Origin of the sequence: Ancylobacter sp. WKF20, from assembly GCF_029760895.1 — a bacterium.
Taxonomy (GTDB): Bacteria; Pseudomonadota; Alphaproteobacteria; order Rhizobiales; family Xanthobacteraceae; genus Ancylobacter.
In genome coordinates, this window is record NZ_CP121679.1 from 1,064,530 (window position 1) to 1,118,432 (window position 53,903).

At 67.6% G+C, this 53,903-nt stretch carries 57 protein-coding genes and 3 tRNA genes (2 of these 60 only partly in view); 44 read left to right on the top strand and 16 right to left on the bottom strand.

The window, feature by feature from the left end:
* Both AncyloWKF20_RS04635 and AncyloWKF20_RS04640 read right to left on the bottom strand, forming a co-directional pair.
* Positions 1 to 84 carry the start of a LamB/YcsF family protein gene (locus AncyloWKF20_RS04635; protein WP_279316737.1) on the bottom strand. 642 nt of this gene lie to the left of the window's left edge, so the window shows 84 of its 726 coding nt (coding positions 1–84); its start codon is at positions 82 to 84; the stop codon falls past the left edge of the window.
* A gap of 87 nt (positions 85 to 171) precedes the next feature.
* Positions 172 to 1,134: a LysR family transcriptional regulator gene (locus tag AncyloWKF20_RS04640; protein ID WP_279316738.1), complete on the bottom strand. Its 963-nt coding sequence runs from the start codon at positions 1,132 to 1,134 to the stop codon at positions 172 to 174.
* Positions 1,135 to 1,284: 150 nt separating this feature from the next.
* On the opposite strand from AncyloWKF20_RS04640, the gene AncyloWKF20_RS04645 reads away from it, so the two are divergent.
* The 4 genes from AncyloWKF20_RS04645 to AncyloWKF20_RS04660 are packed head-to-tail and all read left to right on the top strand — an operon-like array spanning position 1,285 to position 4,780.
* A complete protein-coding gene (locus AncyloWKF20_RS04645; protein WP_279316739.1) occupies positions 1,285 to 1,524 on the top strand; it encodes an acetyl-CoA carboxylase in 240 nt (79 codons plus the stop codon).
* A 2-nt stretch (positions 1,525 to 1,526) separates the two neighbouring features.
* On the top strand, positions 1,527 to 2,918 hold the full coding sequence (locus AncyloWKF20_RS04650) for an acetyl-CoA carboxylase biotin carboxylase subunit (RefSeq protein ID WP_279316740.1): 1,392 nt from the start codon (positions 1,527 to 1,529) through the stop codon (positions 2,916 to 2,918).
* Between the two features lie 13 nt (positions 2,919 to 2,931).
* Positions 2,932 to 3,801, top strand: a complete 870-nt coding sequence (locus tag AncyloWKF20_RS04655) for a carboxyltransferase domain-containing protein (protein ID WP_279316741.1) — start codon at positions 2,932 to 2,934, stop codon at positions 3,799 to 3,801.
* A complete protein-coding gene (locus AncyloWKF20_RS04660; RefSeq protein WP_279316742.1) occupies positions 3,794 to 4,780 on the top strand; it encodes a biotin-dependent carboxyltransferase family protein in 987 nt (328 codons plus the stop codon). The genes AncyloWKF20_RS04655 and AncyloWKF20_RS04660 overlap by 8 nt, the downstream gene beginning before the upstream one ends.
* Positions 4,781 to 5,500: 720 nt before the next feature.
* Here AncyloWKF20_RS04660 and AncyloWKF20_RS04665 read toward each other — a convergent pair.
* Positions 5,501 to 5,575: transfer RNA gene (locus tag AncyloWKF20_RS04665), tRNA-Glu, on the bottom strand.
* A gap of 217 nt (positions 5,576 to 5,792) precedes the next feature.
* Entirely contained in the window at positions 5,793 to 6,215 is a 423-nt protein-coding gene (locus tag AncyloWKF20_RS04670) for a VOC family protein (protein WP_279316743.1), read from the bottom strand.
* A 53-nt stretch (positions 6,216 to 6,268) separates the two neighbouring features.
* Here AncyloWKF20_RS04670 and AncyloWKF20_RS04675 point away from each other — a divergent pair, with 53 nt between their 5' ends.
* The 13 genes from AncyloWKF20_RS04675 (at position 6,269) to AncyloWKF20_RS04735 (ending at position 16,481) form a co-directional block, all read left to right on the top strand.
* Entirely contained in the window at positions 6,269 to 7,045 is a 777-nt protein-coding gene (locus tag AncyloWKF20_RS04675) for a Sir2 family NAD-dependent protein deacetylase (protein ID WP_279316744.1), read from the top strand.
* Between the two features lie 130 nt (positions 7,046 to 7,175).
* The gene (locus AncyloWKF20_RS04680) at positions 7,176 to 7,772 is read left to right on the top strand and encodes a cold-shock protein (protein WP_279316745.1); all 597 of its coding nucleotides are present in this window, start codon (positions 7,176 to 7,178) and stop codon (positions 7,770 to 7,772) included.
* 25 nt (positions 7,773 to 7,797) lie between these two features.
* Complete coding sequence (locus tag AncyloWKF20_RS04685) at positions 7,798 to 8,301, top strand: DUF192 domain-containing protein (RefSeq protein WP_279316746.1); 504 nt, start codon at positions 7,798 to 7,800, stop codon at positions 8,299 to 8,301.
* A 91-nt stretch (positions 8,302 to 8,392) separates the two neighbouring features.
* Positions 8,393 to 8,469: transfer RNA gene (locus tag AncyloWKF20_RS04690), tRNA-Pro, on the top strand.
* Between the two features lie 47 nt (positions 8,470 to 8,516).
* Positions 8,517 to 8,822 (top strand): ETC complex I subunit, encoded by a 306-nt coding sequence (locus AncyloWKF20_RS04695; RefSeq protein ID WP_267582606.1) that lies wholly within the window; start codon positions 8,517 to 8,519, stop codon positions 8,820 to 8,822.
* A gap of 25 nt (positions 8,823 to 8,847) precedes the next feature.
* Positions 8,848 to 8,924 (top strand) — tRNA-Arg (locus AncyloWKF20_RS04700).
* Positions 8,925 to 9,214: 290 nt separating this feature from the next.
* Positions 9,215 to 10,861 carry a diguanylate cyclase gene (locus AncyloWKF20_RS04705; RefSeq protein WP_279316747.1) on the top strand — a complete coding sequence of 549 codons (1,647 nt, stop codon included), beginning with the start codon at positions 9,215 to 9,217 and terminating at the stop codon, positions 10,859 to 10,861.
* Between the two features lie 53 nt (positions 10,862 to 10,914).
* A complete protein-coding gene (locus AncyloWKF20_RS04710) occupies positions 10,915 to 11,619 on the top strand; it encodes an SOS response-associated peptidase family protein (RefSeq protein ID WP_279316748.1) in 705 nt (234 codons plus the stop codon).
* 99 nt (positions 11,620 to 11,718) lie between these two features.
* Positions 11,719 to 12,297 carry a nucleoside 2-deoxyribosyltransferase gene (locus tag AncyloWKF20_RS04715; RefSeq protein ID WP_279316749.1) on the top strand — a complete coding sequence of 193 codons (579 nt, stop codon included), beginning with the start codon at positions 11,719 to 11,721 and terminating at the stop codon, positions 12,295 to 12,297.
* Between the two features lie 197 nt (positions 12,298 to 12,494).
* Complete coding sequence (locus tag AncyloWKF20_RS04720; RefSeq protein WP_279316750.1) at positions 12,495 to 12,737, top strand: hypothetical protein; 243 nt, start codon at positions 12,495 to 12,497, stop codon at positions 12,735 to 12,737.
* 149 nt (positions 12,738 to 12,886) lie between these two features.
* Positions 12,887 to 14,146, top strand: a complete 1,260-nt coding sequence (locus tag AncyloWKF20_RS04725) for an aminopeptidase (RefSeq protein WP_279316751.1) — start codon at positions 12,887 to 12,889, stop codon at positions 14,144 to 14,146.
* Positions 14,147 to 14,243: 97 nt separating this feature from the next.
* On the top strand, positions 14,244 to 16,343 hold the full coding sequence (locus AncyloWKF20_RS04730; RefSeq protein WP_279316752.1) for a flagellar motor protein MotB: 2,100 nt from the start codon (positions 14,244 to 14,246) through the stop codon (positions 16,341 to 16,343).
* A 3-nt stretch (positions 16,344 to 16,346) separates the two neighbouring features.
* Positions 16,347 to 16,481: a hypothetical protein gene (locus AncyloWKF20_RS04735; protein ID WP_279316753.1), complete on the top strand. Its 135-nt coding sequence runs from the start codon at positions 16,347 to 16,349 to the stop codon at positions 16,479 to 16,481.
* A 122-nt stretch (positions 16,482 to 16,603) separates the two neighbouring features.
* Here the strand turns inward: AncyloWKF20_RS04735 and AncyloWKF20_RS04740 are convergent, their stop codons facing one another.
* The gene (locus AncyloWKF20_RS04740) at positions 16,604 to 18,895 is read right to left on the bottom strand and encodes a lytic transglycosylase domain-containing protein (protein ID WP_279316754.1); all 2,292 of its coding nucleotides are present in this window, start codon (positions 18,893 to 18,895) and stop codon (positions 16,604 to 16,606) included.
* A 321-nt stretch (positions 18,896 to 19,216) separates the two neighbouring features.
* Here AncyloWKF20_RS04740 and dapA point away from each other — a divergent pair, with 321 nt between their 5' ends.
* Both dapA and smpB read left to right on the top strand, forming a co-directional pair.
* Positions 19,217 to 20,107 carry a 4-hydroxy-tetrahydrodipicolinate synthase gene (gene dapA / locus AncyloWKF20_RS04745; RefSeq protein ID WP_279316755.1) on the top strand — a complete coding sequence of 297 codons (891 nt, stop codon included), beginning with the start codon at positions 19,217 to 19,219 and terminating at the stop codon, positions 20,105 to 20,107.
* A 40-nt stretch (positions 20,108 to 20,147) separates the two neighbouring features.
* Positions 20,148 to 20,624: an SsrA-binding protein SmpB gene (smpB, locus tag AncyloWKF20_RS04750; RefSeq protein WP_279316756.1), complete on the top strand. Its 477-nt coding sequence runs from the start codon at positions 20,148 to 20,150 to the stop codon at positions 20,622 to 20,624.
* A gap of 77 nt (positions 20,625 to 20,701) precedes the next feature.
* Here the strand turns inward: smpB and efp are convergent, their stop codons facing one another.
* On the bottom strand, positions 20,702 to 21,271 hold the full coding sequence (gene efp, locus AncyloWKF20_RS04755; protein WP_267582595.1) for an elongation factor P: 570 nt from the start codon (positions 21,269 to 21,271) through the stop codon (positions 20,702 to 20,704).
* Between the two features lie 127 nt (positions 21,272 to 21,398).
* Between efp and epmA the strand changes: the two genes are divergently transcribed.
* Complete coding sequence (gene epmA / locus AncyloWKF20_RS04760; RefSeq protein ID WP_279316757.1) at positions 21,399 to 22,454, top strand: EF-P lysine aminoacylase EpmA; 1,056 nt, start codon at positions 21,399 to 21,401, stop codon at positions 22,452 to 22,454.
* Between the two features lie 3 nt (positions 22,455 to 22,457).
* Here the strand turns inward: epmA and AncyloWKF20_RS04765 are convergent, their stop codons facing one another.
* Together AncyloWKF20_RS04765 and AncyloWKF20_RS04770 are read right to left on the bottom strand one after the other, a co-directional pair.
* Positions 22,458 to 23,114, bottom strand: coding sequence for a uracil-DNA glycosylase (locus AncyloWKF20_RS04765; RefSeq protein ID WP_279316758.1), 657 nt, complete (start codon positions 23,112 to 23,114; stop codon positions 22,458 to 22,460).
* Positions 23,115 to 23,124: 10 nt separating this feature from the next.
* Positions 23,125 to 23,730 (bottom strand): NYN domain-containing protein, encoded by a 606-nt coding sequence (locus tag AncyloWKF20_RS04770; RefSeq protein WP_279316759.1) that lies wholly within the window; start codon positions 23,728 to 23,730, stop codon positions 23,125 to 23,127.
* Between the two features lie 267 nt (positions 23,731 to 23,997).
* Between AncyloWKF20_RS04770 and rpoZ the strand changes: the two genes are divergently transcribed.
* The 11 genes from rpoZ (at position 23,998) to recO (ending at position 33,047) form a co-directional block, all read left to right on the top strand.
* Positions 23,998 to 24,387: a DNA-directed RNA polymerase subunit omega gene (gene rpoZ / locus AncyloWKF20_RS04775; protein WP_279316760.1), complete on the top strand. Its 390-nt coding sequence runs from the start codon at positions 23,998 to 24,000 to the stop codon at positions 24,385 to 24,387.
* Between the two features lie 157 nt (positions 24,388 to 24,544).
* The gene (locus tag AncyloWKF20_RS04780) at positions 24,545 to 26,749 is read left to right on the top strand and encodes a bifunctional (p)ppGpp synthetase/guanosine-3',5'-bis(diphosphate) 3'-pyrophosphohydrolase (RefSeq protein ID WP_267582590.1); all 2,205 of its coding nucleotides are present in this window, start codon (positions 24,545 to 24,547) and stop codon (positions 26,747 to 26,749) included.
* Positions 26,750 to 26,816: 67 nt separating this feature from the next.
* Positions 26,817 to 26,996, top strand: a complete 180-nt coding sequence (locus tag AncyloWKF20_RS04785) for a CsbD family protein (RefSeq protein WP_279316761.1) — start codon at positions 26,817 to 26,819, stop codon at positions 26,994 to 26,996.
* 32 nt (positions 26,997 to 27,028) lie between these two features.
* A complete protein-coding gene (locus tag AncyloWKF20_RS04790) occupies positions 27,029 to 27,865 on the top strand; it encodes a transglutaminase family protein (protein ID WP_279316762.1) in 837 nt (278 codons plus the stop codon).
* An 84-nt stretch (positions 27,866 to 27,949) separates the two neighbouring features.
* Positions 27,950 to 28,543 (top strand): orotate phosphoribosyltransferase, encoded by a 594-nt coding sequence (gene pyrE / locus AncyloWKF20_RS04795; protein WP_279316763.1) that lies wholly within the window; start codon positions 27,950 to 27,952, stop codon positions 28,541 to 28,543.
* 4 nt (positions 28,544 to 28,547) lie between these two features.
* Positions 28,548 to 29,321 (top strand): pyridoxine 5'-phosphate synthase, encoded by a 774-nt coding sequence (locus AncyloWKF20_RS04800; RefSeq protein WP_279316764.1) that lies wholly within the window; start codon positions 28,548 to 28,550, stop codon positions 29,319 to 29,321.
* A 21-nt stretch (positions 29,322 to 29,342) separates the two neighbouring features.
* Positions 29,343 to 29,753, top strand: a complete 411-nt coding sequence (gene acpS / locus AncyloWKF20_RS04805) for a holo-ACP synthase (protein WP_279316765.1) — start codon at positions 29,343 to 29,345, stop codon at positions 29,751 to 29,753.
* A gap of 115 nt (positions 29,754 to 29,868) precedes the next feature.
* Positions 29,869 to 30,624, top strand: a complete 756-nt coding sequence (gene lepB / locus AncyloWKF20_RS04810; RefSeq protein ID WP_267582584.1) for a signal peptidase I — start codon at positions 29,869 to 29,871, stop codon at positions 30,622 to 30,624.
* A complete protein-coding gene (gene rnc / locus AncyloWKF20_RS04815) occupies positions 30,621 to 31,346 on the top strand; it encodes a ribonuclease III (RefSeq protein ID WP_279316766.1) in 726 nt (241 codons plus the stop codon). Before lepB ends, rnc begins: the two co-directional genes overlap by 4 nt.
* Positions 31,343 to 32,287 (top strand): GTPase Era, encoded by a 945-nt coding sequence (era, locus tag AncyloWKF20_RS04820; RefSeq protein WP_279316767.1) that lies wholly within the window; start codon positions 31,343 to 31,345, stop codon positions 32,285 to 32,287. Before rnc ends, era begins: the two co-directional genes overlap by 4 nt.
* A 16-nt stretch (positions 32,288 to 32,303) precedes the next feature.
* A complete protein-coding gene (recO, locus tag AncyloWKF20_RS04825; protein WP_279316768.1) occupies positions 32,304 to 33,047 on the top strand; it encodes a DNA repair protein RecO in 744 nt (247 codons plus the stop codon).
* Here recO and AncyloWKF20_RS04830 read toward each other — a convergent pair.
* Entirely contained in the window at positions 33,028 to 33,318 is a 291-nt protein-coding gene (locus AncyloWKF20_RS04830; RefSeq protein WP_279316769.1) for a hypothetical protein, read from the bottom strand. The genes recO and AncyloWKF20_RS04830 overlap by 20 nt on opposite strands.
* A 315-nt stretch (positions 33,319 to 33,633) precedes the next feature.
* Here AncyloWKF20_RS04830 and parC point away from each other — a divergent pair, with 315 nt between their 5' ends.
* Entirely contained in the window at positions 33,634 to 35,865 is a 2,232-nt protein-coding gene (gene parC, locus AncyloWKF20_RS04835) for a DNA topoisomerase IV subunit A (RefSeq protein ID WP_279316770.1), read from the top strand.
* Positions 35,866 to 35,955: 90 nt separating this feature from the next.
* Here the strand turns inward: parC and AncyloWKF20_RS04840 are convergent, their stop codons facing one another.
* The 6 genes from AncyloWKF20_RS04840 to hemB all read right to left on the bottom strand — a co-directional run bounded on the left by AncyloWKF20_RS04840 (position 35,956) and on the right by hemB (position 43,265).
* On the bottom strand, positions 35,956 to 37,971 hold the full coding sequence (locus AncyloWKF20_RS04840) for a PhoX family phosphatase (protein WP_279316771.1): 2,016 nt from the start codon (positions 37,969 to 37,971) through the stop codon (positions 35,956 to 35,958).
* A gap of 74 nt (positions 37,972 to 38,045) precedes the next feature.
* A complete protein-coding gene (locus tag AncyloWKF20_RS04845) occupies positions 38,046 to 38,798 on the bottom strand; it encodes an arginyltransferase (RefSeq protein WP_279316772.1) in 753 nt (250 codons plus the stop codon).
* Positions 38,799 to 38,907: 109 nt separating this feature from the next.
* Positions 38,908 to 39,441 carry an RDD family protein gene (locus AncyloWKF20_RS04850; protein WP_279316773.1) on the bottom strand — a complete coding sequence of 178 codons (534 nt, stop codon included), beginning with the start codon at positions 39,439 to 39,441 and terminating at the stop codon, positions 38,908 to 38,910.
* A 52-nt stretch (positions 39,442 to 39,493) separates the two neighbouring features.
* A complete protein-coding gene (locus tag AncyloWKF20_RS04855) occupies positions 39,494 to 40,720 on the bottom strand; it encodes a threonine ammonia-lyase (protein WP_267582575.1) in 1,227 nt (408 codons plus the stop codon).
* Positions 40,721 to 40,728: 8 nt separating this feature from the next.
* The gene (locus AncyloWKF20_RS04860; RefSeq protein WP_279316774.1) at positions 40,729 to 42,195 is read right to left on the bottom strand and encodes a branched-chain amino acid ABC transporter permease; all 1,467 of its coding nucleotides are present in this window, start codon (positions 42,193 to 42,195) and stop codon (positions 40,729 to 40,731) included.
* An 8-nt stretch (positions 42,196 to 42,203) separates the two neighbouring features.
* The gene (gene hemB, locus AncyloWKF20_RS04865) at positions 42,204 to 43,265 is read right to left on the bottom strand and encodes a porphobilinogen synthase (RefSeq protein WP_279316775.1); all 1,062 of its coding nucleotides are present in this window, start codon (positions 43,263 to 43,265) and stop codon (positions 42,204 to 42,206) included.
* A 250-nt stretch (positions 43,266 to 43,515) separates the two neighbouring features.
* On the opposite strand from hemB, the gene AncyloWKF20_RS04870 reads away from it, so the two are divergent.
* The 3 genes from AncyloWKF20_RS04870 (at position 43,516) to AncyloWKF20_RS04880 (ending at position 45,758) form a co-directional block, all read left to right on the top strand.
* Entirely contained in the window at positions 43,516 to 44,577 is a 1,062-nt protein-coding gene (locus AncyloWKF20_RS04870) for an enoyl-CoA hydratase/isomerase family protein (protein ID WP_279316776.1), read from the top strand.
* Between the two features lie 25 nt (positions 44,578 to 44,602).
* Complete coding sequence (locus tag AncyloWKF20_RS04875; RefSeq protein WP_279316777.1) at positions 44,603 to 45,034, top strand: DUF6163 family protein; 432 nt, start codon at positions 44,603 to 44,605, stop codon at positions 45,032 to 45,034.
* A 223-nt stretch (positions 45,035 to 45,257) separates the two neighbouring features.
* Positions 45,258 to 45,758: a winged helix DNA-binding protein gene (locus AncyloWKF20_RS04880; RefSeq protein ID WP_279317889.1), complete on the top strand. Its 501-nt coding sequence runs from the start codon at positions 45,258 to 45,260 to the stop codon at positions 45,756 to 45,758.
* A gap of 17 nt (positions 45,759 to 45,775) precedes the next feature.
* On the opposite strand, the gene AncyloWKF20_RS04885 is transcribed toward AncyloWKF20_RS04880, so the two are convergent.
* Positions 45,776 to 46,804, bottom strand: coding sequence for a histone deacetylase family protein (locus AncyloWKF20_RS04885; RefSeq protein WP_279316778.1), 1,029 nt, complete (start codon positions 46,802 to 46,804; stop codon positions 45,776 to 45,778).
* Positions 46,805 to 47,058: 254 nt separating this feature from the next.
* Here AncyloWKF20_RS04885 and glyA point away from each other — a divergent pair, with 254 nt between their 5' ends.
* The 9 genes from glyA to AncyloWKF20_RS04930 form a co-directional block, all read left to right on the top strand.
* On the top strand, positions 47,059 to 48,366 hold the full coding sequence (gene glyA / locus AncyloWKF20_RS04890; protein ID WP_279316779.1) for a serine hydroxymethyltransferase: 1,308 nt from the start codon (positions 47,059 to 47,061) through the stop codon (positions 48,364 to 48,366).
* 9 nt (positions 48,367 to 48,375) lie between these two features.
* Positions 48,376 to 48,906, top strand: coding sequence for a transcriptional regulator NrdR (gene nrdR, locus AncyloWKF20_RS04895; protein WP_279316780.1), 531 nt, complete (start codon positions 48,376 to 48,378; stop codon positions 48,904 to 48,906).
* A 116-nt stretch (positions 48,907 to 49,022) separates the two neighbouring features.
* The gene (gene ribD / locus AncyloWKF20_RS04900; RefSeq protein WP_279317890.1) at positions 49,023 to 50,105 is read left to right on the top strand and encodes a bifunctional diaminohydroxyphosphoribosylaminopyrimidine deaminase/5-amino-6-(5-phosphoribosylamino)uracil reductase RibD; all 1,083 of its coding nucleotides are present in this window, start codon (positions 49,023 to 49,025) and stop codon (positions 50,103 to 50,105) included.
* 1 nt (position 50,106) lies between these two features.
* Complete coding sequence (locus AncyloWKF20_RS04905; protein ID WP_279316781.1) at positions 50,107 to 50,697, top strand: riboflavin synthase; 591 nt, start codon at positions 50,107 to 50,109, stop codon at positions 50,695 to 50,697.
* A 45-nt stretch (positions 50,698 to 50,742) separates the two neighbouring features.
* On the top strand, positions 50,743 to 51,240 hold the full coding sequence (gene ribH / locus AncyloWKF20_RS04910) for a 6,7-dimethyl-8-ribityllumazine synthase (RefSeq protein ID WP_279316782.1): 498 nt from the start codon (positions 50,743 to 50,745) through the stop codon (positions 51,238 to 51,240).
* A gap of 6 nt (positions 51,241 to 51,246) precedes the next feature.
* Positions 51,247 to 51,747 carry a transcription antitermination factor NusB gene (gene nusB / locus AncyloWKF20_RS04915; RefSeq protein WP_279316783.1) on the top strand — a complete coding sequence of 167 codons (501 nt, stop codon included), beginning with the start codon at positions 51,247 to 51,249 and terminating at the stop codon, positions 51,745 to 51,747.
* Positions 51,748 to 51,768: 21 nt separating this feature from the next.
* Positions 51,769 to 52,764 carry a thiamine-phosphate kinase gene (gene thiL / locus AncyloWKF20_RS04920; protein WP_279316784.1) on the top strand — a complete coding sequence of 332 codons (996 nt, stop codon included), beginning with the start codon at positions 51,769 to 51,771 and terminating at the stop codon, positions 52,762 to 52,764.
* Positions 52,765 to 52,868: 104 nt separating this feature from the next.
* Complete coding sequence (locus AncyloWKF20_RS04925) at positions 52,869 to 53,633, top strand: ABC transporter substrate-binding protein (protein ID WP_279316785.1); 765 nt, start codon at positions 52,869 to 52,871, stop codon at positions 53,631 to 53,633.
* A gap of 80 nt (positions 53,634 to 53,713) precedes the next feature.
* Positions 53,714 to 53,903 carry the 5' portion of an FAD-binding oxidoreductase gene (locus AncyloWKF20_RS04930; RefSeq protein ID WP_279316786.1) on the top strand. The gene runs 1,049 nt beyond the window's last position, so only the first 190 of its 1,239 coding nucleotides appear in the window; the start codon lies at positions 53,714 to 53,716; the stop codon falls past the right edge of the window.

The following is a 53,903-nucleotide window of genomic DNA, read 5'->3' on the forward strand; positions in this document are numbered from 1 at the left end:
GATATGCGGCATGATCCCGGCATCGTCGCCGCAGCGATACAGGCCAAACCCCTCGCCCATGTCGCAATTGATGACGACACCCATGCCCCGCTCTCCGCTTGCCTGATGACTGGCGAAGCGTGACGACGCGAGGCGGCAAGCGTCAAATCGTATTAAACGGAAGTGGATATCTTAAATTTCGATGGCACCCGTCCGACCGCGCGTCTCGTCCGAGGACGCCGAACGGCCGGTGCTGTCACCAGCCACGGCAAAGCGCAGGAAATCGCAGAACGCCCGGGTCGCCGCGGTAAAGCTGGCATCGCGCCGCCATGCGAGGCCGACATCCATGCTCGGCACCTCATCGGACAAATCGCGCAGTTCGATGCGCTGCCCCTCCAGCGACCACGGCCGGTAGATCAGGTCGGACAGCACGGTGATCCCCATGCCCCCGCCGACCATGGAGCGCACGGCCTCCACCGAGGAGGTGCGGAAGATGGTGCGGGGCTCAAGTCCAAGCGCGGTCCAGTAGCGCAGAGCCGTGTGCTTGGCCTCGTCGACTGTCAGCATGACATAAGGATAGCGCGCCACATCGGCGAGGGAGACCCGCTCCGGACGGGTCAGCGGATGTGACGGCGCCAGCCACAGCCGACGCGCCGAACGCAGCAGCAACTGGCTTGCAAGATCTTCGCGGTTGTTGAGGTTGGAAACCAGCAGAACAGCGACATCCAAAGCCCCGTCGACCAGCGCCTGCTCCACCACCGAGCGCGGCGCCTCGAACAATTCGATGGAGATGCCGGGAAAGCTCGACTGGAAGCGCATCTGATGGCGCGGGAGGAAATAGCCGGAGACGGTATAGGTCACGCCGACACGGACCGTGCCGGAAATCTCGTCGGTCGAATGGCGGGCGTCGCGCACGGCTTCGGCGACCGCCGTCAGGATCTGGCGTCCCTGAGACAGGAAACGGCTACCCTCCAGCGTCACGCTCACCCCGGTGGGTGTCCGGTCGAGCAGCCGCGCTCCGAGCATCCCCTCCAACTGCTGGATCGCGGCGGTGACCGCAGACTGCGAGACATTCAGTTCGACGGCGGCCTGACTGATCCGCCCGGTTTCGGCGGCAGCGACGAAGTAGCGGATCTGCTTCAGCGAAATCGACATGGCGGTCCTCGAAGCCGGCCGGCGAGGCCAGGTTTCATGATGCTATCTGATTTTCTGATGTCCCAAATTCTTTAATGCTATTTCTCGTCCGCAGCGTCTTTTGCAACTCTTCGGCCAGCGATGATCCGCAGATTGAATGGACGCAGCGTGATGGCGAAGACGATACAGGCACCGCTTCCGGGTACCTTCTACCGGTCGGCCGCACCGGGCGAACCGGCGTTCAAGTCATTGGGCGATGTGGTCGCCGTGGGCGACACGATCGGCCTTATCGAGGTGATGAAGTCCTTCACGCCGGTCATCGCCGAGGAGGCGGGCACGCTCACCGCGTTCCATGTGGAGAATGAGGACGCGGTAATGGCAGGTCAGCCGCTCTACGATCTCGACGCCTGACCATGGGCATCTCGACGATCTTCATCGCCAACCGCGGCGAGATCGCGGTGCGCATCATCCGCGCGGCTCGTGAGTTGGGGCTGAGGACGGTGCAGGCGGTCAGCGTGGCCGATGGCGACATGCTCGCGGCCAGGCTCGCCGATGCCGTCGGCCCGGTTGGCCCGGCCCACGCCACAAAATCCTATCTCAACAAGGAGGCGGTGGTGCGGGCGGCCCTGGAGACTGGCTGCGACGCGGTGCATCCCGGCTATGGCTTCCTGTCCGAGAATGCCGACTTCGCGCAGATGGTCGAGGAATCTGGTCTCGTCTTCATCGGCCCGAAGCCGGAAACGATCCGTCAGATGGGCGACAAGGCCCGCGCCCGGCAGGAGGCGCAGGCCGCTGGTGTGCCGACCGTGCCTGGCACGGACGGTGTGGTCGCCGATCTCGAGACCGCGAAGTCGGAAGCCGCGCGCATCGGCTATCCGGTGATGATCAAGGCAGCCGCCGGCGGCGGCGGACGTGGCATCCGCGTTGCCCGCGACGAGGCGGAGTTGTCTGTGGAGTTCCCGCAGGCGAGCGGCGAGGCGCGTGCCGCCTTCGGCGATGGCGGACTGTATCTCGAACGTTTCATCGGCCGCGCTCGCCATATCGAGGTGCAGGTGCTCGGTGATGGGGAGCGCGCCGTTCATCTGTTTGAGCGCGAGTGCTCGCTGCAACGGCGCCGGCAGAAGGTATGGGAGGAGGCGCCCGCCGCCTGCCTGACGCGCGAGCAGCGGGCGGCGCTGTGCTCATCGGCGGTGCGCCTTGCCGAGCGTGTCGGCTACCGCGGCGCGGGGACGCTGGAATATCTGTTCGACGATACCACCGGCGAGTTCTTCTTCATCGAGATGAACACGCGCATCCAGGTGGAGCATCCCGTTACCGAGATGGTGACGGGGGTGGACCTCGTGCGGGCGATGATCCGCATCGCGAGGGGCGAACCGCTGGCGCTGAGCCAGGAGGACATCGTGCTCAAGGGCCATGCGATCGAGGCGCGCATCTGCGCCGAGGATCCGGCCGCCGATTTCCGTCCCTCGCCGGGCACCGTCAGCGCGCTTGCCGTGCCGGGTGGCTTTGGCGTGCGCTTCGATACCCTGCTCTATGCCGGCTACACCGTGCCGCCCTTTTATGACTCGTTACTCGGCAAGCTCATCGCCCATGACGAGAACCGCACCGCCGCGATTGTGCGGCTCGACCGGGCGCTCGGCGAGTTGACGATCGAAGGGCTCCCCACCACGGCGCCGCTACACCGCGCGCTTGCCGCCAATCAGGCGGTGCAGGCCGGCACCCTTCATACGCGCTGGCTGGAAGAATGGCTGTCGAGCGCGCCATTGGCCGTGCCTGCCTCACCCATCATTGCCACTCCTGCCTGAGGGATCGACCGCGATGCAGACGCGCTATTCATTCGGCGGCGACGAGCACATCTTCGTCGAGGTCGCCGAAGAAATGTCCCTGGAGGCCTTCTTCAAGAGCCTGTCCATGACCAATGCGGTGCGCGAGGCAAACATCGCTGGCGTCACCGAGATTTGCCCGGCCAACGCCTCGTTCCAGATCAAGTTCGACCCCGACATCATCGCTCCGCAAGACCTGATGGCCGAGCTGAAGAGCTTCGAGGCAGCGGCCGAGAGCACTGAGAAGACCATCGCCACCCGCATCATCGAGATTCCGGTGCTCTATGATGATCCGTGGACCAATGAGACGCTGATGCGTTTCCGCGAACGCCATCAGGATCCGAACTCCACCGACCTGCAATATGCGGCGCGGGTGAACAATTACGAGAGCGTGGCGAGCTTCATCGCGGCCCACGCGGCCGCGCCGTGGTTCGTTTCCATGGTCGGCTTCGTCGCGGGCCTGCCCTTCACGTACCAGTTGGTGGAACGGGCCAAGCAGATCGAAGTGCCGAAATATCTGCGGCCGCGTACCGACACGCCGCGCCTCACCATCGGCCATGGCGGCTGCTTCGGCTGCATCTATTCGGTGCGGGGCGCCGGCGGCTACCAGATGTTCGGCGTAACCCCGATGCCGATCTACGATCCTGCTGGAAAGATCAGCTATCTCAAGGATCTGATGATCTTCCGCCCGGGCGACATCATCAAGTTTCGCTCCATCGACCGGGCGGAGTACGACGCCACCGTGGCGGCAATCGACGAAGGGCGTTTCGAGCCAAGGATCGCGTCGGCGCCGTTCTCGCTGGACGCCTTCACCGCCGATCCCGACGGCACGAACGCCAAGCTGCTGGAGGCCCTCAATGGTTGAACGCTCGTTCGAGGTCGTCAAACCCGGCCTTGCCACAACCGTGCAGGACCTCGGCCGTCCGGGCTACTATCATCTCGGTCTGCCACTCTCCGGCGCGATGGACCGCTTCGCGCTGATCGCCGCGAACTGCCTGGTCGGCAATCCCGACGGCGCGGCCGGGCTGGAGGCGGTGTTCCTCGGCCCGGAACTCCGTTTTTCCGCAGACGCGCTCGTCGCCATCACCGGCGCCGAGCTGCCGCCCAAACTCGATGGCGTCGAGCAGCCCCTCTGGACCGCTTTCTCGGTGAAGGCCGGGCAGGTGCTGTCGTTTGCCTTCCTCAAAGCCGGCGCGCGCGCCTACATCGCCATCCATGGCGGCATCGACGTGCCTGAGGTCCTTGGCTCGCGCTCGACCTATGCGCTCGGCGCCTTGGGCGGCTTTGAGGGCCGCGCGCTGAAGGCGGGCGATGTTGTGCCGCTGGGAGCACCGACGGCTCGAGGGCACGAGGGCGCGACGCTGCCGGTGTCAGGCCGCCGCCCGGTTCAGGCAAGCGGCGTGGAGATCCGGGTGGTGCCGGGCCTCTACTGGCACCGCATCACCGAAGAGGCGCAGGCCGGTTTCTTCGAGGATAGCTGGAAGGTGGCTCCCGAGGCGGACCGCATCGGCTACCGCTTCCGCGGCGGTCGAAAGCTCGACTTCGTCCCGCGCAAGCAGCCTTTCGGTGCCGGTTCCGACCCGTCCAACATTGTCGACAGTTGCTACCCCTACGGCTCGATACAGGTGCCGGGTGGCACCGAGCCGATCGTGCTGCACCGTGACGCGGTGTCAGGCGGCGGCTATTTCATGATCGGCACCGTCATCTCGGCCGACATGGATCTGATTGGGCAATTACAGCCGCACCAGCCCGTGCGTTTCGCCGCCGTCACGCTGGAGGCCGCCCTCAAGGCGCGTGCGGCAGAGACGATGCGGCTCAAGCAAATGGACCTGCTGCTGCCGTGACGGGTCGGTGAGGAAAGCCGACCTCCCCTGCGCCGGAACGATTATTGTCGGGGCCAGGGTCAGCGAGGCGCAAACGGGGCCGGATCGGCTCCGGAAGGGACCCGAACACAGGCCGGGTGCTACGATCTAGGCGGCAACAGTCACGGGCCCGGCCGGTCCGAAAGAGAGCAGCGCGCCGCCGAAAGCTTAAGGCGCTGTGATCAAGGCCAGACGACGGGAAGTGGTTCCCGAGTTTATACTGCGGGCCAATAGAAATAGGACGTCTACGCAGCGACGATGCATATCTTCTGCGATTTGATAATTTACAACTTTTTTGGCGATCTACGGCCTCTGCGGCCTGCGCCTTCTCTCGTTCACGCTCTATTCCATCTAGGCTTGCTCGATTCCAAGCGAACCAGATAGCTCCCATGGCGCCCAAGAATTGGAGCCATGCGGCAACATCGCCCGATGTCGTGGCGGAAAAATCAAAAATCGGACCGCTTAGCGCTGTGATGACGATCACGGCTGCAGCAAGCAGCATCAAGGCGAGGCAAAAAGGTGATGTCCGTTTTGGTCTCGCATCGCCTCCGCGCTCGAATTGCATCTTGTCAAAAAAGTATGCGATTCGTCGGGCTGCTGTGCGTCCGCCATTGTTCACCGCCGTGTATGCGGAGCCGCCGAGGTTTATTCGACGAATAATAGACGGCTTTGACCAATGGGGCTGCAACCCATTGAAAATGCTGGCGCGCCCTAGGGGAGTCGAACCCCTCTCTCCACCGTGAAAGGGTGGCGTCCTAACCGATAGACGAAGGGCGCGCAGGCCGGGGCCTTATAGGGGCGCGCGGGCCGGCGCACAAGAGGGCATGCGTCGCGTCATCCACAGGCTCGCGCGAGTGCGGGAGCGACTTGTCGCACAACCTAGACCGGAGCCGCCGATGCCTCCGGTCCTGCCTGTTCTGCGAGCGATGGGCCGTCCCGGCGCGGGTGAGCCGCGGACGTCCGCCTCACCAGCGAGGGTGTCGCCCGGCGCGTCTCACCACTTGCCGGTGTTCGGCATCGACGCCCACGGCTCTTGCGGGGGCAGGGCGCCGCCCTTCTGCAGCAACTCGATCGAGATGTTGTCGGGGGAACGGATGAAGGCCATGTAGCCGTCGCGCGGCGGCCGGTTGATGGTCACGCCGGCGGCGTGGAGCTTGGCGCAGGTGGCGTAGATGTCGTCCACCTCATAGGCCAGATGGCCGAAATTGCGGCCTTCGCCATAGGCTTCGGGGTCCCAGTTATAGGTGAGTTCCACCTCGGCCACGCCGGCCTGGCCGGGCGCCGCGAGGAACACCAGCGTATAGCGGCCCTGGGGCACTTCCTTGCGGCGGACCTCCTCCAGACCCAGCTTGTTGACGTAGAAGTCGAGCGAGGCGTCGATGTTGGTGACGCGCACCATGGTGTGAAGGTACTTCATGGATCCTCATGCGGGCTGTGGCGGCCGGGCCGCCTGGAGAGTGGTCGCAACATATGATGGCGGACGATGACATCAAGGTACGCTGCGCCGAACTGACGGCGATCCTTGCCGGCGCGCTCCGGGGCGTCGCCTTTACGGGCGCGGGGATATCGACCGAGTGCGGCATCCCTGACTTTCGTTCGCCCGGCGGACTATGGACGCGCAATCGTCCGATCGATTTCGAGACCTTTCTCAGTCGGCGGGACATGCGCGACGAGGCGTGGCGCCGGCGCTTTGCCATGGAGGAGGCCTTCGGTGGCGCGCAGCCAGGCCGGGGGCACCACGCTCTCGCCAGGCTGGTATCTGACAACCGATTTGCGGGCATCGTCACGCAGAACATCGACGGTCTGCATCAGGCGGCCGGCGTGCCGTCCGACAAACTGGTCGAACTCCACGGCAACACGACCTACGCCACCTGCCTTGCGTGCGAGAAACGCTACGAGATCGGCTGGGTGCGCCAGCATTTCCATGCAAGGGGCGGCAGCGCGCCGGATTGCCCGGCGTGCGACGGCCCCATAAAGACGGCAGCCGTGTCCTTCGGGCAGCCCATGCCGAAAGAGGCGATGGAGCGCGCGCGGGCGCTCACGCATGCGTGCGATGTGTTCCTCGTGCTGGGTTCTTCGCTTGTCGTTTGGCCGGCGGCGGGCTTTCCGGCGGCCGCCAAACAGCGTGGCGCCACGCTCGTCATCGTGAACCGCGAGCCGACCGAATTCGACGCCGTTGCCGATCTCGTCATTCACGCCGATATCGGCGATGTGCTTCAGCTAGCCATGGGCGATAAGGGTATTTAAACACCTTCGCCGGTCAGCCCGAATCAATTTGGGTGTTTTCGTGGCGGGATCGGGTGCTATGCTTGCCCGAGCAGAATCATAAGGCGCTGGTCAGGCGGCGGGGCGCAGCGTTCGCGGAGGTAAATGGCCGATGGTTTCGGACGGTACCTTGCCAAATTATGGCCTGGCAGAGCATGGCTCGCTGGACGCGGATGACGCGAGCGACCGCGCGGAAGGGCTCGTCCAGATCGCCGGCACCATCAAGTGGTTCGACGTCTCCAAGGGCTACGGATTCGTCGTTCCGGATGGGGGTGGCAGCGATGTGCTGCTGCATGTGACCTGCCTGCGCCGGGGCGGTTTTACCACCGCGCAGGAAGGTGCCCGCGTGGTCTGCGAGGTGATTGCTCGCGAACGCGGCTTTCAGGCGCTACGCGTGTTGTCGATGGATGCCTCGACCGCGCTGCACCACTCCCAGCTTCCGCAGGCACGGACCCATGTGGCGGTTCAGCCCGTTGGCGGGTTCGAGCGGGCCTGGGTGAAGTGGTTCAACCGGCTGCGCGGCTTCGGCTTTCTCTCTCGCGGGGAGGGGACGGAGGACATCTTCGTCCATATGGAGACGCTGCGCCGCCACGGCTTGACCGAATTGCGGCCCGGGCAGATGGTGCTGGTCCGCTTCGGGCCCGGACCCAAGGGTCTGATGGCGGCTGAGGTTCGGCCAGACGGGGCCACCACGCCCTCGTCGCACTAGGGAAGGCGCCGCGCGCCCCGCGTTCATGGTATCATTTTACGTTCCGGCCGGGGCGCACCGCTTCGTCGTTCCGGTTGTTACCCGGTGGCTTGGCCTTTTCCTGCTTCTCGCCGGGCTCAGCTTGATGGCGCTTCCGGCCCGCGCGGCGAGCTTCGAGCCGCTCACCATCACCACGGCCAAGGGGCCCGTGAACTTCACCGTCGAGATCGCGACCACGCCGGCCGAGCGGGCGAAGGGGCTGATGTACCGCACCGAGCTGAAGCCGGATGCGGGGATGCTGTTCGATTTCGAGGTCGATCAGCCCGTCTATATGTGGATGAAGAACACCTATATCCCGCTCGACATGCTGTTCATCCGCTCGGATGGGCGGATCGCCTCCATCACCACGGACACCACTCCGCTCTCGACCGCGACGATTTCCTCGGGTGTCGCGGTGCGGGCGGTGCTCGAGCTTCCGGCCGGCACGGTGCGGGCCCGGGGGATCGCGGTGGGCGATCGGGTCAGCCACCGGATGTTCGCTGCGCCGTGACGGACCGCCCGATAGGGCAGGATCGGCTTGACGGCGCCGCGCGTGGATGCGATGCCGCTGTGCATGTGCTGGCGGCGACGCTGGCGCTCGTCGGGGTATAGCGCAGCCCGGTAGCGCGGAAGTTTTGGGTACTTCAGGTCGCAGGTTCGAATCCTGCTGCCCCGACCATCCGGATATGCGAAATTCGCCGGCACGACGCTATGGGAGCGAGTTGAATGGTTGCACGCATCTACAAGCCGGCCCGCAACGCGATGCAGTCGGGCACGGCGAAGACCAAGCTCTGGGTGCTGGACTATGAGCCGGAGGTCGCCCGACAGGTCGAGCCGCTGATGGGGTACACCAGCTCGGCCGACATGAAGAGCCAGCTTCGCCTGCGCTTTGAGAGCAAGGAAGAAGCGGTCGCCTATGCTGAGAAGCACGGCATCGCCTATCAGGTGCAGGAGCCCAAGGAGCCCACGCGCCGCCGCATCGCCTATTCGGACAATTTCAGCTTCCGCCGCCTCGGCCAGTGGACGCACTGATCGGTAACTCCCGGATCGCCTCCCCGGCCGCGTAGCTCAGCTGGATAGAGCAGCCGCCTTCTAAGCGGCAGGTCGCTGGTTCGAGCCCAGCCGCGGTCGCCAGCCGGCGCGCCGTTCGTGGCGCGCGGATGCCTCAATCGAAGATGCGGAAGACATAGGCCAGCATCAGCAGCGTCAGCGCGGCCAGTGCCGCCTTGAAAACAAACGATCCTTCTCCGCCCATGCGCGCCTCCGTGAACGTCACACAGGAGACCGCGCGGAGCGACGGGCTTCAACCCGAGTAAATTACCGCTTGACCTGGCCGCTTTCCCGGACGGGATTTGTTCTGCCTCAACGCCGCGCGCGCCGTTGATCGTTTCAGTAAATAGATACCCCCGAATCGGCTCGGCGCCATGAAGCTGCCTTCCATCTCCTCGCGCCTGGAAACACTGCTGCTCCCGTTGAGCCTGCTGGTCTCGCTGCTGCTGATCGCCGCAACGAGCCTGACCCTATGGATCACCTATGACGAGGTGACCCGTAAGGCGCTGCGCTCATCGAGCGATATGCTGCACCTGGCTGAGAACCACATCTCGCGGGAGGTGGATCTGTGGCTGTTTGCCCTCGATCTGGCGGTGTCGCTGACCGGTCCCGCGGGTGGAGCACGCGATATCGACCGCCAGTCCGCACTGTTTCAGGTTGCCGAGCGGCTTCCCTCGCCGGTCGATTTGTTCCTCACCGGTCCTGACGGGCAGGTGCTGGCCGATTCGATGGACGCCGTTCCCCTCGATGCGGAGGCGCGTCTGCGCAGCTTCGTGCATCGCATTCGCGACGGTAATAAAACACCATCGGTCAGCGAGCCCATGCCGTGGCTTGCAGGGGCCGACAAGGCCATTTTGATGGGGCGGCGGCTCGCAGACGCTGATGGCGGCTTTCGCGGCGCGGCGGTTGTGGCTGTGCCGGTGGCGCGGTTGCAGCAGATCATCGGGGATCTGCAAGGCCGCGGCCCGGAGGCTGTCAGCCTCGCTCTCTTGAGTGCCGATGGTGCCATGGTAGCGGGTCGCCCGCTCGCCCTGCTCAACGGACAGGGGCGGGGGATGCGCGATGCCGCTGGCGTCGCGCTCCAGCAGGCGCTTGCAGCGGCCGAGGGCGGGGACGTCAGCCATGCGCGCGTCGGTTTGGCGGGTGGGCCAGTGGATGAGAGGCAGGTGGAGGACGCGACGCGGGCGGTCACTTTCGGCTGGGTCGCCAACACCAACCTGCTGCTCGTGGCGTCGCAATCCACCACCCAGATCTATGCCAAGTGGTTGGAAAGGCTGTTCATTCTGAGCGCCGTCGTCTTGCTCATGTGCCTGTCCGCCATCCTGCTCGCCGCCAAGCTGCGCACCGAATTGCGGCGCCGGCATCAGGCGGAGATCGACATGGCGGCCCTCGCCACCACCGATGGCCTGACGGGCCTGCCCAACCGCCGGCGGTTCGACGAGGTGATGCAGCGCGAGCGCGATCGGGCGTGCCGGGCGAGGCAGCCGCTGAGCCTGCTCGCGCTCGATGCCGACCGCTTCAAGCGGATCAATGACAGCTATGGCCACGCTACCGGTGACGAGGTTTTGCGCTTGTTGTCCAAGGCGATAGCGGGACAGCTTCGCCGCCCCGGCGACTTCGCGGCGCGCACCGGGGGCGAGGAATTCGCGGTGATTCTTCCCGAAACCGACGCCACCGGCGCCCTCCATGTAGCCGAGCGAATCCGCGCGGATTTCGCGGCGGCGACGGGCCGCTTCTTCGAGGGGCGGGATGGCTGCACCCTGAGTGTCGGTATTAAAATACTGACGCCGGCGCGGCCGGAGACGGTCAGCCAGCTCCTCGTCTGCGCCGACGCGGCGCTTTATGCGGCCAAGCAGGGCGGGCGGGACCGGGTGGTTCTGGGGCCGGTCCGGCCGGCCAGTCAGTGCAGTGAGGTGACCAGTCAGGGTAAGGAGGTGAACAGTCCGGCCAACAAGACGCGGCACACGGACGGGGGGCCTGATCCGCTCTGGCCGGAAGGGCAGGCCGGCTGCTTCGCCTGATAGCGGCCCCGACCCGTCTTGGCCGTCGGTGCCGCGCGGGCTAGCTTTCGGTCATGTGCAATCTCTACAGCCACCGAAGCAATGTTCAGGCGATCGCCGATCTGGTGCGCGGCCTCACGGGCGAGCTCCAGAACGGCGCCGGCAACCTGCCGCCGCAGCCGGGCATCTTCCCGGATTATCCCGCGCCCATCGTGCGGGCACGGGCGGGGCAGGGGGCGGAGCTCGTTCTCGCCCGCTGGGGGATGCCCTCGCCCGCCTTCCTGCTGGAGGGGCGCGGGCGCGATGCCGGCGTGACCAACATTCGCAAGGTCGATTCGCCGCATTGGCGGCCCTGGCTGGCGCCGCAGCATCGCTGCCTTGTGCCCTTCACCAGCTTTTCCGAAAACGCGCTGGTCACGCATGAGCCGGTCTGGTTCGCGCTCGGCGAGGATCGCCCGCTCGCCGTCTTCGCGGGCCTCTGGACGCGCTGGACCGGCGTGCGCAAGGTCAAGGAAGGCCCGGTCACCACGGACCTGTTCGGCTTTCTCACCACCGAGCCCAACGCCGTGGTGGCGCCGGTGCATCCCAAGGCGATGCCGGTGATCCTGACCACGGCGGAGGAACGCGATGTCTGGCTGCGCGCGCCCTGGAGCGAGGCGCGGGCGTTGCAGAGGCCGTTGCCGGACGCCGCGCTGGTCGTGGTGGCGCGCGGGGCGAAGGAGGATCCCCCGCCGGAGGTCGAGCCGGTGCGCGACCTGTTCTCGCTGCTCGGCCCCTGAAGTCGGGGCGGCCGATCCGGGCGCGGGGTTTGCGCGTAGGCGCTGGGCTCGGCTACATCGCGCCGTCGTGGGCGCGATCCGCCCGAAGGGAGTTCGACCATGTCGCTTCGCCTGTACCTCGCGGGCCCGGACGTGTTCAGGCCGGATGCCGCCGAGCGCGGTGCCGCGCTGAAGGCGCTGTGCGCCAGCCTGGGCGTGGAGGGGCTCTACCCGCTCGACGGCACCACGACCGACATTCGCGGGCGCTGCATCGCCATGATCCATGAGGCGGATGCCATCATCGCCGACATCTCGCCGTTTCGCGGCGTCCATATGGACCCCGGCACGGCGTTCGAGATCGGCTATGGCGAGGCGCTCGGCAAGCCGTTCTTCCTGTGGTCGCAAGAGGGGCGCACGCTGACCGAGCGCGTGCCGGCCGATGAGCGCGGACGCGACGCGCAGGGCCATCTGGTCGAGGATTTCGGCAAGCCGGAAAACCTGATGATCGTGCCCGACGGGCAGCGGGTCTGGTCGAGCCCGGCCGAGGCCATTGCCGAGGCGGTCGAGGCGCTGAGCTTCACCAGCAAGAACCGCCAGCTCCAGCGGCAGACCCGCGCGGCGGTGCTGGTGGCGATCGGAGTCAGCCTCATTGTGGCCCTCAGCGCCGGCATGGTGGTGGACTGGCTCGTCGGCTGGTGATCGCCCGCAAAGCCTCGCCGCCGCTGCGTCAGTGTCTCGTCCGGGGCGCTGGAGCCTGCTATCATGGAACCATCCGGCGAGCTCCTGCTTGGGCCTTGTCGGCCGGTCGCCATCATGGCGCCGGTTCCACGCAGGCGAGGGAGACCAGCATGCGCAGGTGGGTTAACGTTGGGCTTGGGATGATGTCGGCGGTTGCGATGACCGCGGGTCTGGGCGGCTCGGCCCAGGCGCTGAAGGCGTATCTGCCGCATATGCAGAACCCCAACATGGAATTTACCGGCCCGTTCGAGGGCGATCTCTACACCCGCACGGACGTGCTGCCGCAGGGACGCCCGTGGTTTCCGTCTCTCGGGCCGAGCTATGGCGCCTATGTCGATCCGTGGTTCGCGCCCAAGGGACAGGTGATCGTGAAGCCGACGGCGCGTCCGGTCACGAAATAGCCCGGAGCGGCGTGGCTTACTCTCCGCGCGGCGGCCCTGGCCCGCCGCGTTCGGGTTCGGCTGCCTTGACGGGGAGGGCATGGGCTCTCTTGAATGGCGCGTGACTCGAATAACGACGAGCCTCACCAGGACGAGTATCGGAGAAGCCCATGACCAAGCACGCTGGCGTCCCCCCGGAAGCCCTCTCGCATGACGAGCGGCTCGACCGGCTCGGCGAAGTGGCGGTGCGCGTGGGCCTCGGGCTGCGTCCCGGCCAGGAACTGGTGATGACCGCCGCCATCGACGCGCTGCCGCTGGTGCGTCGCATCACCGAACATGCCTACAAGGCCGGGGCGAGCCTGGTCACTACCCTGTTCCACGACGATGAAGCCGCGCTGATGCGCTTCCGCAACGCGCCGGATGCGAGCTTCGACCAGGCCAGCGGCTGGCTCTATGAGGGCATGGCCAACGCCTTCAAGAACGGCGCCGCCCGGCTCGCCATTTCCGGCGACAATCCGGCGCTGCTGGCCAATGAAGACCCCGACAAGGTCGCCCGCGCCAACCGCGCGCGCTCCAAGGCCTATATGCCGGCGCTGTCGCTGATCGCCGGCTTCGACATCAACTGGACCATCGTGTCCTATGCCTCGCCCGCCTGGGCCAAGGCGATGTTCCCCGATGATCCCGAGGACATCGCGGTCGCCAAGCTCTGGCACGCCATCTTCGCCGCCTCGCGCGTGGATACGCCGGACCCGGTCGCCGCCTGGGACGCGCATAATGCCGAGCTCAACGCCCGCACCACGCGGCTCAATGCCAGCCGCTACGCGGCGCTGCGCTTCCGCGGGCCGGGCACCGATCTCACCGTCGGCCTTGCCGACGAGCATGAATGGGCCGGCGGCGCCTCCACCGCCAAGAACGGCATCGTCTGCAACGCCAATATCCCGACCGAGGAAGTGTTCACCACGCCTCACAAGGACCGGGTGGACGGCTATGTCGCCAGCACCAAGCCGCTCTCCTATCAGGGCACGCTGATCCAGGACATCGCCGTGCGCTTCGAGGGCGGGCGCATCGTCGAGGCCAAGGCGCGCACCGGCGAGAATGTGCTCAACAAGGTTCTGGAGACCGACGAGGGCGCGCGTCGCCTCGGCGAGGTGGCGCTTGTGCCGCACTCCTCGCCAATCTCCAAGAGCGGTCTTCTGTTCTACAACACGCTCTATGATGAGAACGCCGCCAGCCACATTGCGCTCGGCCAGTCCTATTCCAAATGCTTCATCAACGGCGCCTCGCTGACGCCGGAGGAGCTGGCGGCGCGGGGCGCCAATTCCAGCCTCATCCATATCGACTGGATGATCGGTTCGGGGGAAGTCGACGTCGACGGCATCACGGCCTCCGGGGCGGCCGAGCCGGTGATGCGGGGCGGGGAGTGGGTCTGACGACCCGGTCCACGAAAATGTCTGAGGCGCCTGTCCCTTGCGAGGGATCCCGCGCGCGGCGGGAACGGGGCCGGCGCCTTCAAGGGGGACGTGCGTGATGTGCCGATGGCGGAGCTGGTGGAAGGGGCTGCCGGCCCTTGTGCTGCTGCTCGCGGCCGCCCTGCATTTCGGGCGGGCGCCGATCGAGACGGAACTGACCGACCGTGCCGACCGGCTTCTGGTGGCTATCGGCGAATCCTGGGCCCATGCGAGCTTCGATGGCCGCGACGCGGTGCTGGAAGGCGAGGCGCTGTCCGAGGATGCGCGGGTCAAGGTCCGCGCCGAGCTCGGCCAACTGTTCGGGGTGCGCCTCGTCGAGGACCGCACGACCCTGCTGCCGGAGCGCCGGCCCTTCACCTTCGCCGCGATACGCGACGGCAATAAGCTGAAGCTCGAGGGCTATGTGCCTTCCGCCTATGCGCGCAAGCGCATCATCGAGGCGGCTGAGAAGATGACGCCGGGCGTCGCGCTGAGCGGCGCGAAGGAGCTGGTGCGGGCGCGCGGCGTGCCGGCCGGCGATTTCATCGGCGTGGTGAGCTTCGGCCTCGACCAGCTCGCCAAGATGCAGCGCGGGCGCTTCACCCTCTCGGACGATGCGTTCTCCATCGAGGGCAGGGCGCCGGATTTCACGACCTATGATGAGCTGGAAGTCACCGTGCGCAGCGAATTGCCGGTGGACTTCAAGCTCGCCCGCTTCGCCGTGCTGCCGCCGGCCGTCTCGCCCTTCATGTGGTCGGCGGCACGCGAGCCCGATGGCGTGGTGCTGGACGGCTATATTCCGCTCGGCGATGCCCGCCGCGCGCTGCTCGACATGGTGCGGGCCGCCGTGCCGGGCGCGGCCATCTCCGACCGCCTGCGCCTTGCCGATGGCGCCCCGCCGACCGAGGGCTGGCTGAAGGCCGTGTCCTTCGCGCTGTCCCAGCTCGGGCGGCTGCCGGGCGGCAAGGTCACGCTGTCGGGCACCACCATCATCATCGAGGGCGTCGCGCCCGATTTCGCCGCCTATGACGCGCTGGCCGGCGCCAGGCGCGCCGTGCCGGAGGGCTATACGCTCACCCGCTTCGCGGTCGAACCGCCGACCGTCGCGCCCTTTGTCTGGGGCGTGCAGCGCACCGGCAGCGGCATCCGCCTCACCGGCTATGCGCCCTCCGAGGACGCCAAGCGCCTGCTGCTCGACGCGGTGCGGGCAGGCTTCCCCGGCGTGCCGCTCAGCGACGAGATCCGCATCGCGGCGGGCGGACCGGCGGCGGAGGCGTGGGTGAACGCCACCGTGTTCGGCGTCAGCCAGCTCGCCAAGCTGCGCGCGGGTTCGGTGCGCGGCAAGGACGCGACGCTGGCGATCAGCGGTGAGGCGGTCGATTCGGCGGCTTTCGCCACCGTCGACGCCGCGCTGGCCGGGCCGCTGCCGGGCGGCTTCACGCTGAACCGCGATGTGCGCCCGCCGGTGGTCTCGCCCTATGTGTTCAGCCTGCGCAAGGACGGGCAGGGGCTGACGATCTCCGGCTTCTACCCCGACGCCCAGGCCCATGCCGCGCTGCTGGCGGAAGCCAAGGCGCTGCTGCTCGGCGCGCCGGTCAACGACGTCTCGGCCCTCGCTCAGGGCGCGCCGGCGTCTTTCTCGGCGGCGGTCACCGTGGCGTTGCAGGAGCTTGCCCGCACCAGCGCCGGCGAGGCGCGATTCGACGATTCAAAGCTGCGCTTCACCGGGACGGTGCTCTACCCGGCCGCCATCGAGCAGATCCGCGCCAACCTTACCCAGGCGCTGCCGAAGAGCTTCACGCTCGATCTCGGGCTCGACATCGCCGCGCAGATCATGGCGGGCGACAACACCCAGTGCCAGAAGGCGATCGACGATCTTCTGGCGCGCGGCAGCATCGGCTTCTCGGCGGTAGGCGACGCTATCGCCCCGGCGAGCCGCGGGCTGCTCGACCATGTCGCCGCCGCCGCGCGCGGCTGCCCGGATGCGCTGGTGACCATCCGCGTGGAAGTGCCGGGCGCGACGCCGACCCTTGCTGGCGCGCGGGCCCGGGCTGTCTCGGACTATCTCGCCCATGCCGGCATCGCGGCGGACCGGATCGTCACCGACGGCGCGGCCGCCATGGCGCAGGGCCAGCCCGACGCCGCGCTGCCGGCCGGGCTCCAGCTCATCGTGAGGTAAGTCATGTGGTATCTGACGCTTGAGCTCTGGCCCTATGTCGCCGGCGCCTTCGCCATCGGCGCGGCGACCGGCTGGCTCTCCGGCTGCCACCCGCGCCGGGCAGCGCCCGTCCCCGCCTCCGAAAGCGAGGTGGCGTGATGAGCGAATTCGCGATTGAGGTGACGGCGCTGCTGCTGGTCGCCTATGGGCTGGGCTGCGTCGCCGGCTGCTGGCTGCGGCGCACCCTCGCGCGCCGCAAGGCCGGGATCTGAGGCCAAAGATCAGAGCCGCGAGCCGCGCAGGTCCGCCTCGATCTGCAGCGTGTCGCGTGAGCCGAAGCGCGCCTTGTAGATCTGAGCGTTCTCCATCACCCGCTGCACATAGTTGCGCGTCTCGGAGAAGGGGATGCGCTCCACCCAGTCGATGGGATCGACCGAGGGGTCGCGCGGGTCGCCATAGGCGGCGATCCATTTGGAGACATTGCCCCGCCCGGCATTGTAGCCGGCGAAGGTGAGGACATAATTGTCCTGATAATTGTCGAGCAGCGCGCGCAGCTCGGCGGCGCCGAACTGGACGTTGACCGACGGCACCCGCAGCTGCGCGGGGGCGAAGGCGACACCGGTGCGGTTGGCGATGGTGCGCCCCGTCGCCGGCATCACCTGCATGAGCCCGGTCGCCCCGGCGCTCGACACCGCCGACGGGTTGAACATGCTCTCCTGCCGGGCGATGGCGTAAACGAGCGCGCGGTCCACATCCGTGGTGATCGGCTTGTAGCTGGGGATTCCGATGGTCGGGTACGCCTCGGCTTCCAGCTTGAAGCCGCGGTTGAGGGCGATCTTGCCGACCGTGGTCATGGTGCGCGCATCGCCATCGGCGCGGGCCACTTCCGCCAGCAGCCCGAGCTGGGCGGCGTCCGGCAGGCGCTCGGCGAGGTCATAGGCGAGGGCGAGCTGCAGGCTCGACCGGTCGGTCTTCTGCAGGAGTTTGTAGATCATCACCCCTTCGTCGCGGGCGAAGGCGGCGCGCTGGGCGGCGTTCGCGGTCGGCGCGGCATGGACCTTCACCGTCGGACGGCCGAGGCGGGCGCTGGCGAGCTGGCCGTAATAGGCGGTGCCATACTCGGCGGCGGCCTCGTAATGCTGGCGCGCGCTGGCGGTCGAGCCGAGCGCCTCCCAGGCGCGGCCCTGCCAGTAGAAGCCGCGCGCGATGGTCGCGGGGTGAACCTGATTCTCCGCCACGCGGCTGAAATGGGTGAGGGCGGTCTTGGGATCCTTGAGGAAGCGCAGCGCAATCCAGCCGGCGGTGAATTGGGCTTCCGCGCGCTTGTGATCGTCTTCCGGGAGACCCGCGCCGCTGGCCACCTTGTAGGCCGTGCGGGCGTCACCCTGATCGAGCAGCTCGCGCGCCACCAGACGGCGCTCGGTCCACCATTCATCGGGATCGACCAGAGCGGCCGGATCCTTCGGCACGGCCGACAGGGTGCGCGCCGCCGCCTGATCGTCGCCGGCACGCCGCTGGATCTTGGCGAGCGTGTAGAGATAGGCCGGGTCCGAACGCAGCGAGGCCGGCACGGCGCCGAGTAGTTTCTGCGGGTCGCCATTCTTGGAGAACAGCGCGATGCGGGCCTTGGCGAGCGCGACGACATCGTCGCCGGCGCGCTGGGCGGCGCGCAGGCCACGCTCGGCGTCCTCGGCATAGAGCATCTTGTCGGCGCGGTATTTGTGATCGGCGCGCGTCAGCACGCCGCCGAACTCGGCCATCACCGTCGATTCGACGTCGGAGGACAGCATGTCCTCGCGCCAGGCATCGCGCAGCCAGGCGGCGCCCGCCTTCTGGTCGCCAGCGGCGAACAGGGCGCGGGCGAGCGCGATCTTGCCCTCGCCGGAATAGGGGCGCTGCTCACCGAAGAAGGCGAGGATGGTCTGCGGGTCCTTGTTCTCGACATAGAGCAGATATTCGAGCCGCCGGCGCAGCACCACCGGGGTCGGCAGCGTCGGGTGCGCGCGCAGGATCGCGACCGCGCGGTCGAAACCGACATCGCGGGCGGTGACGCGCAGGGCCAGCCAGCGCACCAGCGCCTGGGCGCCGGGATCGCGCATCGAATCGGCCATGGCGAGCGCGGGCGCGCTCTGCCCCTGCTCGATAAGGGCAATGGCACGCTGGAGGTCCGCCGGCGCGCCGGAAAGCGAGGGCGTCGCCACGGCCGGAGCGGCCAGGGCCGGCACGGCGGCAGCCGCAGCGGCGGCCGGTTTCGCCGAGGGTTTGGCAGCCGTCTTTGCCGCGGGTTTAGCGGCGGGCTTTGCCGCGCTCTTGGCTGCAGGTTTGGCGGCGGGTTTCGCCGCGGTCTTGGGAGCGGGCTTCGCGGCGGGCTTGCTGCTGGTCTTCGCGCCCGGCTTGGCCGGCGGGGCAGGAGGCGTCGGCGTGGAGCTGGCGGCATAGGCGAGGGAGACCGGCATGGCGGAGGCCAGCAGCATGGCCGCGATGACCGGGAGGATCAGCGCGCGACGGCGTGCCGCCCGCCGGAGGCCCGGCTTGCGCGTGCTGTTGGATTCCTGCCGCTTCGTATCGCTCATGGCCGACGAACTCCCGACAAGCGGGGCATGGCCCGCACCGCGTGGCTGGCCCGGCCCGGGCCGCCTCGTTTCCTTTGTCGCGCGATCTTATTGACGAATTGCTAACCACAACCGCCCGCATGAGGGCGTGCCCCGCGCTCTCAGCGGTTGTAGGCGCGCAACCCGGCGAAACGGGGGCAGCGTGGCGCAGCGCCCGATCTTTGCCAAGTATTGCCGCAACAAGGCCCTTCCTTCCGCCACGCCGACGCGATATTCCATGCCCCCTTTGCAGCGCCATGTGGGTTGGCCTGCGACAATATGAGAAGAATTCAGGAGCGCGCCATGGCCCATTCGCTGCCCTTTCGTGGATCCTTCACGGCGTTGGTGACGCCGTTCCGCGATGGTGCGCTGGATGAGAAAGCGTTCCGCGGCCTCGTCGACTGGCAGATCGAAGAAGGCATTCACGGTCTCGTGCCCGTCGGCACGACCGGCGAGAGCCCGACCGTGTCGCATGACGAGCACAAGAAGGTCGTCGAGTGGACCGTCCAGCAGTCCGCCGGCCGCGTGCCGGTGATGGCCGGGGCGGGCTCCAACAACACGATCGAGGCCATCGACCTCGCGCGCCACGCCGAGAAGGCGGGGGCGGACGCCGTGCTGGTGGTGACCCCCTACTACAACAAGCCCGGCCAGGAGGGCCTGTACCAGCACTACAAGGCGATCAACGACGCTATCGGCATTCCGATCTACATCTACAACATCCCCGGCCGCTCGGTGATCGACATGTCCGTCGAGACCATGGCCCGGCTGTTCGAGCTGAAGAACATCGTCGGCGTGAAGGATGCGACCGCCAATCTCGTGCGGGTGAGCCAGCAGCGCCAGGCGATGGGGCCGGGGTTCAACCAGCTCTCGGGCGAGGACGCGACCGCGCTTTCCTTCATGGCGCATGGCGGCCATGGCTGCATCTCGGTCGCCTCGAATGTGGCGCCGAAGCTGTGCTCGGAGCTGCTCAACGCGTGCCTCGCCGGTGATTATGCCAAGGCGCTGGAGTTGCAGGACCGCCTGTTCCCGCTGTTTCAGGCGCTGTTCGTTGAAACCAACCCGAGCCCCACCAAATATGCGCTGAGCGTCCTCGGCAAGATCGCCGACGAGGCGCGCCTGCCGATGGTGCCGGTGAGCGAGGGCACCAAGGAGATCGTCCGTTCGGCCATGCGGCACGCCGGGCTGATCAACTGACGGGACACGGGGCATACGCTCCGGTGTCGGAGCGAGAGTGATGGCCGAGAAAAAGAAAGAGCTGCCGCGCAAAGTGGTCGCGGACAACCGCCGCGCCCGCTTCGATTACGAGATCGGCGAGGTGTTCGAGGCCGGTATCGCGCTCAGCGGCACCGAGGTGAAGAGCCTGCGGGAAGGCAAGGCGACCGTGGCCGAGAGCTATGTCTCGGCCAAGACGGGCGAGGCCATCCTCTACAATTCCTTCATCCCGGAATATCTGCAGGCCAACCGCTTCAACCACGAGCCGCGCCGGCCCCGCAAGCTGCTGCTGCAGAAGCGCCAGATCGCCCGTCTCTGGCAGGCGGTCGAGCGCGAGGGCATGACCGTGGTGCCGCTGAAGATCTATTTCAACGAGCAGGGCCGCGCCAAGGTCGAGATCGCCGTGGCGCGCGGGCGCAAGGCGCATGACAAGCGCGAGGCGCTGAAGGAAAAGGACTGGGCGCGCGACAAGCAGAGGCTGATGCGCAGCCGGGGCTGAGGTCAGTTCGCTAGAGTGGAAAACAAAGAAAAGCCCGGCACTTGGCCGGGCTTTTTGATTCGGTGTGTCAGGACAGGTCAGTCCTTGGCGCGCTCGACATAGGAGCCGTCCGCCGTCATCACGACGATGCGGGTGCCGACGCCGATATGCGGCGGGACGGCCGAGCGCACGCCGTTCGACAGGATGGCGGGCTTGTAGGAGGAGGAGGCGGTCTGGCCCTTCATGGCCGGCTCGGTCTCGGTCACCTCAAGCACCACGCGCTGGGGCAGCTCGATGGCGATGGCGTTGCCCTCATGCACCGACAGCATGACCTGCATGCTCTCCTGCAGATAGGCGGCCTGATCGCCGATCACGTCCTTAGAGACGGCGACCTGGTCGTAATTCTCGGGGTTCATGAAGTGGTAGCCCTCACCGTCCGAATACAAGAAGGTGTAGGGGCGATCCTCGACATGGGCGCGCTCGACCTGCTCGGTGGTGCGGTAGCGCTCGGAGATCTTCACGCCATCGGAGATGCGGCGCATGTCGATCTGCGTCACCGGCGTGCCCTTGCCGGGATGAATGTTCTCGGCGGTGAGCACGACATAGAGCTTGCCGTCGATATCGAGAACGGCGCCCTTGCGCAGCGTGCTGGCGATGACCTTGACCATGGAGGTTCTCTGGCTGTTGGGTGCGCCGCATCGCGCGGAGGCACCGGGGGATTCCATTTGGCGCCTCCTATACAAGCGCGCCCGTCATCCGCCAACCCCGCCGGCGCAACCTCTGCGGAGCGATTCCATGCCTGCCATCCCTTCGGTCGACGCCTCGCCCTGGTGGTCCCCGGATGTGTATGCCGACCGGCGGCCCTTCCTGCTGGCGCGCCAGCGGCTGCAGGGCGCTCTGCGCGGCTTCTTCGCGGCGCGGGATTTCGTCGAGGTCGAAACGCCGATCTTGCAGGTCTCGCCGGGCAACGAGATCCATCTTAAGGCTTTTGCCACCGAGCTGGAGCGACCCGATGGCACGCGCGCGCCGCGCTATCTGCACACCTCGCCCGAGTTCACCGCCAAGAAGCTGCTGGCGGCGGGCGAGCCCCGGCTGTTCACCCTCGCCCGCGTGTTTCGCAATGGCGAGCGCACCGCGCTGCATCACCCGGAATTCACCATGCTGGAATGGTACCGGGCCGGGGAGAGCTATGAGGCGCTGATGGTCGACTGCGCCGCGCTGCTGGCGCTGACCGCTGAGGTGGCGGGCGCGTCCACGGTGCGGTTCGGCGGGGTGAGCTGCGACCTCACCGCTACGCCGGAACGGCTCACCGTGGCGGAGGCCTTCACCCGTCACGCGGGGATCGACCTGATGGCGACGCTCAGCGCCACCGATACCGACCGCGATGCGCTCTCGCACGCGGCGCGCGCGGCCGGCATTCGCGTGGCGGAGGATGATGGCTGGGCGGATGTGTTCACCCGCATCATGGTGGAGAAGGTCGAGCCGGTGCTCGGCATCGGCCGACCGACGATCCTGTGCGAGTACCCGATCTCGGAAGCCGCGCTCGCCCGGCCCAAGCCCGGCGATCCGCGCATCGCCGAGCGCTTCGAGCTCTATGTCTGCGCCGTCGAGCTCGCCAACGCCTTTGGCGAGCTCACCGATGCCGCCGAGCAGCGCCGCCGCTTTGAGGGCTGGATGGACGAGAAGCAGCGGCTTTATGGCGAGCGCTACCCGATCGACGAGGAGTTCCTGGTGGCGCTCGCCCATATGCCGGAAGCCTCCGGCATCGCGCTCGGCTTCGACCGGCTGGCCATGCTGGCGAGCGGGGCGCGGCGCATTGATGAGGTGCTGTGGGCGCCCGTCGCGCCGTGAGGCTTAGCCGAGCGTGTCGACATACGCCCGCACGCGGGCAAACACGGCGTGGAACATCTCGGTGGTGAGCACGCCGGTATTCGTGTTGTAGCGGGAGCAGTGATAGCTATCGAACAGCATCACGTCGCCCAGCCGATGCACCGCGCCATGGGCGAATTTGAAGTGCGATAGCCGGTGCCCATGCGCGGCCAGCACCTGGTCATGGGCGATCTTGCCGAGCGCCACGATGGCGCCGAGCCGGGGAAGCTGGGCGAGGGTGGCGGAGAGGAAGGGACGGCAGGTGCGCATCTCCTCGGTGGTCGGCTTGTTCTCGGGCGGCACGCAGCGCACCGCATTGGTCAGCCGCGCATCGGTCAGGCGCAGCGAATCATCCGGCCGCGCCTCGAACACGCCAGTGGCGAAGCCGAACGTGATGAGCGTCGAATAGAGCAGCTCGCCGGCATAGTCGCCGGTGAAGGGGCGCCCGGTGCGGTTCGCCCCGCGCAGGCCTGGCGCGAGGCCGACGATCAGCAGCCGGCCGTCCTCCCGCCCGAAGGACGGCACGGGCGCGTTGTGCCAGGACGGCTCCGCCGCCCGCCAATGCTCGCGAAAGGCGACGAGGCGCGGGCAGAGCGGGCAGTCGCGCGATGGCTCGGCGGGGCTCGGTTCCGGCAGAGACATGACGGCGACGTCAGTTGTCGCCGGCGTCGTCATCCGGGCCGGGCGGCGTTGCGCGCCGCTCAAGGAAGCGCGGCGGCTCCTGCATGCGGCCGGAGCGCTCGGCCGGATCGCGGCCAACGCGCGCCTGAAGGTCGACGAGGTCGATGAACACATCGGCCTGGCGGCGCAGCTCGTCGGCGATCATGGAGGGCTGGGTGTGCATGGTCGAGACCACGGAGACGCGCACGCCCTTGCGCTGGATGGCTTCCACAAGCGAGCGGAAGTCGCCATCGCCGGAGAACAGCACGATGTGATCGACATGCGACGCCAGCTCCATGGCGCTGACGGCGAGCTCGATGTCCATATTGCCGCGGATGCGCCGGCGGCCCTGGCTGTCGGTGAATTCCCGCGCCGGCTTGGTGACGACGGAGTAGCCATTATAGTCCAGCCAGTCGAGCAGCGGCCGGATCGACGAGTACTCGGTGTCCTCGACCAGCGTGGTGTAATAGAAGGCCCGCAGCACATAGCCGCGCGACTGGAATTCCTTCAGCAACCGCTTGTAATCAATATCGAAACCGAGAGACTTGGTGGCGGAGTAAAGATTGGCGCCGTCAATGAAAAGAGCGATCTTTTCCATAGCTTGAACCATGTGGAGGCAATGCCCGGTCATTTGAAATGGGTGTGACGGATCAGATCGAAGCGGCGGGTTGTTTCGACCCGCTGCCTACACATATCCGATTTGTGGCGAGGTCGGGACGGTCAGCACCGCCGCCGGTGTTTTTCTCCCCGGCCGGGTTCTGGCCGCGCCGCAAACCGCCCGACCTCTGCGTCCCGCTCTTGCCGCCGGGGCCGCATTGGTTTAAGGCACCCGACTTAACCTACACACCGACAGGAGTGCCGAGGCATGGCTCGCGTCACCGTCGAGGATTGCATCGACAAGGTCGACAATCGCTTCGAACTCGTTCTGCTTGCCGGCCACCGCGCCCGCATGATCGCGTCCGGCTCGCCGATCACCATTGATCGCGACAACGACAAGAACCCCGTCGTGGCGCTGCGTGAAATCGCCGACGAGACGATTTCGCCGGAGGATCTCAAGGAAGATCTCATCCACTCGCTCCAGAAGTTCACCGAGGTGGACGAGCCGGAGCCCGAGACGGTGCCGATGATCGCGTCGAGCGCGCATCTGGGCGGCGACGATTCCGACGTCATGCTCGACCGCATGACCGAGGAAGAGCTGCTGGCCGGTCTTCAGGGCCTCGTGCCGCCCGAGCCGAGCGACGACGACGAGGGCTGAGACCCTCGCCAATTTTCTTCGAACGGCCCGGCCCTGTGCCGGGCCGTTTACGTTTCAGCCGCCATGGCACGCGCTGTGGCTTGCTTCAGGCAAGCCGTGCGCCGATATCTAGTACCTAGGGCCCCGCGCCCACCTCATTCTCGCGAGTACCTCTGTCATGATGCGGCAGTACGAGCTCGTCGAGCGCGTCCGCCGGTACAATCCCAATACCGACGAGGCACTGCTTGATCGGGCCTACGTCTATGCGATGCGCGCGCACGGGACGCAGAAGCGTGCCTCGGGCGACCCCTATTTCTCGCATCCGCTCGAAGTCGCCGCGATCCTGACCGACCTGAAGCTGGACGACGCGACCATCGTCGCGGCCCTGCTGCACGACACGATCGAGGATACCGACACCACCCGCGACGAGATCGACCGCATCTTCGGGGCGCAGATCGGCGCGCTGGTCGAGGGCCTCACCAAGATCAAGAAGCTGGACCTCGTCTCCAAGCAGGCGAAGCAGGCGGAAAATCTGCGCAAGCTGCTGCTTGCCATCGCCGACGATGTGCGCGTCCTGCTGGTCAAGCTCGCCGACCGCCTGCACAACATGCGCACCCTCAAATGGGTGCCGGAGGAAAAGCGGTCGCGGGTCGCGCAGGAAACGCTCGACATCTACGCCCCGCTCGCCGGCCGCATGGGCATGCACGACATGCGCGAGGAGCTGGAGGATCTGTCCTTTCGCCAGCTTTCGCCGGAAGCCTATGAGTCGATCCGCAGCCGCCTGCAGGCGCTGAAGGAGAGCAATGGCGAGCTGGTCGCCGCCATTGAGCGCGAGCTGACCGAGGCAGTGACGCAGAAGGGCATCGTGGCCAATGTGAAGGGGCGCGAGAAACGGCCCTATTCGATCTGGCGCAAGATGGAGACCAAGGCGGTCGCCTTCGAGCAGCTCTCGGACATTTACGGCTTCCGCATCCTCGTCGAGACGCTGGAGCAGTGCTATGGCGCGCTCGGCATCGTCCACACCAAGTGGCCGCTCGTGCCGGGCCGCTTCAAGGACTACATCTCAACGCCGAAGCAGAACGACTACCGCTCGATCCACACCACCGTCGTCGGCCCCGGTCGCCAGCGCGTCGAGCTGCAGATCCGCACCCGGCAGATGCATGAGATTGCCGAGTACGGCATCGCGGCGCATGCGCTCTACAAGGATGCGAGCGGCGTCGGCGATCCGATGACGCGCGATTCCAGCGCCTATGCCTGGCTGCGCCGCACCATCGAGCTGCTGGCGGAAGGTTCGAGCCCCGAGGAATTCCTCGAGCATACCAAGCTCGAACTGTTCCACGACCAGGTGTTCTGCTTCACCCCCAAGGGCCGCCTCATCACCCTGCCGCGCCGGGCGACGCCCATCGACTTCGCCTATGCCGTGCATACCGGTGTCGGTGACCGCGCCGTGGGCGCCAAGGTCAATGGCCGGGTCTCGCCGCTGGTCTCCGAGCTGCACAATGGCGACGAGGTGGAGATCATCACCGCCGCCGGGCAGACGCCGCCGGCGGCGTGGGAATCCATCGTTGTCACCGGCAAGGCGCGGGCGGCCATTCGCCGGGCGACACGGGCGGCGGTGCGCGCGCAATATGCCGGGCTGGGCAAGAAGATCGTTGAGCGCGCCTTCGCGCGGGCCGGCAAGGTGTTCTCCGAGGAAAAGCTCGCCGGCGCCGTCGGCCGGCTGGCCCGCACCTCGCTGGAGGACGTGTTCGCCGCCGTCGGGCGCAGCGAGATCCGCGCCGACGACGTGGTGAAGTCGCTGCACCCGGAATGGACCGGCCCCCGGCCGGAGGAGCGTGCCGCGCCGCAGGGCGAGGGCTGGTTCGAGCTCGACAAGGGCCAGAGCCTCAAATTCAAGATTCCCGGCAGCGAGGGCGATCCCGATCCGGCAACCGTCATCCCGATCCGCGGCATCAACCGCGAGCTGCCGGTGCGCTTCGCGCCCAATGGCGGCGCGGTGCCGGGCGACCGCATCGTCGGCATCCTCTCGCCGGGCGAGGGGATCACCATTTACCCGATCCAGTCGCCGGCGTTGCAGGATTTCGAGGAGGAGCCCGAACGCTGGCTCGACGTGCGCTGGGATGTGGAAGGCGACAACCCGCAGCGCTTCCCGGTGCAGATTGTCGTCGTCGCCACCAACGAGCCGGGCTCGCTGGCGCAGATCGCGCAGGTCATCGGCGAGCGGGACGGCAATATCGACAATGTCCGCATGTCCTCCCGCTCGGCGGACTTCACGCGCATCGTCATCGATATCGGCGTCTACGATCTGCGCCATCTCAACGGCATCATCGCCGATCTGCGCGCGCGCGCCGTCGTCTCCAGCGTGGAGCGGGTGAACGGCTGACCGGAACCGCCCGTGGGGTCTCGCGTTGTCCCGGCATGTGAAAGCCGACAATGCGAGGAGAGGCGGTATGGCGGAACGCACCAAGGGAGCTCTGCTCATCCTGTCCGGGGGCGCGCGTGAACTCTGGGGACGCGTGATGCGCGACCGGGAGACCGCGCTTCATGGGCGCTGCGAGCAGCTCGCCGGACGCGCGGCCATTGCCTGCGCCCGGGCCCGGCTTTCCATCCGCACCGCTCAGACTATCTGAGTTCCGCTCACGACTAGCGACGGAGAGCCGCCATGCGGATCCGCTACGGCTACCGGCTTGCGCTGGAATGCAACGTGCCGACCCCCGCGAGCTTCGCGATCGATGTTCACCCCGACCGCCGGGGTGATGTCGTGGTCGAATCGCCCATCGTGATGCGCACGCAGGACGGCCGGAATGTGCCGCATGCCCGTGCGCTCGACCTATTCGGCAATGTGCGGCGTCGCGCCGTGCTGCCGCCGGGCCGCACGGTCATCGAACATCACGGCGTGATCGAGGACAGCGGCGCGCATGAGCCGGTGATGCCGGCCGCCCGTCAGGTGCCGGTGGCCGATCTTCCCGAGGAGGCGATGGGCTTCCTGCTGCCCAGCCGCTATTGCGAGAGCGATTTGCTCGGGCCGGAGGCGTGGAGCCGTTTCGCCGGTGTTCCCGAAGGCTGGCAGCGCGTGCAGGCGATCTGCGACTTCGTCCACACCCATATCCGCTTCGGCTATGGCTTCGCGGACAACACCCGCACCGCCAGCGGCGGCCTGCGCGACGGGCGCGGCGTGTGCCGCGACTTCGCCCATCTCGCCATCACCCTGTGCCGGGCCATGAACATTCCCGCCCGCTACTGCACCGGCTATCTCGGCGATATCGGCGTGCCGCACGATCCCGCGCCGATGGATTTCAGCGCGTGGTTCGAGGCCTATCTCGACGGGCGCTGGTACAGCTTCGACGCCCGCCACAACATTCCCCGGATCGGGCGCATCGTCATGGCGCGCGGGCGCGACGCGGCGGATGTGCCGATTGTCTCCACCTTCGGCCCTCATGGTCTCGCCGTGTTCGAGGTGTGGACCGAGGAACTCGGCGCCGAACGCGCAGCTGCCTAGCAGCCGTTGCAGGCGGCAACCGGTGACGTCCGGGGGCGGATCGGTTATCACGGCCGGACGTTCAACGACTTCCGGGCAGCTGAGATGACACAAGACGAGGTTCTGGCCGAATTCCGCGACGCCGGCGCGCTGCTGCACGGGCACTTCATCCTGTCATCCGGCCTGCGCAGCCCGGTGTTCCTGCAGAAGATGTTCATCTTCCAGGATCCCGTGCGCACCGCGCGGCTGTGCCGGGCGCTGGCCGAGAAGGCCGAGGCGGCCTTCGGCAAGATCGACTATGTCGTCTCTCCCGCCGTCGGCGGCATCGTTCCCGGCTATGAAACCGCGCGCCAGCTCGGCGCCAAGGCGGTGTTCGTCGAGCGCGAGGACGGCAAGTTCCAGCTCCGTCGCGGCTTTACGATCCCCGAGGACGCCAAGGTGCTGATGGTCGAGGACATCGTCACTACCGGTCTGTCCTCGCGCGAATGCCTCGCCTCCATCGCCGACCACACCAAGAACGTCGTCGGTGCCGCGTGCCTGATCGACCGCTCCAACGGCAAGGCCGATCTCGGCGTGAAGCTGGTGGCGCTCTGCAAGCTCGATATCCCCGCCTATCCCGCCGACGCGCTGCCGCCGGAACTCGCGGCGCTGCCGCCGGTGAAGCCGGGCAGCCGCGCCATTCAGGGCGTGAAGGGTTGAACCGATGACCCGCATCGTGCCGCCGCTGCGCCTCGGCGTGAACATCGACCATGTCGCGACCGTGCGGAACGCGCGCGGCGGGGCGCTGCCCGATCCGGTGCGGGCGGCTCAGCTCGCCTGCGCGGCCGGGGCGGATGGAATCACCGCCCATCTGCGCGAGGATCGTCGCCATATCCGCGATGCCGACATGCGCCGGCTGCGCGAGACCCTGCTGGTGCCGCTCAATTTCGAGATGGCGGCGACCGAGGAGATGGTCGCGCTCGCCCTTGAGCTCACCCCGCACGCCTGCTGCCTGGTGCCGGAGCGCCGCGAGGAGCGCACCACCGAGGGCGGGCTGGACGTGATCGGCGGCGGCATCGACCTTGCCCGCAAGGTCGAACGACTCGCTAAGGCCGGCATCCGCGTCTCGCTCTTCGTCGCGCCGGATGAGGATCAGATCGCCCGTGCCGCCGATATCGGTGCGGCGGTGATCGAGCTGCACACCGGTGCGTGGTGCGACCTTCTCACCGAGGGCAAGGCGACCGAGGCCGCCGCCGAGTTCGGCCGGCTGGTCGCGGCGGCCGGGCAGGGGACGCGCTTCGGGCTGGAAATCCACGCCGGGCACGGCCTCGACTACCGGACGGCGGAGACCATCGCCGGCGTTACTGAAGTCCGCGAGCTCAATATCGGTCATTTCCTCATTGGCGAGGCGATTTTCGACGGTCTTGAGCTCGCGGTGCGGCGGATGCGCGAGGCGATGGCGCGCGGGCGTGCCGTTGCTCACCCGGCAGCGGCGTGAGGCCGGCATGATGAGGTCCGCATGATCCTTGGCATAGGCTCCGACATCACCGACGCCCGGCGCGTGGCCGAAGTTCTCGAACGGCACGGCGAGCGCTTTCTCGAGCGCGTCTTCACGCCCGTGGAGCGGGCAAAGTCCGAGCGTCGCGCCCGGCGCGTCGAGAGCTACGCCAAGCGCTTCGCCGCCAAGGAAGCCTGCGCCAAGGCGCTCGGCACCGGCCTCGCCCAAGGGGTGTTCTGGCGCGACATGGGCGTGGTGAACCTGCCCTCCGGTCGCCCGACCATGGAACTGACCGGCGGCGCTCGCGCCCGGCTCGACGCCATGACCCCGCCGGGCTTCGAGGCGCGGATCGACCTGACCATCACCGATGACGGCCCGATCGCCCAGGCCTTCGTCATTATCAGCGCCGTGCCCAAGGCGGCGGGCGCCTGACGGCGCGGCACCTCGTGCGATCGTGACCGCGCCGCGTTGCCGCGGCACGCCCGAGCGGCTATAGAGCCCACGGCCCGGCGGGCGGCACAGGCCGCGCCGCGCAGCGGAAAGCGACATGACCTCGACCACCGAACCGAAGAAGCAGGAAGGCGGCCTTGGCGAAACCGTCAAGGTTATCCTCCAGGCGTTCCTGATCGCCATCCTGATCCGCACCTTCCTGTTCCAGCCCTTCAACATTCCGTCGGGGTCGATGAAGGAGACGCTGCTGGTCGGCGACTATCTCTTCGTCTCGAAGTTCAGCTACGGCTATAGCCGCTTCTCCTTCCCCTTCTCGCCGCCGCTCTATAGCGGCCGGCTGCTCGGCTCGACGCCGAACCGGGGCGATGTGGTGGTGTTCAAGCTGCCGCGCGACGAGACGACCGATTACATCAAGCGCGTGATCGGCCTGCCCGGCGACGAGATCCAGATGATCGACGGCGTGCTGAACATCAACGGCCAGCCGGTGAAGCGCGAGGATGCGGGCTACTGGATGGACGATGAGGGCGGCGGGCGCGTGCAGCGCGTGAAGCGCTGGCTGGAAACCCTGCCCAATGGGGTGAGCTACTACACGCTCGATCTCGTCGAGAACGGCTTCTACGACAACACGCCGGTCTACAAGGTGCCGCCGGACCATTATTTCATGATGGGCGACAACCGCGACAACTCCACGGACAGCCGCGTGCTCAGCCAGGTCGGCTATGTGCCCTATGACAATCTGATCGGCCGCGCCCAGATGATCTTCTTCTCGGTCAAGGAAGGGGATGCCGCGTGGCAGTTCTGGAAATGGCCGTGGACGGTCCGCTGGGATCGCCTGTTCTCCTTCGTGCGATGAGCCGCGGTACCCGCCAGGGGCCCCCAATCGACACGGCGAGCCTGGCGCCGCTTGAGGAAAGCCTCGGTCACAGCTTCAACGACCGCGCGCACCTGCTTCTCGCCCTGACCCATATCAGCGCGGTCACCGGCGCGCAGGGCGCGCGCGCTCGCGTGCGCTCCTACCAGCGGCTGGAGTTCCTCGGCGACCATGTGCTGGGGCTCGTTGTCTCCGACATGCTCTACCGCGCCTTCCCCAATGCGGAGGAAGGCGAGCTGTCGCGCCGGCTCGCGGATCTCGTCTGCGAGGATAGCTGCGCCGCCGTCGCCCGCGTGATGGACATCGCGCCGCATATCCGTCTCGGCGCCGGCGAGGACCGGGCGGGCGGGCGCGAGCGCGCCGCCATTCTCGCCGACATCGCCGAGGCGGTGCTGGCGGCGGTCTATCTCGATGGCGGTTACGCGGCGGCGGTCGATCTGGTGGAGCGCTTCTGGCGCCCGCGCCTGCAGATGCCCGGCGGCTCGGCGCGCGACCCGAAGACCGCGCTGCAGGAATGGGCGCAGGCGCGCGGCCTGCCGCCGCCCACCTACCGGCTGGTGGATCGCTCCGGTCCGGACCATAATCCCCAATTCCGCATTGCCGTGGAGCTTCCCGGTTTCACCGCCGTCGAGGCTGCGGGCTCCTCCAAGCAGATTGCGCAGAAGGCCGCTGCCTTGGCCTTTCTCGAACAGGTTGATTCATGAACTATACCGCGGATGACGGCATTGCCGCCTCGCAGACGCCCGCTACCACACGCTGCGGCTTTGTCGCGCTGATCGGCGCGCCCAATGCCGGCAAGTCGACGCTGACCAATGCTTTGGTCGGCTCGAAGGTGTCCATCGTCTCGCACAAGGTGCAGACCACGCGCTCGCTGGTGCGCGGCATCGCGCTGGAAGGGCCGACGCAGATCATCCTCGTCGACACGCCCGGCATCTTCGCGCCCAAGCGGCGGCTGGAGAAGGCGATGGTCCGCTCGGCCTGGAGCGGTGCGGGCGACGCCGACGCCATCGTGCTGCTGATCGACGCCCGCGCGGGCCTGACCGAAGAGGTCGAGGCCATCATCAACGGGCTCGCCAATGTGAAGCGGCCGCGCGCGATCCTGCTCAACAAGATCGACCTGGTGAAGCGCGACACGCTGCTGGAACTCGCCGCGGCGATTTCCGCGCGGATCAGTTTCGATCGGCTGTTCATGGTCTCGGCGCTGACCGGCGACGGCCTCACCGAGCTGCGCGACTGGCTGGCGCAGACGCTGCCCTTCGGCCCCTGGCTCTACCCCGAGGACCAGATCTCCGACGCGCCGATGCGGATGCTGGCGGCGGAGATCACCCGCGAGAAGCTGTTCCATCGCCTGCATGAGGAACTGCCTTACCGCTCTACGGTCGAGACCGACTCCTGGCAGGAGCGCAAGGACGGCTCGGTGCGGATCGAGCAGACGATCTTCGTCGAGCGCGAGAGCCAGCGGAAGATCGTGCTCGGCAAGGGCGGCGAGACCATCAAGGCGATTTCGACCGGCGCGCGCAAGGAATTGACCGGGATTCTCGAACAGCCCGTTCACCTGTTCCTGTTCGTGAAGGTACGCGAGAACTGGGCCGACGACCCGGAGCGCTACCGCGAAATGGGCCTCGAATTCCCGAGCGCCGACTAAAGCCGGCCCTGCGCCCATGGAATGGACCGACGAGGGCATCATCCTGGGCGTGAGACGGCATGGCGAGGCCAATGCCATCGTCGAGCTGATGACCGCCGGCCACGGGCGCCATCTCGGCGTCGTGCGCGGCGGCGGCTCGCGGCGGCAGGCGGCCAGTCTCCAGCAGGGCAACAGCGTGCGGGCCGTCTGGCGCGCGCGCCTCGACGAGCATCTCGGCACCTTCACGCTGGAGGTGACGGAGGCCCGCGCCGCCGGGGTGATGGGCGCGGCCCATGCGGCCTTCGGCTTCGCGCATATGGCGGCGCTGCTGCGCCTGCTGCCCGAGCGCGACCCGCACCCGGACCTCCACGCGGCGCTCTCGACCTTTACCGAGCATCTCCAGCACCCGGCCTTGGTCGGCATGATGATCGCCCGCTTCGAGCTGATGATGCTGGCGGAACTCGGCTTCGGGCTCGATCTCGCCTCCTGCGCGGCGACGGGCGGGCGCAACGACCTGCTCTATGTCTCGCCGAAATCCGGCCGGGCGGTCAGCCGCGATGCCGGCGAACCCTGGCGAGCGCAGCTCTTCGACCTGCCGTACTTCCTCGTCGCGGAAGTGGCCGAGCCGCCGCAGCCGGACGATCTTCAGGCGGCCTTCCGCCTTACCGGCCATTTCCTCCAGCAGCGCGTGCTCGATCCGCGCGGGCTCAAGCTGGCGGATGCCCGCGAGTCGCTGCTCGCCATCCTCGCCCGCGCACCGGTCAGTCGAGCGGGACGGTGAAGCCCGGATCGGCGTAGTAGCGGCCGTTCGAGAAATAGCGGCGGCTGACCCAGACCGGCAGGCATACGGGTGCCTGCAGGGCCACCAGCCGTCCCGCCCGGTCGCGCCGCATGAACATCCGCTCCCGGCACACATTCTGCCAGGCGACGTTGGTCACCTGCGGTCCATCCGCATCGCCCATGTCTACCGGCACGGCCGGAAAGGCCCGCGCCGGGGCGCTGAAAGCAAGGCACGCTGCAGCGGCCGCGATGACGATGGCGTATCGTCTCATGGCGTCCTCCCACTTTTCTTATGGGCCCATTTTACCGCCCGGCAGGGTTAAAGGCGAGAAATTGGGGATAATTTTGAAATATCGTTTGCTGATAGGGACGAAACCGACATCGAAACCGCTGATCCTGCGGCTGCACCTATGTACCTGCCGAAGCAGAGAAATGGCTGGAAACAAAGCGAAACCAACCGCGCGTCACAGGTCATGCGTGCCTGCGGCATTACGTCGCATCTGAGGGGGCGGCCTGACGGGCAATAGGCTTGGGGAGATCCGCGTTCCTGTCTTGTTCCCGTTGCCTCCACCCTGTACCTAGGAGCCATGGGAGAAGGACCGATTCCGACGGATAGCGGTGCGATCGAGCCGATCGGGCTGAAGGCGGCGCTTGAGGAGCGCTACCTCGCCTATGCGCTCTCCACCATCATGCACCGCGCCTTGCCGGACGCGCGCGACGGCCTGAAGCCGGTGCATCGGCGTATTCTCTACGGCATGCGCCTGCTGCGGCTCGATCCCGGCGGCGGCTTCCGCAAGAGCGCGAAGATCGTCGGCGACGTGATGGGCTCGTTCCATCCGCACGGCAACATGGCGATCTATGACGCCATGGTCCGCCTCGCGCAGGATTTCTCCCAGCGTTACCCGCTGGTCGACGGGCAGGGCAATTTCGGCAATATCGACGGCGATAACGCCGCCGCCGAGCGCTACACCGAGGCGCGGCTGACCGAGGTCGCCCGGCTGATCCTCGACGGCATCGACGAGGACTCGGTCGATTTCCGCCCGAACTATGACGGCACGACGGAAGAGCCCGTCGTCATGCCCGGCGCCTTCCCTAACCTGCTGGCCAACGGCTCCACCGGCATCGCCGTCGGTATGGCCACCTCGATCCCGCCGCACAACGCGGCCGAGCTGATCGACGCCAGCCTGCACCTCATCGACAACCCGAACGCGACGACCGACGATCTGCTGCGCTTCGTGAAGGGGCCAGACTTCCCGACCGGCGGCGTCATCATCGAGACGCCCTCGTCGATCGCCGACGCCTATGCCACCGGCCGCGGCGGTTTCCGCCTGCGCGCCCGCTGGCACAAGGAAGAGACCGGGCGCGGCACCTATCTGATCGTCGTGACGGAAATCCCCTATGGGGTGCCGAAGTCGCGGCTGGTCGAGAAGATCGCGGATCTGCTCAACGAAAAGAAGATCCCGCTGCTCGCCGATGTGCGCGACGAGTCCGCCGAGGATGTGCGCCTGATCCTCGAGCCGCGCGCGCGCAATGTCGACGCGGAGCTGCTGATGGAGAGCCTGTTCCGGCTCACCGAGCTGGAAATCCGCTTCCCGCTCAACATGAATGTTCTGGTCGGCGGCCAGGTGCCGAAGGTCGTTAGCCTGCTCGAAGCGCTGCGCGAGTGGATCGACCACCGCCGCGACGTGCTCCAGCGCCGCTCGCGCTTCCGGCTGACCCAAATCGAGCACCGGCTCGAGGTGCTCGGCGGCTACCTCATCGCCTATCTCAACCTTGATGAGGTGATCCGCATCATCCGCGAGGAGGATGAGCCGAAGGTCGAGCTGATGCGGCGCTTCGCGCTCAGCGACGTGCAGGCCGAGGCGATCCTCAACATGCGCCTGCGCTCGCTGCGCAAGCTCGAGGAGTTCGAGATCCGTAAAGAGCATGACGCGCTCTCCAAGGAGAAGGACGGGCTGGAAAAGCTGCTCGGCTCGGAGGCGCGGCAGTGGAAGGCGGTCGCCGGCCAGCTGGCCAAGGTGCGTGAGGCCTTCGGGCCCGATACCGACATCGGCCGCCGCCGCACCGGCTTCGGCGAGGCCGCCGCCCATGACGCGGATGCGGTGATCGAGGCGCTGGTCGAGCGCGAGCCGATCACCGTCGTCGTCTCCGATAAGGGCTGGATCCGCGCGCTGAAGGGCCATGTCGCCGATCTGGCGGCGCTGACCTTCAAGGGCGACGACAAGTTGAAGCTCAGCTTCTTCACCGAGACGACAGCCAAGCTCCTGGTCTTCGCCACCAATGGCCGCTTCTACACGCTGGACGCTTCCAAGCTGCCCGGCGGGCGCGGCCATGGCGAGCCGTTGCGCCTGTCCATCGAGCTCGAGCAGGATGCCGACATCGTCGACGTGCTGCCCTATCAGAGTGGGCGCAAGCTGCTGGTCGCGGCCAAGGAAGGGCGCGGCTTCCTCGTCGCCGAGGATGATTGTGTCGCCAATACCCGCAAGGGCAAGCAGGTGCTCGGCGTCGACGCGCAGGACGCCTGCAAGGTCATACCGGCGGTTGGCGACACGGTGGCGGTGATCGGCGAGAACCGCAAGCTACTGGTCTTCCCGCTGGCGCAGATCCCCGAGATGACGCGCGGGCGCGGCGTAAGGCTGCAGCGCTACAAGGACGGGGCGATGAGCGACGTGAAGGTGTTCAAGGCCGCCGACGGGCTGACCTGGACCGACACGTCCGGCCGCACCTGGACGGTGGCGGACCTCACCGAATGGCGCGGCGAGCGCGCCAGCGCCGGGCGCCTGCCGCCCAAGGGCTTCCCCCGCAACAACAAGTTCTGAGCCGAACCGCCGCCTTCGCGTCGCGAACCGGCATCGCTTAACGACAAAAGCCGCCGTCCGAGGACGGCGGCTTTCGTGTTTTGGGCGCGCTCAGGCGCCGATTGTGCCGCCATCCTTCTTGGTGATGACGACGACGGCGGGACGCACCGGCATGTCGTCCTTGAAGTCCGGCCAGCGGGTGGAGAGATCCTCGTAATAGGACGGCCGGCCGAACGGCGCCCAGTCGGTGCCGCCATCGCCGGGGTGCTGCACGGCGACGAAAGCGGTGCGGTCATCCGGGGTGAATTGCGGGCCGCACATTTCGGCGCCCACCGGCACGCGGAAGAAGAGCTTCGAGGTGGCGCGCGCCGCACCGGCGACGTCCACCGCCCAGAGCCCGTCCGTGCGGCCGGTTTCCTTCGGGTTGTTGCCGTCCGTCGCCACCCAGAGGCGACCGGCGGAATCGACCGCGCAATTGTCGGGCATGCCGAACCAGCCATTGCGCGTCGTGTCGGTGGAGAAGGAGGCACCGACCGCCGCAATCGACGGGTCGCCGCACTTCAGCAGCACTTCCCACTTGCCCGCCGTCGCCGCGAAGTCGCCGTCGGCTTCCGTCAGCTCGATGATGTGGCCGAAGGCGTTCTTGGCGCGGGGATTGGCGGCGTCGACCTGGTCGTCCTTGCGGCGGGTGTTGTTCGTCAGCATGACGTACACCTTGCCGTTCACGCCGTTCGGCTGGATGTCCTCGGGACGGTCCATCTTGGTGGCGCCGAGCAGGTCACCGGCCTTGCGGGTCTCGATCAGCACGTCGGCTTGGCTGTTGAAGCCGTTGGCGGCGGTCAGCGGGCCCTCACCATGGATGAGCGGCAGCCACTTCAGCGCGCCATCAGCCTCGAAGCGGGCGACATAGAGCGTGCCCGAGTCCAGCAGGTCCATGTTGGCGGCGCGGTTGTTCGGGTCGAACTTGCCGGCGGTGACGAACTTGTAGACATAGTCGAAGCGCTCGTCGTCGCCGAGATAGAACACGACGCGGCCATCTTTGGCGACGATCGACTCGGCGCCCTCATGCTTGAAGCGGCCCATGGCGGTGCGCTTCTTCGGCACGGAGGTCGGGTCGTTCACATCGACCTCGACGATCCAGCCATAGCGGTTGGCGCTGTTCGGCTCCTTGGAGAGGTCGAAGCGGTCGTAGAAATTGCCCCATTCATAGGTGCCTTCCGGAACGCCGTAGCGCTTGTAATTGGCGGCTTCCGGGTGGCCCTCGGGCAGCTTGCCGAGGAAGTAGCCGTGGAAATTCTCCTCGGCCATCACATAGGTGCCCCAGGGCGTGACGCCGCCGGCGCAGTTGTTGAGGGTGCCGAGCACCTTGGTGCCGGTCGGGTCTTCCTTGGTCTTCACCCGGTCATGGCCGGCGACGGGGCCGGAGAGCACCATCTCGGTGGTGGAGGTGATGCGGCGGTTGAGCTTGCCGTCCTTGACCACCTGCCAGGCGCCATTGACCTTCTGGATCTCGACGATGCTGCCGCCATGGGCCGCCATCTCGATGTCGACCCGCTTCTGGTCGGCGGGGGCGACCTTCAGCTTGCCGTCGGCCACCGTGACGATGCCGGGGAACATGAGGTGTTCGTTGGTGTATTCGTGGTTCACCACCAGCAGGCCGTGCTCGGGCGAGCCGTTCAGCGGGATGTAGCCGACGAAGTCATTATTGTACCCGAACTGCCGGCGCTGGGCCTCGGCGCTCTGGTTCTTCGGGTCGAAGGCGGGCGAGTCGGGGAACAGGCCATCGCCCCAGCGCAGCAGGACGTCAGCATTATACCCTTCGGCGACGTGATGGGTCTGGTCGACGCCGGCTTCCACCTCGACGAATGTGAAGGCGGAGCCGCCGGTGCTGGCGGTGGACGCGGTCGCCTGCGCCTTCTCGGCGGTCAGCAGCGCGAGCGGGCCGACCGTGCTGGCGATGGCGGAGACGGCGAGCGACCCCTTGAGCAGGCCGCGACGCGAGAAACGCAGCGAGATCAGCTCACCCATGGTCGGGTTGGCGGTCGGGTTGCTGCCGTTGCCCTCGGCTTCTTCCAGCAGGCTGGTGCGGAAGGGCGAGGCGTGCGGGTCGAGAGTGTCGTCGTTCATCGGGCGCTCCAGCGGATGGACGTAATCCAGGCTGGAGCCATTCCATAGTTTGACTACGCGTCGATGACGCCGGATCAGGGTACCTCTATCCGCTCCCACCCGTTCGGCATCAGCCGTTCCTGCGGCAGGAAGCGGCGCTTATAGTTCATCTTGTCGGAGCCATCGACCCAATAGCCGAGATAGACGTAAGGCAGCCCCAACGCCCTGGCCTTGCTCACATGATCGAGGATCATGAAGGTGCCGATGGAGCGCGCGGGCTCGTCCGGCTCGTAGAAGGAATAGACCATGGAGAGCCCGTCCGCGAGCACGTCGGTCAGCGCCACGGCGTAGAGCGCGCCCTGGCCGCGGCCGTGGATCGCGGTGTCCGGTCCCCGGCGGCGATACTCGATCAGCCGGGTGCGGACATGGCTGTCCTCCACCATCATCGCGTAATCCAGCACCGTCATGTCCGCCATCCCGCCATCACCGTGGCGGCTGTCGAGATAGGCGCGAAACAGCGAATACTGCTCGGCGGTCGGCACAGCGGCGCGCATGTCGCCGATGAGGTCGGTATTGGCCTGCCGCACGCGGCGGAAGGAGCGGGTTTCCTCGAAATCCTCGACGCAGATCCGCACGGAGACGCAGGCCCGGCATTGCTCGCAGGCCGGGCGGTAGGCGATGGATTGCGAGCGGCGGAAACCGCCATGGGTCAGCACGTCGTTGAGCTGCGTCGCGCGCTCGCCGACGAGGTGCGTAAAGACCTTCCGCTCCTCGCGCCCCGGAAGGTAAGGGCAGGGGGAGGGCGCCGTCAGATAGAACTGCGGTGTATCGCGCGGATGTTCGGTCACGGCTGCTTCACGCTCTGGACAGTCACCAGATTGCCAGAGCCAGCCGGCGCGTCAAACGCCGCCATGCACGGCAATGTCACAATCGCTCAAGACCAGGCGCAATATCGCCTCATGCCCAGCGGCGGCGCAGCGCGGCGGCTCGCGTTTCCGCGTTGGTGACGACGGTGCCGAGGATGAGGTCGTGCAGCAGCCGGCTGCGGCTGTTGAGCAGGCCGACGATGAGCACCAGCGGCGTCAGCACGCTCATGAACACCCAGAACAGCACGACGCTGAGCACCGCCAGCAGGCTGTTCATCGGCGCGCCATCCCATTGGCGCATCTCGATTTCCATGGCCCGCATGCCGAGCGTCGCCGAATGCGGGCCTCCCAGCGTCAGGCCGCTATAGGCGAGCGCCCAGATGACAAAGCCCGGGCTGAGCAGGGCGAACAGGAACCAGCCGAAGCCCAGCGTGACGAAGCCGAACAGGAAGATGAACACCGCCGCCGCGCCCACGGGCACGCAGATCATCACCGCGTCGATCAGGAACGCGATGAAGCGCCGGCCCAGCACGCCACGAAAATATTCAGGCTGTACAAGGGGATCATAGGCATAGGGGAGGGGCTCGGCATAACCGGGCCGCTCGCCCTGTGGGGCTTGGGACATCAGGTCTCCTCCAGGCCCCGTGATGTAGGGAGCGCGCGTGGCGGCGGCAAGATCAGCCGCCGGTGCGCCAATCCACGCGCACGACATCCATGCCGTTGAGGATGAGCTGGCGGTACACCTCGTCCGCATGGGCGCGGTCGCGCGTCTCGACGGTCACGTCGAGGCGGGCGCCCTTGGCGTGGACGTCGAGGAAGTGGCGCTTGTGCTCCACTTCCAGGATGTTGGCGCCGAGCTGGCCGAGCAGGGTGGAGATGAGGCCGAGTTCGCCGGGGCGATCCAGCATGGAGAAGCGGAAGGAGACGATGCGCTCCTCGCGCTCCAGCTCGCGCATCATCACCGAGGCGACGATGCGCGGGTCTATGTTACCGCCGGAGACGATGAGGCCGACATTACGGCCGCGGAAACGGTCGGGGTCGGCCAGCAGCGCCGCAAGGCCCGCCGCGCCGGCGCCTTCCGACAGGGTTTTCTGCTGCGTCAGGAACAGGTTGACCGCGCGCTCGATGGTCGGCTCGTCGACCAGCACGACATCGGACACCAGCGCGGAGACGATTTCCCGCGTCAGCGTGCCCGCCTGCTTTACCGCGATACCTTCGGCCAGCGTCGCGCCCTCGCAGGGGCGGTTCTGCTGGTGCAGCGCGTTCCACATGGACGGGTAGAGCGACGTTTCCACGCCCACCACGTCGAGGCTCGGGCGCATGGCGCGGGCGGCCACCGCCATTCCGGACACCATGCCGCCACCGCCGACCGGCACCAGCAGCGCGTCCAGTTCCGGCGCGTCCTCGATCATCTCGGCGGCGATGGAGCCCTGACCGGCGATAACATGAGCATCATCATAGGGATGCACCCAGACGAGATGCTCGTCGCGGGCGATGCGGTCCGCTTCCACGCTGGCATCGCCGACCGACTCACCGTGCAGCACGACGCGGGCGCCATGCGCCTCGGTCGCGGCGACCTTCACCATGGGCGTGTGCTTAGGCATCACGATGGTGGCGCGGATGCCGAGGCGCGTGGCGTGGTAGGCGACCGCCTGTGCGTGGTTACCGGCGGACATGGCGACGACGCCGGCGGCGCGCTCGGCCGGAGAGAGGCTCGCGAGCTTCACCAGCGCGCCGCGTTCCTTGAAGCTCGCGGTGACCTGAAGATTTTCGTATTTCACGAAGACATGAGCGCCCGTAATCGCCGAAAGGCGCGGCGCCGGCAGCGTGGGCGTGCGCAGCACCGCGCCGGCCAGCACAGAGCGGGCAGCGGCGACGTCGGCGGGAGTTACGGGCAAGGTCATGAAAATTCTCAGAATTCTCGCGGCGTCGGTGCCGCACGATTGAGGAGTCCCCCCGGTCGCATCACCAGGAAGACGACCAGAAGGGCGTAGGTTACCACGTCCCGGTACGCAATATCGAACGTCGAGGACCACCCGATTTCAACGGCCGCCACCAAGGCGGCGCCAAGAAAAGCTCCGGGTACTGAGCCAATGCCGCCAATAACCGCCGAAATCAAGGCTTTGAGCGTGATGGACAGGCCATCGCCCGGTGAAATGGTACCAAAAGCGATCACAATCACGCCGCCGGCCAGTCCCGCGGCCGCGCCGGCCAGCAGAAACACCTGCGTGCGCAGGCGCTGCACATCGACGCCGAGCAGGGCTGCCATGCGCGGATCCTGGGCGTGGGCGCGCCAGAACAGGCCGAAACGGGTGAAGGCGACAATGCCGAGGAGTAAGGATGTACCGCACATGCTGAGGCCCGCTGCCAGCAGTTGAGCCGGGGTGACGGTGGCGATGAAGGCATCCTGCCCCGCCACCGCGATCGGACGATTCATGAGCGCCGGCAACCAGTTGACGCGGTCGGGCGCGGTGAGGCGCAGCAACTCCGCGAGGGTGATGGCGAGGCCCGCCGTTGCGATCAGCACCGGCTGGGGCGAGCGCACCCGTGCCGCCAGCGGGGCAACCACCATGTGCCCCGCCAACCAGCTCACCAGTGCCGCGCTGGCGATGCCGGCGAGCAGCGCGAGCGTGAGTTCGGCGGGTCCGAGGCGCCCGACATCGCTGGCGACGCCCACCGCGATCAACATGTAAGTGCCGGCCACCACGGCGATTTCGCCGAAGGCGAGGTTCACCCGGCCGAGCAGTCCATAGACCAGCGAGAAGCCCGTCGCGATGAGCCCGTAGACGCCGGTCATCACCAGCCCGCCCAGCGCCTGCTGCACCCAATAGGCGGAGCGTGGCCCGAGATGGAAGAGCGCCGCCATGGTGCCCTCGGGCGGGGCGTCGGAGAGCCACCAACGCTTTAGAATCAACAGCTTGATGTCGCTCAAGGTCCCCTGGTCGGTATCGACCGCGGTAAGATCGAACCTTCCAACGCCGGTCTGCGCGGCGAAGGTGCAGATCAGCCAGTGCGGTGTCGTCCGGCTATCGCTGCGGACGCGGTAGCTGTAGCGCAGCGCGGTCGGCGCGCCCGGCACGGAATTGAGTGAGGTTTCAAGGACTTCCACGTCCTCGCCATGCAGCGCCGGGGCGACGGCGCGGCAGATGCGGGCCTGATCGGCGTCGATCACCGAGCCGCAGCCGGCGAGCAGGAACAGCGCGGCGAGCAGCGGAGAAAGCCGCTTGAACGGCTGGCGTGTCAGTGCAGTGAGGTGGACGATGAGGCCAGTGAGGGTGAAAAACCGGCCGATGCGTGCAGCTTGCCAGCCACTCCGGCGCGGCGGCCGGGTCGGGGTGCCGTCACTCCCTGTGCTCCCGACCTGCGCCCCCGCGCCCAAGATGCGGCTCAGCCCTGACGGGCGAGCTTCTCGGCGACGCGCGGGGCGAAATAGGTGAGGATGCCGTCGGCGCCGGCGCGCTTGAAGGCCATGAGGCTCTCCATCATCGCCTTCTCGCCGTCGAGCCAGCCATTGCGGGCAGCGGCCTCGATCATCGCATACTCGCCGGAGACCTGATAGGCGAAGGTCGGCAGGCCGAAGGCTTCCTTCAGCCGGTAGACGATGTCGAGATAGGGCAGGCCGGGCTTCACCATCAGCATGTCCGCGCCTTCCTCGATATCGAGGGCCGCCTCGCGCAGCGCCTCCATGCCGTTGGCCGGGTCCATCTGGTAGGTGAGCTTGTCGCCCTTGAGACAGCCGGACGAGCCGACCGCGTCGCGGAACGGGCCATAGAAGGCCGAGGCGTATTTGGCGCTGTAGGCGAGGATCTGCGCGTCGAGATGGCCGGAGGCGTCGAGCGCCCGGCGGATGGCGCCGACGCGGCCGTCCATCATGTCGGACGGGGCGATGATGTCGGCGCCGGCATCGGCCTGCACCAGCGACTGCTCGACCAGCACGGCGACCGTCTCGTCATTGAGGATGCGGCCGTCGCTGGACAGCAGGCCGTCATGGCCGTGGCTGGTATAGGGGTCGAGCGCGACATCGGTGATGAGGCCGATATCCGGCACTTCCTTCTTGATGGCGCGCAGGGCGCGGCACACCAGATTGTCGCGGTTCAGCGCTTCGCGCCCATCGGCGGTGCGCAGCTCCGGGTCGGTATAGGGAAACAGCGCGATGGCGGGGATGCCGAGGCTTGCGGCGCGGGCCGCCTCGCGCACCGCCTCGTCCACCGTCAGGCGCTCGACGCCCGGCATGGAGGCGACGGGGGTACGCGATTCCGAGCCATCCATCACGAAGATCGGCCAGATGAGATCGGCGACGCTCAGCGTGTTCTCGCGCAGCAGCTCGCGGGCCCAGCCGGCCTTGCGGTTGCGGCGGGGGCGCTGAACCAGGTCCAGCTTCGACGACACGTCCGGGCGGCCCGTGGATTCGGGGAAGGCAGGGCGCGGACGGGCGAAGGGGATTGTCATGAGGGGACTCTCACGGACCAGTTTCGAATGCTTATAACGTCATACGGGCGTCAAGGCGACATGTTCAGCGGGAGGATTGCGTATGCGACCGCTTTCCCGCGGCGGGTCACGTTGACGCGGCAGCCTGGCGCGACGCTGGTGCGGGTGCGCGGAGTGGCTTCCTATACGGGGGCATCCCGTCCTTCGTCCGGCTTTGCCCCCGCCCTGCTCTGGTCTATGTCCGGGAGGACGCGACAGGCGAGGGCAGAACATGGCGGAAGATATCGGGGTCCGGTTCGAGCTGCGCGGCGTTGCCGGCATCATCACCCTCGACCGTCCGCGCGCGCTCAACGCCATCGACCACGCCATGGTGCGGGCGATGCGGGCGCAGCTCGACGCCTGGGCGGGTGATGAGGCGGTCGCCCATATCATCCTGCGCTCGGCGCATGAACGCGCCTTCTGCGTCGGCGGCGATGTGCGCGCCATGGCCGAACTGGGCCGCGCCGGCAACACGGAAGCCGCCCGCGACTATTGGCGCGACGAATATGCGCTGGACTACCACATCGCCACCTACCCCAAGCCCTTTGTCGCGCTGGTGGATGGGCTGTGCTTCGGCGGCGGCTTTGGCGTTTCCGGCCATGCCCGCTACCGCGTCGCCGGCGAGAATCTCGGCTTCGCCATGCCCGAGGTCGCCATCGGCCTGTTTCCCGATGTCGGTGGCACCTATGTGCTGCCGCGCCTGCCGGGCTGGAGCGGCACTTGGCTCGCCATGACCGGGGCGCGTATCGGCCTGTCCGATGCCATGGCGCTGGGGCTCTATACCCACCACGTCCCGGTCGCCCGCTGGCCGGAGCTGATCGACACGCTGGCGGAGGGCGAGCCGGTGGACCGCACGCTGGCGCGCTTTGCCGCCCATGCGCCGGCCGCCCAACTGCGCACGCTGTTTCCTGCCATTGACCGCATCTTCGCCGGCGGCTCGGCGGAGGCCATCCTGCTGGCGCTCGATCTCTGCTCGGCCGGCAGCACGGAGGAAGCCGAGTTCGCCCGCATCCAGGCCGCGACGCTGCGCCGGGCCTCGCCGACCAGCGTGCACATCGCCTTCCAGCAGATGCAGCGCGGGGCGGGAATCGATCTCGCCGGCTGCTTCGCCTATGAGTTCCGCCTGGTCTCGCGCCTGCTCGCCATGCCGGACTTCTATGAAGGCGTGCGCGCCGTGCTGATCGACAAGGACCAGGCGCCGCGCTGGAGCCCGGCCAGCCTTGAGGCCGTCGACCCCGCCACAATCGCCGCGCTGTTCGACGAACCGCTTCCTGACGAATTGGTGCTGACCTGAGCGCAATCTGGGTTATGCAAGCGCCATGAGTTCGCCCTACGACCCCATCGACGCGTCGCGCGGCCCGGCCGGCGCGGAAATGCCGCTCTGGCAGAGCCGCGTGGTGCTGTATCTGCGCCTGCTCGCCGGCTTCCTGCTGGTGAAGACCGTCTATAGCTGGACGCTGATTTGCGGCGTGTGGGACGGCGAGACCAGCCGTTTCGAGATGATCTCGCTCGCCGCGCAGTCCGCCGTGATCTGGGCGGCCATCATGAATCCGGTCGCCGCCGTCGGCCTGTGGCTGGGCGCCTCCTGGGGCGTGGTGCTCTGGCTGGTGACGGCGCTGGTGCAGGTCGCGATCAATGCCAACGCGCCCGAGGGCGTCGGCCGGCTGATGATCGTCGCCGGCATCGATACGGTGCTGGTCGCCGTCTACGCCTTCCTGACCTACAAGGCGGCGCGCGAAAGCGAGGGCTGAGCGGCAGGGTTAACTCCCGCCGACGGTATTTAAGCCTTTGTCAGGCATATCGTTTCACGAAGGATTCAGCCTGCCGCTTAAGCCGTTCTTAGCGCCGGCCCCGGACACTCGGTCGCTTAGAGGGAGCAAATCCCCGGACGGCGACAGGGGTTTGGGCATGAAGAGAGCAGGGCAGGCGGCTCGGGTCGACACCTCGCAGAGTCTCAGCGGCAACGTCGTGCCCATGGGCACGCGGCGCGGCGCGCCGGGCAGCGAGCAAGGCGAGGAAATCACCGCGCTCTATCACGAGGCGCTGACGCTGGTGGAGCGGCTGCACCGGCGGCTGCTCGACGTGGTGAAGGACGAGTTCGACCGGCGCGGGCGCGAGGATGTGAACGCGGTGCAGGCGCTGCTGCTGTTCAACATCGGCAATGCCGAGCTGACCGCGAGCGAGCTGCGCACGCGCGGCTATTATCTCGGCGCCAACGTCTCCTACAATCTGAAGAAGCTGGTCGAGACCGGCTATCTCGACCACCAGCGCTCGCGCATCGACCGGCGCTCGGTGCGCATCCGCCTCACCGACAAGGGCGAGGAAGTGCGCACCATCGTCGGCGGGCTCTACGCCAAGCACATCGCCACCATCGAGCAGATCGGCGGCATCGGTCCGCAGGAGTTCCAGCAGCTCAACAAGGCGCTGGGGCGGCTGGAGCGCTTCTGGACGGACCAGATCCTCTACCGGCTCTGATCCGTCCCTGTGCGAACTCAGCGCTGGAGGAAGCCCTCCAGCGTGTTCGCCACATTCACCCCGATGGCCTCGACCGCATAGCCGCCCTCCTGCACGAACAGGCTGGGCAGGCCGAGCCGGGCGATGCGCGCGCCGATGGCGAGATAATCCGGGCTGTCGAGCCTGAATTGCGAGATCGGATCGTCCTTGTACGTGTCGACGCCAAGGGAGACGACGACCACATCCGGCGCATAGGCGGCCACCCGATGGCAGGCATGGTCCAGCGCCTCGGCCCACGCCTCGAAGCCCGTGCCCCAGGGCAGCGGGTAATTGCCATTGAAGCCCTCGCCGGCGCCCGCCCCGGTCTCATCGGCATGGCCGAGGAAGTAGGGGTACTCCTGGCGCGGGTCGCCATGGATGTTCAGCACCAGCACGTCCGGCCGCTCATAGAAGATGGTCTGCGTGCCATTGCCGTGGTGGTAATCGACATCGAGGATGGCGACGCGTGCCGCGCCCGCGTCAAGGAACGCCTGCGCCGCGACCGAGGCGTTGTTGATGAAGCAGTAGCCGCCCATCGCATTGGCATGGGCGTGATGGCCGGGCGGGCGGCACAGCGCGAAGGCGCTCGCCTCACCGGCGCGGATCAGATCGACGCCGGTCAGCGCCACATCGGCGGAGGCGCGGATGGCGTCCCAGGTGCCGGCAACGAAGCAGCAGCCGGCGTCGAAGGAGAAATGGCCGAGCTTGCCGTCCACCGTCTCCGGCTCGATGTAGCGCATCCCCGGCGCGCGCCAGAAGCTCGGCAAAATCGGCAGCGGGCGCTCGTCCGCAATCCACAGCTCGGTGAGCTGCGACAGGAAGTCCACATAGCGTTCATCATGCACGCGCTTCAGCGGGGCGAGGCCGTGCTCGGTGGGGGCGATTGTCGCGCCGAAGCCGCGCGCCTCGACGGCGGCGCGGATCATCTCGGCGCGCTCGGGCTTCTCGAAAGCCGGGACGATCTGGCCGTTATAGAGCTCGACATGGCCGGAATGGCCGTGATGGCGGGGCGAATAGACGGTCTTCATCGCGGGGGCACTCGGCTGCTGTGACGTGGCGCGGACAGTTCTAAGCCAGCCGCGGCGATTCCGTCAGCCTGCCAATCGGGCCCACCCGGCGGCTGTGACGCGCCCGATGTCGGTTTCACGCAAGGCGCCCCTGCGTCCGGCGTGCTTTGAAACCGGGGAGGGGCTGTGCTAAGCGACCCGCCTTGATTTCTCGGGTCCGGCACGAGGCCGGGCCGGAGGCGTCGCCACCGCCCGCGCCAGGGAGGCCGGAAAACATGTCGTCCGAAGCCCACGCTTCTTCCACCAGCTCCATCAACCGATTCTTCTCCGCTCCGCTTGCCGAGACCGATCCCGAGCTCGCCGGTGCGATCACCGCCGAACTCGGTCGCCAGCGCGACGAGATCGAGCTGATCGCCTCGGAGAACATCGTCTCGCGCGCCGTGCTCGAGGCGCAGGGTTCGGTGCTCACCAACAAATACGCCGAAGGCTATCCGGGCCGGCGCTATTATGGCGGCTGCCAGTATGTCGACGTGGCCGAGCAGCTCGCCATCGACCGCGCCAAGAAGCTGTTCGGCGCCGGTTTCGCCAATGTGCAGCCCCATTCGGGCGCGCAGGCGAACACCGCCGTGTTCTTCGCGCTGATGCAGCCGGGCGATACCTTCCTCGGCCTCAACCTCGCCGCCGGCGGTCACCTGACCCATGGCGCGCCGGTGAGCCTGTCGGGCAAGTGGTTCAAGCCGGTGCCCTACAGCGTGCGCCTGGACGACCAGCGCATCGACTATGAAGAGGTGGCCAAGCTCGCCGACGAGCACAAGCCGAAGGTCATCATCGCCGGCGGCTCGGCCTATCCGCGCCATATCGACTTCGCCAAGATGCGCGCCATCGCCGACTCGGTCGGCGCGTACCTCATGGTCGACATGGCCCATTTCGCCGGCCTCGTGGCGGGCGGCGTGCACCCGAACCCGGTGCCGCACGCCCATGTGGTGACCACCACCACCCACAAGACCCTGCGCGGCCCGCGCGGCGGCATGATCCTCACCAACCACGAGGATCTGGCGAAGAAGTTCAACTCCGCCATCTTCCCGGGCACCCAGGGCGGCCCGCTGATGCACGTCATCGCCGCCAAGGCCGTGGCCTTTGGCGAGGCGCTCCAGCCGGACTTCAAGATCTACGCGAAGAACGTGGTGGAAAACGCTAAGGCGCTTGCGGAAAACCTCAAGGGCCATGGCTTCGAGATCGTCTCCGGCGGCACCGACACGCATCTGATGCTGGTCGATCTGCGGCCGAAGAAGCTCACCGGCAAGGTCTCCGAGATCGCGCTCGGCCGCGCCCACATCACCACCAACAAGAACGGCATCCCGTTCGACCCCGAGAAGCCGATGGTGACCTCCGGCATCCGTCTCGGCACCCCGGCGGGCACCACCCGCGGCTTCGGTGTGGCCGAGTTCCAGCAGGTCGGCGACATGATCGCCGAGGTGCTGGACGTGCTCTCGCAGAAGGGCACCGATGAGGATAGCCTCGTGGAAGCGGCGGTGCGCGGCAAGGTCGCCGACCTGCTCGCCCGCTACCCGATCTACGGCTGAGGCACACCGATGCGCTGTCCTTACTGCGGAAGCCTCGACACACAGGTCAAGGATTCCCGTCCGACCGAGGACAGCGCCGCCATCCGCCGCCGCCGCATCTGCCCCGATTGCGGCGGCCGCTTCACCACCTTCGAGCGCGTGCAGCTGCGCGAGCTGACCGTGCTCAAGCGTTCGGGCCGGCGTGTTCCGTTCGACCGGGACAAGCTGGCCCGTTCCATCCAGGTCGCGCTGCGCAAGCGCCCCGTCGATCCCGAGCGGATCGAGCGCCTGGTCTCCGGCCTCGTGCGCCGGCTGGAGAGCATGGGCGAGAGCGAGATCACCTCGGAGATGATCGGCGAGCGGGTGATGGAGAGCCTCAAGCAGCTCGACGACATCGCCTATGTCCGCTTCGCCTCGGTCTACCGCAATTTCCGCGAAGCCAAGGATTTCGAGGCCGTGCTGGGTGAGCTCGGTCCCCGCGCCGGCGACCCGCTGGTCGAGGACGAGGATGACGAGCCGCTGCCCTCGCACCGCGCCGGGGCCGCCCCGGCGGAGGAGTGAACGCGGTGAACCGCGCCGCCCGCCCCGTGCCCGATTTGTCGCCTGACGCGCGCATTACCGACCCGCAGGATGGGGCTCATTTCGCGGCTCATCTGGCGGCCCGCGACGACGCGCTGATGTCGGCCGCGCTCAGCGTCGGCCGGCGCGAACTCGGCCAGACCTGGCCCAACCCCGCCGTCGGCGCCGTCGTGGTGCGCGAGACGCCGGAAGGCCCGCTCGTGCTCGGGCGCGGCTGGACCTCGCGCGGCGGGCGCCCCCATGCCGAGCCGCAGGCGCTTGCCGCCGCCGGCGAGGCCGCGCGCGGGGCGACGCTCTATGTGACGCTGGAGCCCTGCTCGCATCACGGCCAGACCCCGCCCTGCGTTGACGCGGTGCGCGCGGCGGGCATCACCCGCGTCGTCGCCGCCATCGAAGACCCGGATTTCCGCGTCGCCGGGCGGGGTTTTTCCATCCTGCGTGAGGCCGGCATCGCCGTGACCATCGGGCCGGGCGCCGCCGAGGCGCGGCTCGCCCATGCCGGTCATATTCGCCGGGTCACCGAGGGCCGCCCGCACATCATGCTGAAAATGGCGGTGTCCGCCGATGGCAAGGTGGGTCTCGCCGGGCGGCGGCCCGTCGCCATCACCGGCGCGGTCGCCCGCGCCCGCGTCCATCTGCTGCGCGCCACCCATGACGCGGTGCTGACCGGCATCGGCACGGTGCTGGCGGACGATCCGCTGCTGACCTGCCGCCTGCCGGGCATGGAAGATCGCTCGCCGGTGCGCGTGGTGCTCGACGCCGGCCTGCGCCTGCCCGCCACCAGCGCGCTCGCCCGCTCGATTGCCGTCGCCCCGCTCTGGGTCTTCGCCGCCGAGGACGCCCCGGTGGAGCGGGAGACGATGCTGGTCGCGCTCGGCGCCGAGGTGATGCGGGTGCGCCGCAAGGCCGATGGCGCGCTGGCGCTCGACGAGATCGTGAAGCTTCTCGCGCTGCGCGGAATCACACGGCTGATGGTCGAGGCCGGCCCGCGCATCGCTGCCGGCTTCCTTCAGGCGGGCCTCGTCGACGAGGCGCAGATTTTCGAGGCGCCGATCCGTCTCGGGCCGGACGCACTCGACGCGCTGGAGGGGCTGCCGCTTTCGGCCCTCGCTACCTATCTGTCCGCGCAGGAAAGCGAATGGCAGGGCGAGGATCGCCTGCGCATCATGAGGCGTCGCTAGCATGTTTACCGGCATCATCTCCGACATCGGCACGCTCCGCACGGTGACCCCGCGCAATGATGTGCGGCGGCTCACCATCGCCACCGCCTATGACACGGCGGGCATTGATCTGGGCGCGTCGATCGCCTGCTCGGGCGTGTGCCTCACCGTTGTCGCGACGCAGCCCGACGCCTTCGAGGTCGAGGCCGCGCCGGAGACGCTGGCGGTGACCACCGCCGCCGCCTGGCAGGAGGGCCGTACGCTCAATCTCGAACGGGCGCTGAAGATCGGCGATGAGCTGGGCGGGCATATCGTGCAGGGCCATGTCGATGGGATCGCGCTCGTGGTGGAGCGCGAGGATCTCGGCGAGACCACGCGTTTCACCTTCGAGGCGCCGGCCTCGCTCGCGCCCTTCATCGCCATCAAGGGCTCCATCGCGCTCGACGGCACCTCGCTGACGGTGAACGAGGTAGAGGGTAACCGCTTCACCTGCCTGCTCATTCCCCATACGCTCGCGCACACCACCTGGGGCGATGTGCGCGCCGGGGACCGTGTCAATATCGAAGTCGACATGATGGCCCGTTACGCCGCGCGGCTTGCGGAGTTCCGCTGACGCCTGTACGTGGTCGGCCCAATCAGTTTCACGAGGTTTCCTGCCATGGCGAGCCCCCGCCCGCCGCGCGCGTCCGCGGCTCCCGTCCTCCCGCTCGACGGGGCGCGCGTGCTGATCGTCGAGGCGCGCTTCTATGACGATATCGCCGACGAGCTGCTGGCCGGCGCGCAGGGCGCCGTTGCCGCCGCCGGCGCCACCGCCGACGTGCTGACCGTGCCGGGCGCGCTGGAGATTCCCGCCACCCTCGCCATCGCGCTCGACGCGGCGGCGGCGGCCGGCCGGCCCTATGACGCGGCCGTGGCGCTTGGCTGCGTGGTGCGCGGCGAGACCTATCATTTCGAGATCGTCGCCGGGGAATCCTCCCGCGCGCTGATGGACCTGTCGGTCGCCCGCAAGCTGGCGCTCGGCAACGGCATCCTCACCGTCGAGACGGACGAGCAGGCCTGGGTGCGCGCGCGCATCACCGAGGGCAACAAGGGCGCCGGCGCGGTCGAGGCGGCGTTTGCCGTGCTGCGCCATCAGCGCCAGCTGGCGGGGGCCTGAGCGGGCATGTCCACTCCTTCCAAACCGTCCGCCCCTGCCAAACCGGTGAACCACAAGCCGCTGCGCAAGAGCGCGGCCCGTCTCAACGCGGTGCAGGCGCTCTACCAGATGGATGTCGCGGCGACTCCGCTCGCCGAAATCCTCGCCCAGTTCGAGAGTCACTGGATCGGCCAGGAGATCGAGGGCGACGAGATCGCGGCGGCCGATGTCACGCTGTTCCGGGACATCATCGGCGGGGTGGTGCGCGAGCAGCGCGCCATCGACCCGATTCTCGACGCCGCGCTGGTGCGCGGCTGGCCGCTGAAGCGCATCGAGACCGTGCTGCGCGCCGTGCTCCGCGCCGGCGCCTATGAGCTGACCGCCCGGCCGGACATTCCCCCGCGCGTCATCGTCGCGGAATATGTGAACGTCGCCGCCGCTTTCCTTGACCGTGAGGAAACCGGAATGGTCAATGCGGTGTTGGACGGCATAGCCCGCGAACAGCGGCCCGGCGATTTCGCGGGGTAGGCGGGCCGGGTGGGGTGAGTGATGGCTGACGGCGGCTCCGGTGAAGACAGGTTGATCGCCGGGCTGTTCGCGCCCATCGCCCGCCATCCCGGCGCCCTCGGCCTGAAGGACGACGCGGCCTTTCTCCACGTTCCCGCCGGCCACGAGCTCGTCCTCACCAAGGACGCGCTGGTCGCCGGCGTGCATTTCTTCCCCGACGACCCGCCGGCCTCCATCGCCCGCAAGGCGATGCGGGTGAACCTGTCCGACCTCGCCGCCAAGGGCGCCGAGCCGCTGGGCGTGATGCTGGCCTTCGCCATTCCGCCGGATATGGACGTGGCCGCGCTCAGCGACTTCGCCCGCGGCATCGGCGAGGACTGCCTGCTGTTCGGCGTGCCGCTGCTGGGCGGCGACACGGTGAGGACGCCCGGTCCCTTCACCATCTCCATCACCGCTCTCGGCTCGGTGCCGATCGGGCGTATGGTGAAGCGGGCGACGGCGCGGCCGGACCACGCCATCGTGGTCACCGGCACCATCGGCGACGGCGCGCTGGGCCTCGCGCTGCGGCTTGAGCCCGACCGGCCGGGCTTTGCGGCGCTCGATGCCGGGCAGCGCGCCTATCTCGCCGACCGCTATCTGCATCCCCGTCCGCGCCTCGCGCTCGCCAGCGCGCTGCGCGCCCATGCCCGCGCCGCCATGGACGTGTCGGACGGGCTGGTCGGCGACCTCGCCAAGATGCTGGCCGCTTCCAACTGCGCCGGCGAGATCGAGGCGGCCAAGGTGCCGCTCAGTCCCGCCGCCCGCGCCGCCATCGCCGCCGAGCCGGCGCTGCTCGCCACCGCGCTGACCGGGGGCGATGATTACGAGATCCTCGCGGTCATGGGGGAGGGCGACGTCGACGCCTTCGAGGCCGCCGCCATCGCCGCCGGCATCGGCGCCACCGTCATCGGCCGCACGCTGGCGGGCGAGGGGCTGGTGGTACGCGGGGACGACGGGCAGGCGCTGAACTTCACCTCCACCAGCTTCAGCCATTTCTGAACGCAACGCTTTTCGCCAAAGCGCGGATTGCCTGCGCTTCGTCCCCGGCCTAGCCTCCTTCCCAAGGTGCCGGCGCGACGGCACCCAACATCGGGAAAAACCACATGAAATTCGCCAGGATTCTGCTCGCCGCCGCCGCGCTTGCCGTCGGCGCGGGCGCGGCCCATGCCGAGATCAAGACGGTGCGCATCGGCACCGAGGGCGCTTACCCGCCCTTCAACTCGGTCGACTCCACCGGCAAGCTGGTCGGCTTCGACATCGACATCGCCACGGCGCTCTGCGCCAAGATGAAGGTCGAGTGCACCTTCGTCGCGCAGGATTGGGACGGCATCATCCCGGCGCTGCTGTCGAAGAAGTACGACGCCATCGTCGCCTCCATGTCGATCACCGACGAGCGCAAGGAGAAGGTGGCGTTCACCGACCCCTACTACCTGACGCCCGGCAACTTCATGGCGCCGAAGGACACCAAGATCACCGAGATCACCCCGGCCGCGCTGAAGGGCAAGACCATCGGCGCGCAGTCCTCGACCACGGGCGCGACCTATCTCGAGGACAAGTACAAGGGCTCCGACATCAAGCTCTACCCGACGCAGGACGAGGCCAATGCCGACCTCGCCTCCGGCCGCCTCGACGCGGTGCTGGCCGACAAGTTCGTGCTCTATGAATGGCTGGAGAAGACCGACGCCGGCAAGTGCTGCAAGTTCGTCGGCCCGGACCTCAAGGACGTGAACCCGCAGGGCACCGGCATCGCCGTGCGCAAGGAAGACAACGAGCTGCGCGAGATGCTTAACAAGGCGATCAAGGAGATCGTCGCCGACGGCACCTACCAGAAGATCAACGCGAAGTACTTCCCCTTCCCGATCAACTGAGCCGTCCCGATCCACCGATGCGGCGCGGCGGACCTCTGCCGCGCCGCCCAGCCTCTCTCTCCCTCCCGGATTGTCTGCCGATGAAGACCGATGTGATCGTCCTTGGCGCCGGCATTGTCGGCACCTCGATCGCCCATAATCTCGCCGAGCGCGGCCGCCGCGTGGCGCTGGTCGACCGGCGCGGGCCGGGGGAGGAGACGTCCTATGGCAATGCCGGCCTCGTCGAGCGCGGCTCGATCTTTCCTGTCGCCTTCCCGCGTAGCCTGTCCG

Coding starts and splice junctions, on each gene's coding strand:
- AncyloWKF20_RS04730 (WP_279316752.1), top strand. CDS start 14,244: ATGTGCCGATGGCGGAGCTGGTGGAAGGGGCTGCCGGCCCTTGTGCTG.
- AncyloWKF20_RS04850 (WP_279316773.1), bottom strand. CDS start 39,441: ATGTCCCAAGCCCCACAGGGCGAGCGGCCCGGTTATGCCGAGCCCCTC.
- thiL (WP_279316784.1), top strand. CDS start 51,769: ATGGCTGACGGCGGCTCCGGTGAAGACAGGTTGATCGCCGGGCTGTTC.
- rnc (WP_279316766.1), top strand. CDS start 30,621: ATGAGCCGCGGTACCCGCCAGGGGCCCCCAATCGACACGGCGAGCCTG.
- recO (WP_279316768.1), top strand. CDS start 32,304: ATGGAATGGACCGACGAGGGCATCATCCTGGGCGTGAGACGGCATGGC.
- AncyloWKF20_RS04880 (WP_279317889.1), top strand. CDS start 45,258: ATGGGCACGCGGCGCGGCGCGCCGGGCAGCGAGCAAGGCGAGGAAATC.
- lepB (WP_267582584.1), top strand. CDS start 29,869: ATGACCTCGACCACCGAACCGAAGAAGCAGGAAGGCGGCCTTGGCGAA.
- AncyloWKF20_RS04680 (WP_279316745.1), top strand. CDS start 7,176: ATGGTTTCGGACGGTACCTTGCCAAATTATGGCCTGGCAGAGCATGGC.
- rpoZ (WP_279316760.1), top strand. CDS start 23,998: ATGGCTCGCGTCACCGTCGAGGATTGCATCGACAAGGTCGACAATCGC.
- AncyloWKF20_RS04780 (WP_267582590.1), top strand. CDS start 24,545: ATGATGCGGCAGTACGAGCTCGTCGAGCGCGTCCGCCGGTACAATCCC.
- AncyloWKF20_RS04655 (WP_279316741.1), top strand. CDS start 2,932: ATGCAGACGCGCTATTCATTCGGCGGCGACGAGCACATCTTCGTCGAG.
- AncyloWKF20_RS04870 (WP_279316776.1), top strand. CDS start 43,516: ATGGCGGAAGATATCGGGGTCCGGTTCGAGCTGCGCGGCGTTGCCGGC.
- nusB (WP_279316783.1), top strand. CDS start 51,247: ATGTCCACTCCTTCCAAACCGTCCGCCCCTGCCAAACCGGTGAACCAC.
- AncyloWKF20_RS04725 (WP_279316751.1), top strand. CDS start 12,887: ATGACCAAGCACGCTGGCGTCCCCCCGGAAGCCCTCTCGCATGACGAG.
- AncyloWKF20_RS04685 (WP_279316746.1), top strand. CDS start 7,798: ATGGTATCATTTTACGTTCCGGCCGGGGCGCACCGCTTCGTCGTTCCG.
- parC (WP_279316770.1), top strand. CDS start 33,634: ATGGGAGAAGGACCGATTCCGACGGATAGCGGTGCGATCGAGCCGATC.
- AncyloWKF20_RS04720 (WP_279316750.1), top strand. CDS start 12,495: ATGACCGCGGGTCTGGGCGGCTCGGCCCAGGCGCTGAAGGCGTATCTG.
- era (WP_279316767.1), top strand. CDS start 31,343: ATGAACTATACCGCGGATGACGGCATTGCCGCCTCGCAGACGCCCGCT.
- efp (WP_267582595.1), bottom strand. CDS start 21,271: ATGGTCAAGGTCATCGCCAGCACGCTGCGCAAGGGCGCCGTTCTCGAT.
- acpS (WP_279316765.1), top strand. CDS start 29,343: ATGATCCTTGGCATAGGCTCCGACATCACCGACGCCCGGCGCGTGGCC.
- AncyloWKF20_RS04650 (WP_279316740.1), top strand. CDS start 1,527: ATGGGCATCTCGACGATCTTCATCGCCAACCGCGGCGAGATCGCGGTG.
- AncyloWKF20_RS04670 (WP_279316743.1), bottom strand. CDS start 6,215: ATGAAGTACCTTCACACCATGGTGCGCGTCACCAACATCGACGCCTCG.
- epmA (WP_279316757.1), top strand. CDS start 21,399: ATGCCTGCCATCCCTTCGGTCGACGCCTCGCCCTGGTGGTCCCCGGAT.
- hemB (WP_279316775.1), bottom strand. CDS start 43,265: ATGACAATCCCCTTCGCCCGTCCGCGCCCTGCCTTCCCCGAATCCACG.
- AncyloWKF20_RS04640 (WP_279316738.1), bottom strand. CDS start 1,134: ATGTCGATTTCGCTGAAGCAGATCCGCTACTTCGTCGCTGCCGCCGAA.
- AncyloWKF20_RS04790 (WP_279316762.1), top strand. CDS start 27,029: ATGCGGATCCGCTACGGCTACCGGCTTGCGCTGGAATGCAACGTGCCG.
- AncyloWKF20_RS04905 (WP_279316781.1), top strand. CDS start 50,107: ATGTTTACCGGCATCATCTCCGACATCGGCACGCTCCGCACGGTGACC.
- AncyloWKF20_RS04840 (WP_279316771.1), bottom strand. CDS start 37,971: ATGAACGACGACACTCTCGACCCGCACGCCTCGCCCTTCCGCACCAGC.
- AncyloWKF20_RS04705 (WP_279316747.1), top strand. CDS start 9,215: ATGAAGCTGCCTTCCATCTCCTCGCGCCTGGAAACACTGCTGCTCCCG.
- AncyloWKF20_RS04770 (WP_279316759.1), bottom strand. CDS start 23,730: ATGGAAAAGATCGCTCTTTTCATTGACGGCGCCAATCTTTACTCCGCC.
- AncyloWKF20_RS04740 (WP_279316754.1), bottom strand. CDS start 18,895: ATGAGCGATACGAAGCGGCAGGAATCCAACAGCACGCGCAAGCCGGGC.
- AncyloWKF20_RS04855 (WP_267582575.1), bottom strand. CDS start 40,720: ATGACCTTGCCCGTAACTCCCGCCGACGTCGCCGCTGCCCGCTCTGTG.
- ribD (WP_279317890.1), top strand. CDS start 49,023: ATGTCGGCCGCGCTCAGCGTCGGCCGGCGCGAACTCGGCCAGACCTGG.
- AncyloWKF20_RS04830 (WP_279316769.1), bottom strand. CDS start 33,318: ATGAGACGATACGCCATCGTCATCGCGGCCGCTGCAGCGTGCCTTGCT.
- AncyloWKF20_RS04660 (WP_279316742.1), top strand. CDS start 3,794: ATGGTTGAACGCTCGTTCGAGGTCGTCAAACCCGGCCTTGCCACAACC.
- pyrE (WP_279316763.1), top strand. CDS start 27,950: ATGACACAAGACGAGGTTCTGGCCGAATTCCGCGACGCCGGCGCGCTG.
- glyA (WP_279316779.1), top strand. CDS start 47,059: ATGTCGTCCGAAGCCCACGCTTCTTCCACCAGCTCCATCAACCGATTC.
- AncyloWKF20_RS04715 (WP_279316749.1), top strand. CDS start 11,719: ATGTCGCTTCGCCTGTACCTCGCGGGCCCGGACGTGTTCAGGCCGGAT.
- AncyloWKF20_RS04695 (WP_267582606.1), top strand. CDS start 8,517: ATGGTTGCACGCATCTACAAGCCGGCCCGCAACGCGATGCAGTCGGGC.
- AncyloWKF20_RS04675 (WP_279316744.1), top strand. CDS start 6,269: ATGATGGCGGACGATGACATCAAGGTACGCTGCGCCGAACTGACGGCG.
- AncyloWKF20_RS04765 (WP_279316758.1), bottom strand. CDS start 23,114: ATGTCTCTGCCGGAACCGAGCCCCGCCGAGCCATCGCGCGACTGCCCG.
- ribH (WP_279316782.1), top strand. CDS start 50,743: ATGGCGAGCCCCCGCCCGCCGCGCGCGTCCGCGGCTCCCGTCCTCCCG.
- dapA (WP_279316755.1), top strand. CDS start 19,217: ATGGCCCATTCGCTGCCCTTTCGTGGATCCTTCACGGCGTTGGTGACG.
- AncyloWKF20_RS04925 (WP_279316785.1), top strand. CDS start 52,869: ATGAAATTCGCCAGGATTCTGCTCGCCGCCGCCGCGCTTGCCGTCGGC.
- nrdR (WP_279316780.1), top strand. CDS start 48,376: ATGCGCTGTCCTTACTGCGGAAGCCTCGACACACAGGTCAAGGATTCC.
- AncyloWKF20_RS04875 (WP_279316777.1), top strand. CDS start 44,603: ATGAGTTCGCCCTACGACCCCATCGACGCGTCGCGCGGCCCGGCCGGC.
- AncyloWKF20_RS04735 (WP_279316753.1), top strand. CDS start 16,347: ATGTGGTATCTGACGCTTGAGCTCTGGCCCTATGTCGCCGGCGCCTTC.
- AncyloWKF20_RS04885 (WP_279316778.1), bottom strand. CDS start 46,804: ATGAAGACCGTCTATTCGCCCCGCCATCACGGCCATTCCGGCCATGTC.
- smpB (WP_279316756.1), top strand. CDS start 20,148: ATGGCCGAGAAAAAGAAAGAGCTGCCGCGCAAAGTGGTCGCGGACAAC.
- AncyloWKF20_RS04645 (WP_279316739.1), top strand. CDS start 1,285: ATGGCGAAGACGATACAGGCACCGCTTCCGGGTACCTTCTACCGGTCG.
- AncyloWKF20_RS04710 (WP_279316748.1), top strand. CDS start 10,915: ATGTGCAATCTCTACAGCCACCGAAGCAATGTTCAGGCGATCGCCGAT.
- AncyloWKF20_RS04800 (WP_279316764.1), top strand. CDS start 28,548: ATGACCCGCATCGTGCCGCCGCTGCGCCTCGGCGTGAACATCGACCAT.
- AncyloWKF20_RS04785 (WP_279316761.1), top strand. CDS start 26,817: ATGGCGGAACGCACCAAGGGAGCTCTGCTCATCCTGTCCGGGGGCGCG.